General features: G+C 66.0%; 43 protein-coding genes, 2 tRNA genes and 2 pseudogenes (1 of these 47 running past the window's edge). 25 read left to right on the top strand and 22 right to left on the bottom strand.

What is annotated here, in order from left to right:
• From DIE06_RS13960 to DIE06_RS13970, 3 genes are all read right to left on the bottom strand, one after another.
• Window positions 1–327, bottom strand: the 5' end (the start) of a protein-coding gene (locus DIE06_RS13960) for an alpha/beta hydrolase (protein ID WP_124661909.1). Its footprint begins 633 nt before the window's first position; the window shows 327 of its 960 coding nt (coding positions 1–327); it begins with the start codon at window positions 325–327; the stop codon falls past the left edge of the window.
• Window positions 328–473: 146 nt separating this feature from the next.
• A complete protein-coding gene (locus DIE06_RS13965; protein ID WP_006753420.1) occupies window positions 474–953 on the bottom strand; it encodes a PaaI family thioesterase in 480 nt (159 codons plus the stop codon).
• Entirely contained in the window at window positions 950–1,267 is a 318-nt protein-coding gene (locus tag DIE06_RS13970; protein WP_124498654.1) for a Dabb family protein, read from the bottom strand. Before DIE06_RS13970 ends, DIE06_RS13965 begins: the two co-directional genes overlap by 4 nt.
• Before the next feature lie 85 nt (window positions 1,268–1,352).
• Between DIE06_RS13970 and DIE06_RS39000 the strand changes: the two are divergent.
• Window positions 1,353–1,649 (top strand): annotated as a pseudogene (locus DIE06_RS39000) (Arm DNA-binding domain-containing protein); the annotation flags it as partial.
• A 39-nt stretch (window positions 1,650–1,688) separates the two neighbouring features.
• Here DIE06_RS39000 and DIE06_RS13980 read toward each other — a convergent pair.
• Window positions 1,689–2,375 (bottom strand): annotated as a pseudogene (locus tag DIE06_RS13980) (sensor histidine kinase); the annotation flags it as partial.
• Between the two features lie 436 nt (window positions 2,376–2,811).
• On the opposite strand from DIE06_RS13980, the gene DIE06_RS13985 reads away from it, so the two are divergent.
• The 7 genes from DIE06_RS13985 to DIE06_RS14020 all read left to right on the top strand — a co-directional run bounded on the left by DIE06_RS13985 (window position 2,812) and on the right by DIE06_RS14020 (window position 5,914).
• Window positions 2,812–3,015 (top strand): cold-shock protein, encoded by a 204-nt coding sequence (locus DIE06_RS13985; protein ID WP_124661910.1) that lies wholly within the window; start codon window positions 2,812–2,814, stop codon window positions 3,013–3,015.
• 732 nt (window positions 3,016–3,747) lie between these two features.
• Entirely contained in the window at window positions 3,748–4,032 is a 285-nt protein-coding gene (locus tag DIE06_RS13990) for a hypothetical protein (RefSeq protein ID WP_124661911.1), read from the top strand.
• Between the two features lie 47 nt (window positions 4,033–4,079).
• On the top strand, window positions 4,080–4,289 hold the full coding sequence (locus tag DIE06_RS13995; protein ID WP_124661912.1) for a hypothetical protein: 210 nt from the start codon (window positions 4,080–4,082) through the stop codon (window positions 4,287–4,289).
• Between the two features lie 32 nt (window positions 4,290–4,321).
• Entirely contained in the window at window positions 4,322–4,534 is a 213-nt protein-coding gene (rpsU, locus tag DIE06_RS14000) for a 30S ribosomal protein S21 (protein WP_124661913.1), read from the top strand.
• 9 nt (window positions 4,535–4,543) lie between these two features.
• On the top strand, window positions 4,544–4,750 hold the full coding sequence (locus DIE06_RS14005; RefSeq protein ID WP_124661914.1) for a hypothetical protein: 207 nt from the start codon (window positions 4,544–4,546) through the stop codon (window positions 4,748–4,750).
• Between the two features lie 539 nt (window positions 4,751–5,289).
• Window positions 5,290–5,505: a hypothetical protein gene (locus DIE06_RS39005; protein ID WP_124661915.1), complete on the top strand. Its 216-nt coding sequence runs from the start codon at window positions 5,290–5,292 to the stop codon at window positions 5,503–5,505.
• 124 nt (window positions 5,506–5,629) lie between these two features.
• Entirely contained in the window at window positions 5,630–5,914 is a 285-nt protein-coding gene (locus DIE06_RS14020) for a hypothetical protein (protein WP_124661916.1), read from the top strand.
• 546 nt (window positions 5,915–6,460) lie between these two features.
• Here DIE06_RS14020 and DIE06_RS14030 read toward each other — a convergent pair.
• Window positions 6,461–6,991 carry an isochorismatase family protein gene (locus tag DIE06_RS14030; protein ID WP_124661917.1) on the bottom strand — a complete coding sequence of 177 codons (531 nt, stop codon included), beginning with the start codon at window positions 6,989–6,991 and terminating at the stop codon, window positions 6,461–6,463.
• Between the two features lie 52 nt (window positions 6,992–7,043).
• On the opposite strand from DIE06_RS14030, the gene DIE06_RS14035 reads away from it, so the two are divergent.
• Together DIE06_RS14035 and DIE06_RS14040 are read left to right on the top strand one after the other, a co-directional pair.
• Window positions 7,044–7,670, top strand: a complete 627-nt coding sequence (locus DIE06_RS14035) for a hypothetical protein (protein ID WP_124661918.1) — start codon at window positions 7,044–7,046, stop codon at window positions 7,668–7,670.
• 86 nt (window positions 7,671–7,756) lie between these two features.
• Window positions 7,757–9,898 (top strand): hypothetical protein, encoded by a 2,142-nt coding sequence (locus DIE06_RS14040; protein ID WP_124661919.1) that lies wholly within the window; start codon window positions 7,757–7,759, stop codon window positions 9,896–9,898.
• Window positions 9,899–10,001: 103 nt separating this feature from the next.
• Here the strand turns inward: DIE06_RS14040 and DIE06_RS14045 are convergent, their stop codons facing one another.
• From DIE06_RS14045 to DIE06_RS14065, 5 genes are all read right to left on the bottom strand, one after another.
• A complete protein-coding gene (locus DIE06_RS14045) occupies window positions 10,002–11,402 on the bottom strand; it encodes a GGDEF domain-containing protein (RefSeq protein ID WP_124661920.1) in 1,401 nt (466 codons plus the stop codon).
• Between the two features lie 314 nt (window positions 11,403–11,716).
• Window positions 11,717–12,895 carry an acetyl-CoA C-acyltransferase gene (locus tag DIE06_RS14050; RefSeq protein ID WP_124661921.1) on the bottom strand — a complete coding sequence of 393 codons (1,179 nt, stop codon included), beginning with the start codon at window positions 12,893–12,895 and terminating at the stop codon, window positions 11,717–11,719.
• Window positions 12,896–12,937: 42 nt separating this feature from the next.
• Window positions 12,938–13,570 carry a bifunctional nicotinamidase/pyrazinamidase gene (pncA, locus tag DIE06_RS14055; RefSeq protein WP_124661922.1) on the bottom strand — a complete coding sequence of 211 codons (633 nt, stop codon included), beginning with the start codon at window positions 13,568–13,570 and terminating at the stop codon, window positions 12,938–12,940.
• Window positions 13,571–13,614: 44 nt separating this feature from the next.
• Complete coding sequence (locus DIE06_RS14060) at window positions 13,615–15,699, bottom strand: 3-hydroxyacyl-CoA dehydrogenase NAD-binding domain-containing protein (RefSeq protein ID WP_124661923.1); 2,085 nt, start codon at window positions 15,697–15,699, stop codon at window positions 13,615–13,617.
• 182 nt (window positions 15,700–15,881) lie between these two features.
• Window positions 15,882–17,525 carry a 3-(methylthio)propionyl-CoA ligase gene (locus tag DIE06_RS14065; RefSeq protein ID WP_124661924.1) on the bottom strand — a complete coding sequence of 548 codons (1,644 nt, stop codon included), beginning with the start codon at window positions 17,523–17,525 and terminating at the stop codon, window positions 15,882–15,884.
• Window positions 17,526–17,689: 164 nt separating this feature from the next.
• On the opposite strand from DIE06_RS14065, the gene DIE06_RS14070 reads away from it, so the two are divergent.
• The 5 genes from DIE06_RS14070 to DIE06_RS14090 all read left to right on the top strand — a co-directional run bounded on the left by DIE06_RS14070 (window position 17,690) and on the right by DIE06_RS14090 (window position 21,494).
• Window positions 17,690–19,258, top strand: a complete 1,569-nt coding sequence (locus DIE06_RS14070; RefSeq protein ID WP_124661925.1) for a YdiU family protein — start codon at window positions 17,690–17,692, stop codon at window positions 19,256–19,258.
• A 38-nt stretch (window positions 19,259–19,296) separates the two neighbouring features.
• On the top strand, window positions 19,297–19,728 hold the full coding sequence (gene msrB / locus DIE06_RS14075; protein ID WP_124661926.1) for a peptide-methionine (R)-S-oxide reductase MsrB: 432 nt from the start codon (window positions 19,297–19,299) through the stop codon (window positions 19,726–19,728).
• 124 nt (window positions 19,729–19,852) lie between these two features.
• Entirely contained in the window at window positions 19,853–20,383 is a 531-nt protein-coding gene (locus DIE06_RS14080) for a septation protein A (protein ID WP_124661927.1), read from the top strand.
• Window position 20,384: 1 nt separating this feature from the next.
• Window positions 20,385–20,693, top strand: coding sequence for a BolA family transcriptional regulator (locus tag DIE06_RS14085; RefSeq protein ID WP_124661928.1), 309 nt, complete (start codon window positions 20,385–20,387; stop codon window positions 20,691–20,693).
• Between the two features lie 18 nt (window positions 20,694–20,711).
• The gene (locus DIE06_RS14090) at window positions 20,712–21,494 is read left to right on the top strand and encodes a peptidylprolyl isomerase (RefSeq protein ID WP_124661929.1); all 783 of its coding nucleotides are present in this window, start codon (window positions 20,712–20,714) and stop codon (window positions 21,492–21,494) included.
• A 161-nt stretch (window positions 21,495–21,655) separates the two neighbouring features.
• On the opposite strand, the gene DIE06_RS14095 is transcribed toward DIE06_RS14090, so the two are convergent.
• Together DIE06_RS14095 and purL are read right to left on the bottom strand one after the other, a co-directional pair.
• The gene (locus tag DIE06_RS14095; protein ID WP_124661930.1) at window positions 21,656–22,198 is read right to left on the bottom strand and encodes a GNAT family N-acetyltransferase; all 543 of its coding nucleotides are present in this window, start codon (window positions 22,196–22,198) and stop codon (window positions 21,656–21,658) included.
• The gene (purL, locus tag DIE06_RS14100) at window positions 22,198–26,268 is read right to left on the bottom strand and encodes a phosphoribosylformylglycinamidine synthase (protein WP_124661931.1); all 4,071 of its coding nucleotides are present in this window, start codon (window positions 26,266–26,268) and stop codon (window positions 22,198–22,200) included. The genes DIE06_RS14095 and purL overlap by 1 nt, the downstream gene beginning before the upstream one ends.
• 330 nt (window positions 26,269–26,598) lie before the next feature.
• On the opposite strand from purL, the gene DIE06_RS14105 reads away from it, so the two are divergent.
• From DIE06_RS14105 to pgi, 3 genes are all read left to right on the top strand, one after another.
• Window positions 26,599–27,903, top strand: coding sequence for an FAD-dependent oxidoreductase (locus tag DIE06_RS14105; RefSeq protein WP_124661932.1), 1,305 nt, complete (start codon window positions 26,599–26,601; stop codon window positions 27,901–27,903).
• Between the two features lie 51 nt (window positions 27,904–27,954).
• The gene (locus DIE06_RS14110; RefSeq protein WP_124661933.1) at window positions 27,955–29,499 is read left to right on the top strand and encodes an NAD(P)H-hydrate dehydratase; all 1,545 of its coding nucleotides are present in this window, start codon (window positions 27,955–27,957) and stop codon (window positions 29,497–29,499) included.
• Between the two features lie 112 nt (window positions 29,500–29,611).
• Window positions 29,612–31,234 (top strand): glucose-6-phosphate isomerase, encoded by a 1,623-nt coding sequence (gene pgi / locus DIE06_RS14115; protein WP_124661934.1) that lies wholly within the window; start codon window positions 29,612–29,614, stop codon window positions 31,232–31,234.
• 74 nt (window positions 31,235–31,308) lie between these two features.
• On the opposite strand, the gene DIE06_RS14120 is transcribed toward pgi, so the two are convergent.
• Window positions 31,309–32,010, bottom strand: coding sequence for an ABC transporter ATP-binding protein (locus tag DIE06_RS14120; RefSeq protein WP_124661935.1), 702 nt, complete (start codon window positions 32,008–32,010; stop codon window positions 31,309–31,311).
• On the opposite strand from DIE06_RS14120, the gene DIE06_RS14125 reads away from it, so the two are divergent.
• Window positions 32,009–32,683, top strand: coding sequence for an arylesterase (locus DIE06_RS14125; protein ID WP_124661936.1), 675 nt, complete (start codon window positions 32,009–32,011; stop codon window positions 32,681–32,683). The two genes, DIE06_RS14120 and DIE06_RS14125, sit on opposite strands and share 2 nt — an antisense overlap.
• Before the next feature lie 112 nt (window positions 32,684–32,795).
• Here the strand turns inward: DIE06_RS14125 and DIE06_RS14130 are convergent, their stop codons facing one another.
• From DIE06_RS14130 to tig, 7 genes are all read right to left on the bottom strand, one after another.
• A complete protein-coding gene (locus DIE06_RS14130; protein WP_124661937.1) occupies window positions 32,796–34,730 on the bottom strand; it encodes a SurA N-terminal domain-containing protein in 1,935 nt (644 codons plus the stop codon).
• 137 nt (window positions 34,731–34,867) lie between these two features.
• Window positions 34,868–34,944: transfer RNA gene (locus DIE06_RS14135), tRNA-Asp, on the bottom strand.
• A gap of 23 nt (window positions 34,945–34,967) precedes the next feature.
• Window positions 34,968–35,043 (bottom strand) — tRNA-Val (locus DIE06_RS14140).
• Window positions 35,044–35,246: 203 nt separating this feature from the next.
• Complete coding sequence (gene lon / locus DIE06_RS14145; RefSeq protein WP_006760949.1) at window positions 35,247–37,670, bottom strand: endopeptidase La; 2,424 nt, start codon at window positions 37,668–37,670, stop codon at window positions 35,247–35,249.
• A gap of 197 nt (window positions 37,671–37,867) precedes the next feature.
• Window positions 37,868–39,139, bottom strand: a complete 1,272-nt coding sequence (gene clpX / locus DIE06_RS14150; RefSeq protein WP_006754177.1) for an ATP-dependent Clp protease ATP-binding subunit ClpX — start codon at window positions 39,137–39,139, stop codon at window positions 37,868–37,870.
• Between the two features lie 164 nt (window positions 39,140–39,303).
• Window positions 39,304–39,957 (bottom strand): ATP-dependent Clp endopeptidase proteolytic subunit ClpP, encoded by a 654-nt coding sequence (gene clpP, locus DIE06_RS14155; protein ID WP_006496351.1) that lies wholly within the window; start codon window positions 39,955–39,957, stop codon window positions 39,304–39,306.
• Window positions 39,958–40,097: 140 nt separating this feature from the next.
• Entirely contained in the window at window positions 40,098–41,444 is a 1,347-nt protein-coding gene (gene tig, locus DIE06_RS14160) for a trigger factor (RefSeq protein ID WP_124661938.1), read from the bottom strand.
• Between the two features lie 387 nt (window positions 41,445–41,831).
• Between tig and DIE06_RS14165 the strand changes: the two genes are divergently transcribed.
• Window positions 41,832–42,977, top strand: a complete 1,146-nt coding sequence (locus DIE06_RS14165; protein WP_124661939.1) for a glycerate kinase — start codon at window positions 41,832–41,834, stop codon at window positions 42,975–42,977.
• Window positions 42,978–43,039: 62 nt separating this feature from the next.
• Window positions 43,040–43,489: a MarR family winged helix-turn-helix transcriptional regulator gene (locus DIE06_RS14170; protein ID WP_124661940.1), complete on the top strand. Its 450-nt coding sequence runs from the start codon at window positions 43,040–43,042 to the stop codon at window positions 43,487–43,489.
• Window positions 43,490–43,747: 258 nt separating this feature from the next.
• On the opposite strand, the gene DIE06_RS14175 is transcribed toward DIE06_RS14170, so the two are convergent.
• Both DIE06_RS14175 and DIE06_RS14180 read right to left on the bottom strand, forming a co-directional pair.
• Entirely contained in the window at window positions 43,748–44,746 is a 999-nt protein-coding gene (locus tag DIE06_RS14175) for a 2-dehydropantoate 2-reductase (RefSeq protein ID WP_124661941.1), read from the bottom strand.
• A 101-nt stretch (window positions 44,747–44,847) separates the two neighbouring features.
• Window positions 44,848–45,993, bottom strand: a complete 1,146-nt coding sequence (locus tag DIE06_RS14180; RefSeq protein WP_124661942.1) for a helix-turn-helix transcriptional regulator — start codon at window positions 45,991–45,993, stop codon at window positions 44,848–44,850.
• Window positions 45,994–46,295: 302 nt separating this feature from the next.
• On the opposite strand from DIE06_RS14180, the gene DIE06_RS14185 reads away from it, so the two are divergent.
• The 4 genes from DIE06_RS14185 (at window position 46,296) to DIE06_RS14200 (ending at window position 50,034) form a co-directional block, all read left to right on the top strand.
• Window positions 46,296–47,342, top strand: coding sequence for a porin (locus DIE06_RS14185; protein ID WP_124661943.1), 1,047 nt, complete (start codon window positions 46,296–46,298; stop codon window positions 47,340–47,342).
• 22 nt (window positions 47,343–47,364) lie between these two features.
• Window positions 47,365–48,582 carry an MFS transporter gene (locus DIE06_RS14190; RefSeq protein WP_124661944.1) on the top strand — a complete coding sequence of 406 codons (1,218 nt, stop codon included), beginning with the start codon at window positions 47,365–47,367 and terminating at the stop codon, window positions 48,580–48,582.
• A 16-nt stretch (window positions 48,583–48,598) separates the two neighbouring features.
• The gene (locus tag DIE06_RS14195; RefSeq protein ID WP_124661945.1) at window positions 48,599–49,708 is read left to right on the top strand and encodes a class II histone deacetylase; all 1,110 of its coding nucleotides are present in this window, start codon (window positions 48,599–48,601) and stop codon (window positions 49,706–49,708) included.
• 95 nt (window positions 49,709–49,803) lie between these two features.
• Window positions 49,804–50,034: a hypothetical protein gene (locus tag DIE06_RS14200; RefSeq protein WP_124661946.1), complete on the top strand. Its 231-nt coding sequence runs from the start codon at window positions 49,804–49,806 to the stop codon at window positions 50,032–50,034.
• Window positions 50,035–51,425: the final 1,391 nt, after the last annotated feature.

Consider the following 51,425-nt stretch of genomic DNA (forward strand, 5'->3'; position numbering starts at 1 on the left):
GTCGCGCGCGAACATCCGGCACAGCGCGTCGTGCGTATCGACGCTGCCGACCGTGAAGCCGCCGCCGTGGTAATAGACGAGCGCCGGCAGCGGTTCGGCGAGGCTCGGCTCGACCGGCAGGAAGAGCCGCGCGCCGATCGAGCGGCCGTCGCGCGTCGGCACGACGCAGGCCTCGACCGAATGCATCGGCGCCGGCGCGACGTCGAGGATCGGCGCGCTCTTCTCATACGCGGCGCGCGCCTGCTGCGGCGTCTGGTGGTGATACGACGGACGTTTCGCGCGCTCGACCATGTCGAGCACCTGGGCGATCTTCGGATTCAGCGGCATCGGTGAGGACGGCGCGTGCGGCACCGTGAGCGGACAAGCGTCACATGATGCCACGCGCGGGTCGGTCGCGCGGTGCGCCGGAAGCCCGTGCCTTCAATCAAAACGGCCCTGCCTGGGAGAGGCAGGGCCGCCGTGTGTCCGGGCGCTTACGCGTCGCTCGGGCCGGGCTGCGCGTCCGGCGCCGTGCGCGTGCGTTGCCGCTTGATGTCGCGGCCCACCGCGAGCCGCCGCATGTACTTGAACGTGCCGAGCGCCTTCGCGACGAAGTTGCCGTCGCTGTCGCGCACTTCGCCTTCGCAGTACGCCATCGTCGTCGAACGATGCATCACGCGTCCGTACGCACGCAACTCGCCGCGCCCGGGCTGCATGAAGTTCACCTTCATCTCGACCGTGACGACGCCGACGCCGTCGTCGGTCAGGCTGCGCGCGGCCATCGCGAGCGCGATGTCCGACAGCGTCATCGTCACGCCGCCGTGCGCGATGCTCCACGTGTTCATGTGCCGCTCGTCGAGCGGCAGCACGATCTCGCTCGCGCCGTCCTTCGCGGACACGAGCCGCACGCCGAGCAGATCGACGAACGGGCTTTCGATCGACGGACCGTCCGTCGGGGATGCCGCGTCGCTCATCGTGCTGCGCTTTCCGAGAGATAGTCGACGCACTGACGCGATTCGGCCACCGCCACGATGAATTTCTTCACTTCCTGGTGAACCGGGTGCACCTGGTACGCATCGAGCGCGGCCTGGTCCGTGAAATCGGACACGAGCACGACGTCCGACGTGGCTTCGAGTCCCGGCGTCGCGATGCCGACGTCGAGTTGCAGGATGCCCGGCACGAGGTCGCGGCAGCCTTCGAGCTTTTCCTTCAGCTTGAGTGCGTTCTGCGCACGCGTGCCGCCTTCGGCCGATTCCTTCAGCTTCCACATCACGATATGTCTGATCACTTTGTTCGCTCCTGTTCGCGTTGGTTCGGCGATTCGCCCAAAACCCTTACCAGTCAGGCGTCAACCGCCCTTTCATCGTTCGCTCATGTTCGTCGAAAATCGCACCCAGCCGAGGAAAAAGCGAGTATCAAAGCGGGGACAATTTCAAACTTCCAACGACGATACCCGCTTTTTCACCGTGCCACTTACAGACGTCAAGATCCGACAAGCGAAAGCAGGCAACAAGCCTACCAAACTTACCGACGCCAATGGACTGTATCTTGAGGTGCGCCCATCAGGCTCGAAGCTCTGGCGATACCGATACAGGATTGCCGGAAAGGAGAACGTATTCGCGATCGGCGAATACCCTACCGTCAGTCTACAAGACGCGCGCGGAGCGAGAGACGATGCCCGCGCGCTTGTGAAGAAGGGGCTGCATCCTTCACACGCGCGTCAGGAAGCGCTGTCCGCGCGTATCGATGAGGGCAAAGCAACTTTCCGAGCCGTCAGCGAAGAATGGCTGGAGAAAGAGCGGAAAACGTGGACCGAGCGGCACTATGGCGAGATTCATCCGTTGGCTTCGCGCCGCAGTTTGAGGCTCGCCACCCGGTCGCGCGTCAGTTCCCGCAAACCGTCGATGCGCTGCGTCCGCGACCTGATCGATGGCGGGTCCGCAGTTCCCGACCTCGATCAGTACTTCCGAGTCAGACGACGCTGCTGTCACCCGTACCGGCGTATTCGGTGTTCCGTACTTGACGGCGTGGTTGACCAAGTTAGTCAATAACTGCTGCATGCGTTGATCATCCCACTCACCTCGAAGGTCGCCGCTTATATCGAGATTGATTTGACGGTCAGGGTGAGCGGCCTGCAATTCGTCGACCACATTGGTGAGCGTATGCGCGAGATCGACATTCCGTCGAACAACGTTGATGCCTGGCCCAAGCTGAGTCCGATTGAAATCGCTGAGATCGTCGAGGAAACCGTGCATGCGGCGACCGCGCCTGATCAGCCGAGCGGCCGCCGCCGATACGTCCTCTCCCGCATTGAGCGCCGCTAGATAGGACGCCGTGAGCTGAATCGTGTGCAGAGGCGAGCGCATGTCGTGACCCAGCATACCCAGCAACAAGTTGCTGATGGGTAGCACCAGCGTCAACAGCAATCTTGTAACTGCTTCGATTCGGCAGCTCAAACAATGTCGCTCGACTCGGTATGGCGCACTTCAAGTTACTGCCAAGTCGACCGGTGCTTCAATGATTGGCGCGCGCCACGAATTCCCTATCCACGATGTAGGTAGCATCGAATCGAAAAGGAATACCCGTTTTCGCCACAGCATGCCAATCTGACCCGAGATCAGCCGAGAACGAGCAAAGGTCACGTTCTGCCCCTCGACCGAAACCGCTTGACACCATCCTTCACGGCGCGTAGTGTCGGCCGTGAAGTATTCAAGAAGCGCGACTGCTGCTCATCATCGACCGCGACCTGCGGTATTCGTTGTCCTCCCCTCTTGATTATTTTTCCGCGTTCGTTCGCGACGCATACGCTCGTCCATTCTCAGGAGATCTAACATGGATACCGGTACCGTCAAGTGGTTCAACGACAGCAAGGGCTTCGGTTTCATCACGCCCGACGGCGGCGGTGACGATCTGTTCGCCCACTTCTCCGAGATTCGCGGCGACGGTTTCAAGAGCCTGGCCGAAGGCCAGAAAGTCAGCTACGAGACTAAGAGCGGCCCCAAGGGCCTGCAGGCGTCGAACATCACCCCGCTGTAATCGTCTTAAGCCCTCAACCAGAGCGGTGCGTTACCACCGCTCTTTATGCCATGCACGGCCTCGCAGACGCTACGAGTCTCGAGACAGGCACGCAGGGGCTGTCCGTTTCGCATCGCGTTGTATCCGGATGCAAGATTACGCCCCTCATAGTGCGCGCGTTCCGCCGAGCATGAGCGATCAGACAAGCCATGCTCATAGGATCGCGCACACGACGCGGCAGGAAAACTCCATGACACGAAATCAGCCTCGCGGCAACAAGGCGCCTCCACGTACCAAGCAGCCAGTGATGTTGCCCAAGCTCGGCACGGCGTTGAACTGGGTGCCACCCAAACAGTCGTCAGTCACGAAATTACACCCCAAAAAGCGCACGACGCCCCCGCAATAGCGAGCGCGATCGCGGCTGCATACGCAGCAGTCGTTGTCGCGCAACCCGATTGCGGCGTGAAGCGGCGCCGCTCGCGATCCAGTTGCCAGCGCGCCTGATGTGCCGTTGAATGAAATGGGAATAAGTTGGACGCCCAACAATCGATGCGCGTATGATGGACTCATCCGAGCGATCGCTAGCCCTCCGAGCGCTCCCCTCTCCACCATCGCGCGCTCGCTGCATCACCCCTCCTCCGCGCCGCAACGTTGACCCTTTCACCCCACCACCGGCCCGCCCGACGATGGACGGATGTCGGTCGGACGAGTTCGCCCGCGTTGTTGGCCGTGGTCGAACACTAGGAGTTTGTCATGAGCACGCATGTCTACCGCGGATTCGAGATTTATCCATTGATTTACCCTCACGTTCCGGCGGCGAATGGAGCCCCGCACAACTACGATGCCGGCTTCGACGCAGCAGTCAAGATTTGTCTTCGCGGTGTCACGGACACGCTGACGCAAAGCCAGACCTTCAGGCTTCGCAATAACACGCCGTTCGATACCGCCGGTGACGCACGTCGCGCATCGCTGCGCTATGCCGAGAACATCATCGACGACAATCGCGAAACGCAGGGATTTTTTTCGAGCGCAGGGTAAGGAAGCTCGCGATGCTGATGCGATGTATCAGCAATTTGGAGAACAAAATGATCATCGACGAACTGCTCGCATTGATCAGGCGACGTGAGATCGCATGGACCAACACGGTCTCGCTCGTCGGCATCTCTGATTCGGCGCTGTGTCACCAGCAAGAGTTGCAAATGTTCGTAGCAATACGCGCGCTATCGATCGGTGCCGGACATTCGGAATTTGAGTCCGACGAGATAGCAAGCGCCGTCATGACACGACTCGGCTAATTTTTATTCGAACGTTACCAAACAGGACAACCATGACGACCATCACGTTGAAAGTCAACGAACCGATCGATGTCGCGCTGCGGCGATTCCGCCGCAACATCGAGAGAACCGGGTTGATTCGCGAATTGCGCAGTCGCACCGGCTACGAAAAGCCCACGACAGAACGCAAGCGAAAAAAAGCCAGTGCCGTTGCTAGGCAGCGCCTGCGAGCGAAGCGCATGTTGCCCCCACGCAAAATGTACTAGGAGAACAACGTGTCCAACATGCCGGCCGACGTTCCGCCGTTTTTCCCGTTGACGAAATGCCAAGTAGATTTCGATCGACAGAAAGACATGGTGACATTACTGCCGAGCTTCTATGCATTCGGATGTGAGTACACCAGCCGCGGACTCTTGATCGGCCGAGACGATGCATTCAAATTGATTGCAGCCATAGAGAAGGCGCTCAGCATCCAAGGATGATGCTGACGCATTAACAAGCATCGAAAGCCAGAAGACCAACTATGCGTGTCGTGACCAGGTACGTGGATTTGCTCTGTTTCCTTGTTGTCCTTCAACTCGTCACCAAACGGAAAACTCGGGCGTGGCTGTCACCCGTTCAGCTCGTGGAATCACTGCAGGCATGGCTTATCGTCCATCGCGCGAAATGCGAGTGGCGCGATCGTGTCTGGATAGGTCACGCTTCTCTTCAGATAGCGAAATCAGTCCGCTCCGTGGACGCCACCGCGCTCTCGGAACGGCTTCCTGGCGTTGGAGATGACTCAGCCCGTCCACGAGGCACGCTCGTGAATCGGTTGAGCCTACGGATAAAGTGCATTCGGTACCTTCGAGACCATGTGTGATAGTGGCTACGCTCGCGCGGCGAAGAAAAACGGTGGAATGGTGCGTTGCAGATCCGTTCAGGAAACCAGCCGGATCATGATACGCCGTTACACCCGACTCTCTTTCCCGCAGCCCCGCTTCCAACTCAGTCCGCGACGACCACAAATTTGGAGGGGCAAATGCTCTTCAATTCGACGCGATTCCGAATCGATCCGACACCACGTAGAGCCGATGGGCAGTACGTCGCACATGTGAGGATTACCACAACACTGATAGACGGAGATGAACGACAAGTACACTGCAGCGGCGATTTGGCTGCCTTCGAGCGTCGAGACGACGCAGTTGCATATGCAACGGAATGGGCAGAAGTATGGTTGACTTCACAATTTGGTTGATGATGAGGAAAACCAACGAAAGAATGTGAAGGAAATGGCTCTTTCTCTTCAAGAGCCTATGCAGAGGATCAGCTCGGAAGGAGTCTGATTTGCCAGCGTCACCCCGGAAGAAGCAACGCACGTGATGATAATTGATCAAAGATCCATACCTCACTATCTCGTCCTTCTGGGCGGCTGGCGGCCCTATGTGTTGAATATGGACCGCATCGTTATCCGACGGGAAGCCAGTCGATTGCTGCTGGCTTTTGCACGAACTCGCGGAAAACTCGAGCGTATCGACGGTGACGAATGGACCATGTTTTCCAATGCCCAAAATTTGTCGGCACTTGACCGGCAGGAGGCGCGGTTCTACACGCTAGTGAAGGGAACGGAGACCGAACACCAACTGCGGTTGCTAGCAATTCTCTGAAATTGGATTCCGAGTACGAGTCCAGCGCGTTCAGATTCGGATACGGTGGGCACCTATTCTTCCGTCCGCGCACTACGAACTTGCTGTTGCAGCCTGCTCTTTGCAACCGACTCACCGTGTATCGACTGATGCCTCCGAATGATGTCGATTCGAACGCAGCTCGCGGATTATCAGCACCTTATGTATCGAAATGTGAATGCAGCTTCCACATCACGATATGTCTGATCACTTCCGTTGCTCCTGTTCGTGTTGATTCGCCATTCCGGCCGAAACCCTTGCCGGTCATGGATGTTCCGTTGCGCCGCCATTCACGCGCCGGCAAGCGCGGCCGGCCACGGGAACGCAAACGTCGAAACGGGCATCATTTCACGCCTGCGGCGGCGATGCCCGCTTTTTCTCCACCTCTCCCACCGATGCCAGACTCCCGCTCGCAAGTACCGGCACCGGCCTGCCAGACTTGCCTGCACCAGCGTACGGTCATTCCGAGGTTCGCCTGCCCGGTTGCCGACGTGGCGTTCCGCGCCGCGCCTGAACGTCGGTTGTGATTCACTTGATCAATTGCAGCACGTCGCGAAAATGCGGATGCCGGCTGGACCCGAGCCATTCGAACCCGATCATCTCGACGGTCGCAATCTCCACGCCCTTCGCCCGAAGCCTGTCGATCGCCGCATCGCGATCCACCGTCTTGCGGGAACCCACGGCATCGCGGACCACCGTGACCTTGCGGCCGCTGCGCAACAGGCCGAAGGCCGTTTGCAACACGCAGACGTGTGCCTCGCAACCAGCAACGATGACAGTGTTGCGCTCGGCCGGAAGCGCATCGGCCAGGCCATCCGCGCACGCGTCGAAATGGTCCTTGGCCACGGTGTCCGAGCACAACCCCTTGAAGTCCGACACGGTCTCGCCGAGCCGGAGCGGACTCTGCTCGGTTCCGATGACCGGCACCTCGAATATCCGTGCAATACGGCCGAGTCGAACGGCCTGCGCCACGACGCGCGCCCCGTCGTGAATCGCCGGCATAAGTCGAGTCTGAAAGTCCACCAATACGAGCACTGAATCGTCGGGTACGTGTAGCACCGCGCATTCTCCAAGACGATGCAAGGGCGACTTCGACCACCGCCTGCCATCAATGAAACGTCCGGCTCCGCGAAAGACCGGAATCGAAAGCGGAAGAAGCCTCCAAGCCTACCAAATTTGTCGGCTCAGACGGGTGATTGCGGGCGCTGCGGTTGGGGACCGGAATTCGAAATCGGCATCGCGCGCCCGCACTCGGCGCCATTGCGGGAACGCCAATTGCTCGCTCGCCTGCCGCGCCGAATTCACCGAATTCGCCGCCGTCGATTCAACCGCCCGGCAGGCACCGGCAAATCGCCCATACCGGCATCCATTGCCGATTGATTCTCGTCGAATTTCAAATTCGATTATTTTTTTCAATTCACACCAATTCGAACATTTTACCGATCCATCAGGAAATAATTGCACTCGCTTTTCAATTGATTATTCGCGCGTCTTCAAAATCATTATTGACTTCAGCTTTACCCGAACTTTAGAATCCCCTACGAAAGCTTACGTTTCATTTTCCTCGCCGTACACGATTCACTTCCTGCGCCATGCCGTGGCGCCTGCGGAAGCAGTCATTCATGCCTCACCGGGCGGAGTTTCCTTTCGCTTTTCAATTCCGGAATTTAACCGCGCGCCGGTTATACCGCCCAATTCGCCCCGCATCACACCGGGATTAAGTCGCGCATTCATCTGAATGCCGGCGCACCGGACGAAGCAGGCCGAGCGCCCGCAGATTCGATCATTTTCATAAAAATCGCCAGTCATCAGGAGGGACATGACATGCATCGCTTCGCGAAGTCGCTGTGTATGGGATTCGTCTGCGCCGGCCTGCTCGCGGCCTGCAACGACGACGACGTCCGGTCGGGCAACCCGCCGTCGAACCAGGCCGCGCTGTCGTTCCGCATGGACACCGGCGGGCAGATCAATGCGTTCTACCGGCAGGACAAGGTCGCCGCGCACCTGCTGGTACGCTCGTCGACGAAACCGCGCCTGCTCGTGGTGTTTCCGGCCGGTAACAGCGGCACCGGGCTGTGGTTCGACGATACCGTGCAGCCGGTGAACTGGAGCCTCGATACGGCGCCGTCCGCGCTGTCGGCGCCCGACACGCACGGCCGCCCGCTGTACGGCATCGGCGCCGACGTGTCGGTCGACACCGACACGCTGACGATCCGCCAGGGGCTGCTGAGCAATGTGCGCTTCCTGCGCGACTTCAACGGCGGCGCGACGATTCCGCCGGAAATCGTCGCCGCCCCGACGCTCCAGGGCAGCGCCGCGCAATGGCAGCGCGACCGGATCGACGGCGCCCCGGGTTACGCGCTGCGCCTCTCGCTGCGCGACGGCGGCAGCATCTCGACGGCAGCGGGCGGCAAGCTCGTGCTGCGCGCGGCGGCCGGCACACGCACGCTGAAACTGCATGTCGATGCGCTGTCGGGCGAGACGCCGCTGTCGCCGATCCTGCGCGCCGATCTGCTCGCGCCGTCCGTGAATCCCGACCCGGTCAGCCAGAACGTGCTCGAATTCCTGAGCTTCCACGACAAGCTGCTGGCCGGCTCGTGGCAGTACGACACCTACTTCGGCCGCGACACGCTGATCTCGGTGCGCATGCTGATGCCGGTGCTCGAACCGGCGGCGATCGAGGCCGGCCTGACGTCGGTGCTGAGCCGCCTGTCGAACGACGGCAAGGTCGCGCACGAGGAAGGCATCGGCGAATTCGCGCTGGTCGACAACGCGAAGCACGGCCGGCCGAACGATGCGACGCCGACCTACGACTACAAGATGATCGACAGCGACTACCTGCTCGCGCCGATCGCCGCGGCCTGGCTGATCGACGACACGCGCGGCCAGGCGCGCGCGGCCGCCTATCTCGCCCAACGCGGCAGCGACGGCCAGACGAACGGGAGCCGGCTCGTCGTCAACCTGCTGCACGTCGCGGCGACCGCGCAGCCGTTCGCGCAGCAGCCATCGATCGCGAACCTGATCCACCTGCGGCCCGGCGAGATCGTCGGCAACTGGCGCGACAGCACCGACGGGCTCGGCAGCGGCGTGTATCCATACGACGTGAATGCGGTGCTCGTGCCGGCCGCGCTGCGTGCGGCGAATGCGTTTCTCGCACACGGCCTGCTCGATCCGTACCTGGACGCCGGACAACGCGCGACGCTTGCGAACACGGCGACCGAAGCGGCTACCTGGGAGCAGCAGGCGCCGCCGCTGTTCCAGGTGAGCGTGCCGGCCGCGCAGGCGGCGGCCGACGTGTCGGCCTATGCGCCGTCCGCCGGCGTGCCGGCCGGCACCGCGCCGGACGCGCCGCTGACGTTCTACGCGCTGTCGCTCGACCAGGAGGGGACGCCGATTCCGGTGATGAATTCCGACGGCGGCTTCGCGCTGCTGTTCGGCACGCCGCCGGACGACCAGCTCCGGCGGATCGTCGCCGACGTCACCCGGCCGTTCCCGACCGGGCTCGTCACCGATGCCGGAATGCTGATCGCGAATCCCGCGTATGCGAACCCGACGCTGTGGCCGAAGTTCACGAGTTCCGCGTATCACGGCACGGTGATCTGGTCGTGGCAGCAGGCGATGTGGGTCGCCGGGCTCGATCGCCAGCTCGCGCGCCAGGACCTGTCTGACACGACGCGCACGCTGCTGACGCAGGCGCGGCAGACGATCTGGCAGGTGATCTCGAACGGGCGCGACATGCGCACGTCGGAAATGTGGACCTGGTCGTACGTCAACGGCCAGTACCAGACCGACGCATTCGGCACGCGCAGCGCGGATGCGACCGAGGCCAACGCGGCGCAGCTGTGGAGCACGACGTATCTCGCGATCCGGGATCCGCAGCTGCGCACGGGCAAGTACTGGTGGCAGGCGTCGCAGCGGATGCAGGACGCGCAACCGGAGCATGCGGCGGCCGTTGCGTCGCGATAGATGACGCACCCGTGACACGAAAGCCCCGCACGCGCATTCGCCAGCGGGGCATCATTCAGGTCGCGCGCGAAACGGGGGTTCGCCGCCGGACGCGCGGCGGCCGTCAGTGCGCAACCACGCGATTGCGCCCGTCCCGCTTCGCCTGATACAAGCGTTCATCGACCGCCCGCAGCAACGCATCGACCGTGCTCCCGTCGACGCCGTACTGCGCGACGCCGACGCTGACCGTCACCTGCACGCGCTTGAAATCCAGCCCGAACGGCGAACTGGCGATCGACGACCGCACGCGCTCGGCGGTCATGCGCGCGCCTTCGAGCGGCATCTCGGGCAACAGCGCCATGAACTCCTCGCCACCGACCCGCGCGAGCGCACCGGCCGGACGAATCGCCTCGAGACACTGGCGCACGACGCCGCGCAGCACTTCGTCGCCGATCTGGTGGCCGTACGCGTCGTTGATGTTCTTGAAGTTGTCGAGATCGAGCGCGAGCAGGCAAAATGGCGTGCCGTCGCGTTCCGCGCGCACGATCTCGCGCTCGACCTGCGCGATGAACTGACGGCGGTTGGACGCACCCGTCATCGGATCGGTCGCGGCCATGTATTCGAGCTTCTGGTTCGTGCGCCGCAGCTCCTGCAACGCACTCTCGGTGCGCGCCATCGATTCCGACAGCCGGCTCATCAGGTCTTCCTGGCTGTAGATCGCCGAGAACGAGCGCGTCGTCTGCAGCGCCTGCACGACGCCGTAGCTGAGCAGGAAGAACCCGCCCGCGAAAATCGCATGCGCGAGCCACCACATGTGATTCCACGGCTTGCCGAGAATGAACGCGAGCGACGACAGCGCGAACGCCATGATCGACACGCCGTAGATCACCATCAGCGGCGACCGGATGCGCCGCGCGAGCAGCACGCCGACGTTCAGCAGCGAAAACACCAGCGCGCCGCCTTCCATCGACAGCCGCGTACCCAGCGCGCCGGCGACCGGCGAATACGCGATGTACGCGACCGCCACGTTGATGGTCACGAACAACATGACCCACGGCAGCCACGTTCGCGCGCGCGTCCGCTTCTCGACGCGATCGGGCGGCTGCGAATATGACATCAGGCCTGTCAGCAGCAGGATCGACATCACGAGGCGCGAGGCGGGCCCGTACAGCAGGAACAGCCAGATATTGTGGTGCGCCATCCCGGTGAACAGACCGTGGAGCGCGTAGATCATCGCGAAACCGAGAAAGCCGAGTGTCAGCCAGCGCAGCAGCGGCTCGCCGGACGAGCGATAGCACACCCACGTCACGTAGGTGACGAACGCGCCTTCGAGGGTCGCGGCCGCGATCGCGATTTCATGGAATGCGTGGCTCTCGAACACGACGCGCGGGTCGCTGAAGAACCACAGATAGGCAATCAGATAGGCCGGCAGCAATGCAAAACCGACCAGCAAGCATTTTGCGTAGAGCCGCGCGGCCGCGCTGACGACACGCGGCGGTTCCCCGGCTGCATAGGTCGTGCTCAATTTGATCCCCGTTTCGGTCTGCTGCGTGGTTCAAACGTCCACGATGCCGGAAACGCGCGGTGCATCGTCTTCGCCGGCTACCGGAAACGCGTTACGTGCGTTGGTACGACGCACACGCTGGCCCATCCCGCCGAAAGGCAAATGTCAGAGCAAGTATAGATGCGGCAATTCGTTTGACAAGTAAGGGGAAACGGCACCCCCGAACTGGCACCGTTTATCTCGCAATCGTCACGAATCACGTCCGGATGTCGCAGATTCGCACATCCGGGCCGCGACTTCCACCGTGGAACGCCGCGGCCGCATGCGATCCAACGTCAGACGATTTCGAACAGCCCGGCGGCCCCCTGCCCGCCGCCGATGCACATCGTGACCACGACGTATTTCACGCCGCGTCGCTTGCCTTCGATCAGCGCGTGGCCCGTCAGGCGCGCACCCGACACACCGTACGGGTGGCCGACCGCGATCGCGCCACCGTTCACGTTCAGGCGGTCGTCAGGAATCCCGAGCGTGTCGCGGCAGTACAGCACCTGCACCGCGAATGCCTCGTTCAGTTCCCACAGACCGATGTCGTCGACCTTCAGCCCCGCCTGCTTCAGCAGCTTCGGCACCGCGAACACCGGGCCGATACCCATCTCGTCCGGCTCGCAACCGGCGACCGCGAAACCGCGGAACACGCCGAGCGGCTGCAGCCCTTCGCGCTGCGCGACATCCGCGTTCATCACCACGCACGCCGACGCGCCGTCCGAGAACTGGCTCGCGTTGCCCGCGGTGATCACGCCGCCCGGCAAGGCCGAGCGGATCTTCGACACGCCTTCGAGCGTCGTGTCGGGCCGGATGCCTTCGTCGGCCGACACAGTCACGTCCTGCGTGAACAGCCGGCCCGTCGCCTTGTCGGCAATGCCGGCACGCACGGTGATCGGCACGATCTCGTCGTTGAAGCGCCCGGCTTCCTGCGCGGCCGCGGCGCGCAGTTGCGACCGCACGCCGTACTCGTCCTGCCGCTCCTTCGCGATCCCGTAGCGCTTCGCGACGTTCTCCGCCGTCTGCAGCATGTTCCAGTAGATTTCGGGCTTGTGCTCGACGAGCCAGCTTTCCTGGATCATGTGCCGGTTCATCTCGTTCTGCACGCACGAGATCGATTCGACGCCGCCGGCGACATACACGTCGCCCTCGCCCGCGATGATCCGCTGCGCGGCGAGCGCGATCGTCTGCAGCCCGGACGAGCAGAAACGGTTCACCGTCATCCCCGGCACGCTCACCGGCAGTCCGGCGCGCAGCGCGATCTGCCGCGCGATATTGGCGCCGGTCGCGCCTTCGGGGTTCGCGCAGCCCATGATCACGTCCTCGATGCGCGCGGGGTCCAGCTTCGCGCGTTCGAGCGCGGCCGCGACCACGTGGCCGCCGAGCGTCGCGCCGTGCGTCATGTTGAAGGCGCCGCGCCACGACTTCGCGAGCGGCGTGCGTGCGGTCGATACGATTACGGCTTCGGTCATGCGAGTCTCCTTCGGTCCTGCTTCATGTCGGATGGGAATGCGCTACGCCGTCGGGCGCGCGCCAGCGGACGTCACATGCGCGACGCCCGCCGCCTGCATCTGTTGCCATGCGTGCGCGAGCGACCCGTTCAGGTCGATCGCACGGCACGCATCGTTGATCACGGCGGCCTCGAAGCCTGCGGCGCGCGCATCGAGCGCGGACCACGCGACGCAATAGTCGGTCGCGAGCCCGCAACACCACACGCGCTTCGCGCCGAGCTCGCGCAGATAGCCGGCGAGCCCCGTGCGCGTCGTGCGGTCGGCCTCGACGAACGCTGAATAGCTGTCGACCTGCGCGTCGCCGCCCTTGCGGATCACGAGCCTGGCATGCGGAATGTCGAGGTCGCGATGCAGCGCCGCGCCTTTCGTGTCCTGCACGCAGTGCACGGGCCACAGCACCTGCTCGCCGTACGGCAGCGCGAGCGTCGAGAACGGCTCGCGCCCCGGGTGGTTCGCCGCGAACGACACGTGTTCGCGCGGGTGCCAGTCCTGCGTCAGCACGACCTGGTCGAAGCGTTGCGCGAGCGCGTTGATCACCGGCACGACCGCGTCGCCGTCCGGCACCGCGAGCGCGCCGCCCGGCATGAAGTCGTACTGCACGTCGATCACGAGCAACACGTCGTCTGTGCGTTTCATTGCGTTTCTCCTTGCAGGCCCGGCCGTGCCATCATGCGCGGCCGTCAGCCGTTGAACCCGCGCCCGGCCTTGGCCAGTTCGACGATCGACGGCGCGATCTGCCACGCGTCGCCGTTCGGCGCGGCCGCATGGCGGCGGATCGCGCGCTCGACGTTGTAGAGGCCGACCGTGTCCGCGTACAGCATCGGGCCGCCGCGCCACAGCGGGAAGCCGTAACCGGTCAGATAGACCATGTCGATGTCGGACGCCTTCGACGCGATCTTCTCCTCGAGGATCTTCGCGCCTTCGTTGACGAGCGCGAACACGAGCCGCTCGACGATCTCGTCGTCGCCGATCTTGCGCCGCTCGATGCCGCGCTCCTTCGAGTACGCGACGACCATCTCGTCGACGAGCACCGACGGCTTCGCCTTGCGCTCGCCCGGCACGTAGTCGTACCAGCCGCCGCCCGTCTTCTGGCCGAAGCGGCCCTGCTCGCACAGGCGGTCGGCGATCTTCGAGTACTGCAGGTCGGGCTTCTCGACATAGCGGCGCTTGCGGATCGCCCAGCCGATGTCGTTGCCGGTGAGGTCGCTCATGCGGAACGGGCCCATTGCGAACCCGAACTTCTCGATCGCGCGATCGACCTGCGCGGGCAGCGCGCCTTCCTCGAGCATGAAGAGCGCCTGGCGGATGTACTGCTCGATCATCCGGTTGCCGATGAAGCCGTCGCACACGCCGGACACAACCGCCGTCTTGCGGATCTTCCTGGCCACCGCCATCACGGTGGCGAGCACGTCCTTCGCGGTGTGCGCGCCGCGCACGACCTCGAGCAGCTTCATCACGTTCGCGGGGCTGAAGAAGTGCATGCCGACCACGTCCTGCGGACGTTTCGTGAACGCGGCGATCTTGTCGACGTCGAGCGTCGACGTGTTCGACGCAAGGATCGCACCGGGCTTCGCCACGGCGTCGAGCCGGCCGAACACCTGCTCCTTCACGCCGAGCTCCTCGAACACCGCCTCGACGATCAGGTCCGCATCCTTCAGGTCGTCGTAGGACAGCGTCGGCGTGATCAGCGCCATGCGCGCGTCCAGCTTCTGCTGCGTGAGCTTGCCCTTCTTCACCTGCGCGTCATAGTTCTTGCGGATCGTGGCCAGCCCGCGGTCGAGCGCGTCCTGCTTCGTCTCGAGCAGCGTGACGGGCAGGCCCGCGTTGATGAAGTTCATCGCGATCCCGCCGCCCATCGTGCCCGCGCCGATCACGCCGACGCGACGGATCTCGCGCACCGGCGTATCGGTCGGCACGTCGGGAATCTTGCTCGCCGCGCGCTCGCCGAAGAACGCATGCCGCAGCGCGCGGCTTTCCGGCGTCATCATCAGCGCGACGAAGCCCTCGCGCTCGGCGACGCTGCCCTTGTCGAAGCCGTTCAGCACGCCGGCCTCGATCGCGTCGATGCACTTGTGCGGCGCGGGGAAATTCGGCGCGGCGGCCCGCGCGGAATTGCGCGCGAACTGGATGAAGCCCGCGGCGTTCTCGTGGACGATCTTGCGGTCGCGCACGCGCGGATGCGGCCCCTGCTGCGCGCCGACCTTGCGCGCGAACGCGACGGCCGCGTCGAGCAGGTCGCCGTCGGCCATCTCGTCGAACAGCCCGCTGTTCGCAAGCTGCTCCGACGGCACCGGCGCGCCCGACACGATCATGTTCAGCGCGGTTTCGAGGCCCACCGCACGCGGCAGGCGCTGCGTGCCGCCCGCGCCCGGCAGCAGGCCGAGCTTCACTTCGGGCAGCGCGACCTGCGCACCCGGCGCCGCGACGCGATAGTGCGCGCCGAGCGCGAGCTCCAGGCCGCCGCCCATCACGACGCTGTGCAGCGCCGCGACGACCGGCTGCGCGCTCGCCTCCACCGCGCGGATCACGGTGTGCAGCGTCGGCTCCTGCAGGGCCTTCGGCGTATTGAATTCGGTGATGTCGGCGCCGCCCGAGAACGCGCGGCCCGCGCCGGTCAGCACGATCGCCGTGACCGACGGATCCTGCGCGGCGCGATCCAGCGCGTCCATGACGCCCTGTCGCGTCGACAGGCCGAGCCCGTTGACGGGCGGATTGTTGAGCGTGATGACGGCCACGCCGTCGCGAGTCGAGTAATCCACTGCCATCTGCCTGCCTCCATGCATCGCGCGCCGGGGTGGCTGCGCTTCATTGTGCGCGGTCGAACGGCCGCATGTCCGGATCGAACGGAGGCAGCATACAACAAAAAAGCACGGTCGTTCAATTTGATTTTTTCCCGATCCGGGGGCCGGATCGGGCGACCGTGCGGCAGGCCGTCGCCGGCCGCGGCTTAGGGCGCGCAGGCTGCCGTCGGCAGCACGTAGTCGCGGAACGTCTCGCGCAGCTTCAGCTTCTGCAGCTTGCCGGTCGCGGTGTGCGGCAGCGATTCGACGAACACGACGTCGTCGGGCACCCACCACTTCGCGACCTTGCCTTCGTAGAACGCGAGCAGCGCGTCGCGGGTCAGGTTCGCCCCCTCGCGCGGCACCACGATCAGGAGCGGTCGCTCGGTCCATTTCGGGTGCGCGCACGCGATGCACGCAGCCTCGGCGACGCCCGGGTGCGCGATCGCGACATTCTCGATGTCGATCGAGCTGATCCACTCGCCGCCCGACTTGATCACGTCCTTGCTGCGATCGGTGATCTGCAGGAAGCCGTCGGGGTCGATCGTCGCGACATCGCCAGTCGGGAACCAGCCGTCCGACAGCGGCGACGCATCGCCCTTGAAGTAGTGATCGATCACCCAGGGCCCGCGCACCTGCAGTTCGCCGAACGCGACACCGTCCCACGGCAATTCGCGGCCGTCCTCGCCGACAATCCGCATGTCGACGCCGCAGATCACGCGCCCCTGCTTCTCCAGCAGCCGGCGCTGCGCGTCGAGCGGCCGCTGCGACTGCGCCCAGTTCAGCTTCGCGAGCGTGCCGAGCGGCGACAGCTCGGTCATCCCCCACGCGTGGATCACGCGCACGCCGTATTCGTCCTCGAACGTGCGCAGCATCGCGGGCGGGCACGCGGAGCCGCCGATCACCGTGCGGTTCAGCGTCGAGAAGCGCACGCCGGCCTCGCGCATGTAGTTCAGCAACCCGAGCCATACGGTCGGCACGCCCGCGGAGAACGTCACGCGCTCGGCCTCCATCAGTTCGTACAGCGACTTGCCGTCGAGGTCCTTGCCGGGCAGCACGAGCTTGCCGCCCGTGAGCGGCACCGCGTACGGCAGCCCCCACGCGTTCACATGGAACATCGGCACGACGGGCAGCACCGCGTCCAGCGCAGACAGGTTCATCGCGTCGGGCAGTGCGGCGCCGTAGGCGTGCAGCACCGTCGAGCGATGCGAATACAGCACGCCCTTCGGGTTGCCGGTCGTGCCCGACGTGTAGCACAGGCCCGATGCCTGCAGCTCGTCGAGGCGCGGCCAGTCGTAGCGGCCGTCCTCGGCGTCGACGAGCGTTTCGTAGCACAGGTACGGCGTTGCGCCCGACGGCAGGTGCGCGGCGTCGGTCATCGCGATCCAGCCCTTCACGTGCGGACACTGCGGCGCGAGCGCGTCGACGAGCGGCGCGAAATTGATGTCGAAGAAGACGTAGCGGTCTTCCGCGTGATTGACGATGTAGGCAATCTGCTCGGGAAAGAGGCGCGGGTTGATCGTATGGCACACGGCACCCATCCCGCCGATCCCGTAATACGCCTCCAGATGCCGGTAGCCGTTCCAGGCCAGCGTGCCGACGCGGTTGCCCGATTCGACACCGAGCCGTGCGAGCGCCTGCGCGAGGCGCTTCGCGCGTTGTTCGCAGTCGCGGTACGTGTAGCGATGCAGGTCGCCTTCCACGCGCCTCGACACGATCTCCGTGTCGCCCGCATAACGCGCGGCGTGCGCGATCAGCGACGACACCAGCAACGGCATGTCCATCATCTGGCCCAGCAACGGCTTACCCATCGTCTTGTTCTCCCTGAAGGACGCGAATCGGTGACCAGCCTCGAAGCGGTGCGCCAGCTTGCGGCCCGTCCACGGCCCGGACAAGCCTGGCGCCGGGCGCGCGGGCCGCCATGCGGGCGGCGCGGCGCCGCCTTACAATATCGGCTTACCCAGAGGCGCTCAACATGTCGTTTTCCCGAAGCGCAGCCGATACGGCTGACACTCTCCCCGACCTCGCCGCCACGCTCGGCATGCCCGCCGTTGGCGCGTTCGTCACGCTCGGCGACGCGTTTCATACGCGGCTGCCGGCCGCGCCGCTACCCGCGCCATACGTCGTCGGTTTTTCCGACGAAGTCGCGCAGTTGCTCGGCCTGCCGGCATCGCTCGCGGCGCAACCCGGATTCGCCGAGCTGTTCGCCGGCAACCCGACGCGCGACTGGCCCGCGAGCGCGATGCCGTACGCGTCGGTGTATTCGGGTCACCAGTTCGGCGTGTGGGCCGGCCAGCTTGGCGACGGCCGCGCGCTGACCATCGGCGAACTCGCCGGCACCGACGGCCAGCGCTACGAACTGCAGATCAAGGGCGGCGGCCGCACGCCGTATTCGCGGATGGGCGATGGCCGTGCGGTGCTGCGTTCGTCGATCCGCGAATTCCTGTGTTCGGAAGCGATGCATCATCTCGGCATTCCGACCACGCGCGCGCTCACGGTGGTCGGCTCCGACCAGCCGGTGGTGCGCGAGGAGATCGAGACGTCGGCCGTCGTCACGCGCGTGTCGGCGAGCTTCGTGCGCTTCGGCCATTTCGAACACTTCTTCTCGAACGATCGCCCGGACCTGCTGCGCCAGCTCGCCGATCACGTGATCGAGCGCTTCTATCCCGCATGCCGCGACGCCGACGATCCGTACCTCGCGCTGCTCGAAGCCGCGACGCTGCGCACGGCCGACCTCGTCGCGCAGTGGCAGGCGGTCGGCTTCTGCCACGGCGTGATGAACACCGACAACATGTCGATCCTCGGCGTGACAATCGACTACGGCCCGTTCGGCTTCGTCGACGCGTTCGATGCGAACCACATCTGCAACCACTCGGACACGAGCGGCCGCTACGCGTACCGGATGCAGCCGCGCATCGCGCACTGGAACTGCTACTGCCTCGCGCAGGCGCTGCTGCCGCTGATCGGGCTGCAGCACGGGATCGCCGACGACGATGCGCGTGCCGAGCGCGCGGTCGACGACGCGCAGGCCGTGCTCGCGAAGTTTCCGGAACGCTTCGGCCCCGCGCTCGAACGCGCGATGCGCGCGAAGCTCGGCCTCGAGCTCGAACGCGAGAACGACGCCGAGCTCGCGAACAAGCTGCTCGAAACGATGCACGCGAGCCATGCGGACTTCACGCTGACGTTCCGCCGGCTCGCGCAGCTGTCGAAGCACGACGCGAGTCGCGACGCACCGGTGCGCGACCTGTTCATCGATCGCGACGCGTTCGACGCGTGGGCGAACCTCTACCGCGCGCGGCTGTCCGAGGAGACGCGTGATGACGCGGCCCGCGCGGCCGCGATGAATCGCGTGAACCCGAAATACGTGCTGCGCAACCATCTGGCCGAAGTCGCGATCCGGCGCGCGAAGGAAAAGGATTTTTCCGAAGTCGAACGACTCGCGCAGGTGCTGCGCCGGCCGTTCGACGAACAACCGGAACATGAAGCGTATGCGGCATTGCCGCCCGACTGGGCCGGGTCGCTCGAAGTGAGCTGCTCGTCGTGACCCGCACGACCCGACCGACCGATCAGGAGAACTCCCACATGTCACACGATTCCGACGATAAAACCTTCCCTTACCAGAAGGACGACGCCGAGCTGCGCCGCCGGCTCACGCCGATGCAGTACGAGGTCACGCAGCATGCGGCGACCGAGCGCGCGTTCACCGGCGAATACACCGACACCGAGGACGCCGGCATCTACAAGTGCGTCGTCTGCAGCACGCCGCTGTTCGAGTCCGGCGCGAAATTCCATTCGGGCTGCGGCTGGCCCAGCTACTTCAAGCCGCTCAACAGCGAGGTGATCGACGAGAAGATCGACCGCTCGCACGGAATGGTGCGCGTCGAGGTCCGCTGCAACCATTGCGGCGCGCATCTCGGCCACGTGTTCGAGGACGGCCCGCGCGACCAGACCGGTTTGCGGTACTGCATCAATTCGGCTGCGTTAAACTTCGAGTCCCGACCCGAAAACGAATGAGCGGCACCGGACGGATCGGTCGGACAGCCTTCCCGGCTGCCCCGATCCCGGACGGTGGCGCCTGGCGGGTCCCCACAACGGTGAAAGGCCGCGCGATGCGGCCTTTCACGCAGCTGCGAGCGCCATGAAATTCCTGTTCGATCTGTTTCCGATCATCCTGTTTTTCGCCGCCTTCAAGGTCTGGGGCATCTTCACCGCCACCGCTGTCGCGATCGTCGCGACGCTGGCCCAGGTCGCGTGGGTCGCCTTCCGGCACCGGAAGGTCGACACGATGCTGTGGGTCAGTCTCGGTGTGATCGTCGTCTTCGGTGGTGCCACCCTCGTCCTGCATGACGAGAAATTCATTCAATGGAAACCGACTGTGCTGTACTGGCTGTTTGCGATCGGGCTGTTCGCCGCACGCTATGCGTTCGGCAACAACCTGATCGAGAAGATGATGGGCAAGCAGCTCACGCTGCCGCACCCCGTGTGGGACAAGCTGAACGTCGCGTGGGCGCTGTTCTTCGCGGTGCTCGGCCTCGCGAACCTGTACGTGGTGCACAACTACACCGAATCGCAGTGGGTGAACTTCAAGCTGTTCGGCACGACGGGCGCGATGGTCGTGTTCATCATCCTGCAGAGCCTGTGGCTCACGAAGTACCTGAAGGACGAGTGACATGACCGACACCTTTCTGAACGCCTCGCCCGACGAGCGCATCGCGCTGATCGAAGCGCGCCTGACCGCATCGCTCGCGCCGCTGTCGCTCGCGGTGCGCGACGATAGCGCGCAGCACGCAGGCCACGCCGGCGCGGCCGCCGGCGGCCACTACACGGTGACGATCGTATCCGCCGCATTCGCGGGCAAGCCGCGCGTCGCGCGGCACCGGCTGGTGTATGATGCGCTCGCTGATGCGATGCAGCGCGGCATTCACGCGCTCGCGATCGTGGCTTATACGCCCGAAGAATTCAACGAATCTTCAATCTAGTCTCAACAGGAATTCCCGATGATCCTGAAATCCCCCCGCCTGTGGGTCGCGGCGGCTGCTTTTGCAGCGGCACCGGCATTCGCCCAGAACATCGCTGTCGTCAACGGCACGCCGATTCCGAAGTCGCGCGCCGATGCGATGGTCGCGCTGCTCGTCCAGCAAGGCCAGGCCGACAGCCCGCAACTGCAGCAGGCCGTGCGCCAGGAACTCGTGAACCGCGAAATCCTGATGCAGGAAGCGATCCGCGAAGGCATCCCGAACCGCCCGGACGTGAAGGCGCAGGTCGCCGTCGCGCAGCAGACGGTCGTGCTGCGCTCGATGATCGAGAGCTTCCTGAAGAAGAACCAGCCGACCGACGCGGAAGTGAAGGCGCGCTATGACGATCTCGTGAAGGGTGCCGGCGGCAACCGCGAGTATCACCTGCACCACATCCTCGTCGACAGCGAGCAGCAGGCGAAGGACCTGATCTCGAAGATCAAGGCCGGCGCGAAGTTCGAGGATCTGGCGAAGCAGTACTCGAAGGATCCGGGCTCGGGCAAGAACGGCGGCGACCTCGACTGGTCGGACCCGAAGGCGTACGTGCCGGAATTCGCGGCCGCCGCGCAGAAACTGCAGAAAGGCCAGATGACCGACGCGCCGGTGAAGACGCAGTTCGGCTGGCACATCATCCGTGTCGACGACATCCGCGACATCGCCCCGCCGCCGTTCGACCAGGTGAAGGCGCAGATCGCGCAGCAGCTCGTGCAGCAGAAGCTGCAGGCGTTCGAGGAAGGCCTGCGCCAGCAGGCAAAGATCCAGTAACGTCGGCGACGATCGCCCACGCAAAGGCCGCTCCCTGGAGCGGCTTTTTTTACGCATGCCTCGCGGGTCAGCCGGTCCACACGGCGGCCGCACAAAGAAAAAGCCGCTTCAAGGCGGCTTTTCAGAACTACGCGATCTCGTACGGGCGGCGCAGCGAACCGCTATGCCGGATGGAACGCATCGTGGAAGCGGACCTCACCCGACGGCCGCGGCGCGGCCTCGTCGAACGGCAGCACGAGGAAATACCCGGGCGGCGCATCCGCGAACACGAGATCGCCGGACGGCACGAAGCCGAAACGCGCGTAGTACGCGGGATCGCCAAGCACGACACAGCCGCGCGCACCGAGCCGGCGCAATGCGTCGAGCCCCGTGCGCACGAGCCCCGCACCGATGCTCTGGCGCCGGCATTCGGGCCGCACCGCGAGCGGCGCGAGCCCGTACCACGCGTGGCGACCGGCCGGCTCGCCGCCGATCGAGACCGGCGAGAACGCGACGTGACCGATCACGCGCTCGTCGCGCTCCGCGACGAGCGACACGCTGAGCACACCCTCCGCACGCAGCGCGTCGACGATCTGCCGCTCGAACTGCCCGTGCTGCGGCTCGTCCGCGAACGCTGCCGCGATCACGCGACCGATCGCATCGACGTCGCTCGCGCGTTCGTCGCGCAGCGTGACGATCTCGACCGGTGCGTGCGGATCGAACATCAGCCGATCCAGCGGCGTGCGTTACGGAACACGCGCATCCACGGGCTCGCTTCGCCCCAGCCTTCCGGATGCCAGCTCATCGTGACCGTGCGGTGCACGCGCTCCATGTGCGGCATCAGCACCGAGAAGCGGCCGTCGGCCGTCGTGACCGACGTGATGCCGGCCGGCGACCCGTTCGGGTTGAACGGATAACGCTCGGTCGCTTCGCCGCGGTGGTCGACATAGCGCATCGCGACCGCGACGCGATCGATGTCGCCCTGCTGCGAGAAATCCGCATAGCCTTCGCCGTGCGCGACCGCCACCGGAATCCGCGAGCCTTCCATCCCCGCGAAGAAGATCGACGGCGACTTCTCCACTTCGACGAACGAGAAGCGCGCCTCGAACTGCTCGGACTTGTTGCGCGTGAACTTCGGCCACGCTTCCGCGCCCGGGATCATCGACGCGAGGCTCGACAGCATCTGGCAACCGTTGCAGATGCCGAGCGCGAACGTGTCGGGACGCGCGAAGAAGGCCGAGAACATGTCGGCAAGGTTCGCGTTGAAGCGGATCGTCTTGGCCCAGCCTTCGCCGGCACCCAGCACGTCGCCGTACGAGAAGCCGCCGCACGCCACCGCGCCCGCGAAATCGGCGAGCGTCGCACGGCCGGCCAGCAGGTCGCTCATGTGCACGTCGTGCGCGTCGAAGCCCGCGCGGTCGAACGCATATGCCGTTTCGAGGTGCGAGTTCACGCCCTGCTCGCGCAGGATCGCGACGCGCGGGCGCGCGCCCGTCGCGATGAACGGCGCCGCGATGTCGTCGGCCGGATCGAAGGTCAGCACCGGCGAGAGGCCCGGATCGGCCGCGTCGAGCAGCGCGTCGTATTCGGCGTCCGCGCACGCGGGGTTGTCACGCAGGCGCGCGATGCGCCAGCTCACTTCGCCCCATGCGCGATGCAGTTCGGCGCGCGGCGCGTCGAACACCTTCTTCGCGTCGCGGTACACCTCGATCACGTCGCGATCGTTGACCGTGCCGATCACGTGCGAGCACGCCGACAGGCCGAACTCGCGCAGCGCGCCGAGCACCGCGTCGCGATCGGTCGCGCGCACCTGCACGACGGCGCCGAGCTCTTCCGAGAACAGCGCGCGCAGCGTGCGATCCTCGCGACGGCCGCTCGTCTGCTTCGCCCAGTCCTTCGCGTCGCCGTAGTCCGATTCGTGGTTCGGGTCGAGCGTCAGCATGTCGACGTTCAGCGACACGCCCGCGTGACCCGCGAACGCCATTTCGCACACCGTCGCCCACAGGCCGCCGTCCGAACGGTCGTGGTACGCGAGCAGCTTGTCTTGCGCATTGAGCGACTGGATCGCGTTGAAGAAGCGCTTCAGGTCTTCCGGATCGTCGACGTCCGGCGTCGCGTCACCGACCTGCTGCGTGACCTGCGCGAAAATGCTGCCGCCCATCCGGTTCTTGCCGCGGCCGAGATCGATCGCGATCAGCACGCTGTCGCCCGCGTCGGCGATGCGGCGCAGTTGCGGCGTCAGGTGACGGCGCACGTCCTCGACCGGTGCGAACGCGGAGATGATCAGCGACACCGGCGACACCACTTCCTTCGCGACGCCCTGCTCGTCCCACTTGGTCTTCATCGACAGCGAGTCCTTGCCGACCGGGATGCCGATCCCGAGCGCCGGGCACAGCTCCATGCCGATCGCCTTGACCGTGTCGAACAGTGCGGCGTCCTCGCCGGCCGTGCCGCACGCGGCCATCCAGTTCGCCGACAGCTTCAGCTTGTCGAGCGACGCGATCGGCGCGCTCGCGATGTTCGTGATCGCCTCGCCGACGGCCATGCGGCCCGATGCCGGCGCGTCGATCACCGCGAGCGGCGTGCGCTCGGCCATCGTCATCGCCTCACCCTTGAAGCCTGCATAGTCGAGCGCGGTCACCGCGCAGTCGGCCACCGGCACCTGCCACGGGCCGACCATCTGGTCGCGCACCGACGTGCCGCCGACCGAACGGTCGCCGATCGTGATCAGGAACGACTTGCTGCCGACCGTCGGGTGCTTCAGCACGTCGACCACGACTTCCGACAGCGCGATGCCCGTCACGTCGACCGGCGCGCGCTCGGTCGCGACGCGCGTGACGTCGCGGTGCATGCGCGGCGGCTTGCCGAGCAGCACTTCCATCGGCATGTCGACCGGGAATGCCTCGATGCCCGTTGCCTCGTCGTCGACGAGCTTCAGCTCGCGTTCGTCGGTCGCGACACCGACCACCGCGAACGGGCAGCGCTCGCGTGCGCAGATCGCCTCGAAGCGCGGCAGGTCGGCCGGCGCGATCGCCAGCACGTAGCGCTCCTGCGCCTCGTTCGACCAGATTTCACGCGGCGACAGGCCCGATTCCTCGAGCGCGACCTTGCGCAGTTCGAAGCGTGCGCCCTTGCCCGCGCCGTCGACGATTTCGGGGAACGCGTTCGACAGGCCGCCCGCGCCGACGTCGTGGATGCTCAGGATCGGGTTTTCCGCGCCGAGCTGCCAGCAGCCGTTGATCACTTCCTGCGCGCGCCGCTCGATTTCCGGGTTGCCGCGCTGCACCGAGTCGAAGTCGAGTTCGGCCGTGTTCGCGCCGGTCGCCATCGAGCTCGCCGCGCCGCCGCCCATGCCGATCCGCATGCCGGGGCCGCCGATCTGGATCAGCAGCGAGCCGGCCGGCACGTCGTGCTTGTGCGTGTGTTGATCCGCGATGTTGCCGAGGCCGCCCGCGATCATGATCGGCTTGTGATAGCCGCGCACCTGGCCGTCGACGTTCTGCTCGTACACGCGGAAGTAGCCGCCGAGGTTCGGACGGCCGAATTCGTTGTTGAACGCGGCGCCGCCGAGCGGGCCGTCGATCATGATCTGCAGCGGCGACGCGATGCGGTCCGGGCGGCCGTACGGGCCGTGCGCATCGTTCGGGTTGCGCTCGCTGAGCGGCTGCGCCGCGTCGCGTGCGTTTTCCCACGACTGGCGTGCGTCCGGCAGGTCGAGGTTCGACACCGTGAAGCCGGTCAGGCCGGCCTTCGGACGCGCACCGCGGCCCGTCGCGCCTTCGTCGCGGATCTCGCCGCCCGCGCCGGTCGCCGCGCCCGGGAACGGCGAGATCGCCGTCGGGTGGTTGTGCGTCTCGACCTTCATCAGCGTGTGCGTGAGCTCGGTGTGGCGACCATAGCGTTCGCCCGGCTCGCCGGCCGCGCCCGCGCCCGCGTTGCGCGGGAACCAGCGCTCGGCTTCGGCGCCGACCATGATCGACGAGTTGTCCGAATACGCGACGATCGTGCCTTGCGGGCTCAGCTTCTCGGTGTTGCGGATCATCGCGAACAGCGACATGTCCTGCGCTTCGCCGTCGATCGTCCACTGCGCGTTGAAGATCTTGTGGCGGCAGTGCTCGCTGTTCGCCTGCGCGAACATCATCAGTTCGACATCGGTCGGGTTGCGTTCGAGCTTGCGGAACGCGTCGACCAGGTAGTCGATCTCGTCGTCGGCGAGCGCGAGGCCCAGCTCGACGTTCGCACGCTCGAGCGCGGCGCGGCCAACGCCCAGCACGTCGACGGTCGCCAGCGGCTTGGCCGGCAGTTCGTCGAACAGGTGCTTCGCGTCGTCGCGCGCGGCGACCACGCTTTCGGTCATCCGGTCATGCAGCGCGGCTGCCACCGCGGCGCGTGCGTCGTCGGACAGCGCCTTCTTGCCGCCGAGCAGGCCCGACTTCAGCGTGACCGTGAATTCGACGCCGCGTTCGATGCGGCGCACCTGCGTGAGGCCGCAGTGCTGCGCGATGTCGGTTGCCTTGCTCGCCCACGGCGAAACCGTGCCGAAGCGCGGCAGCACGACGAAGGTCTCGGCCGTCCCTTTTTCGGCCGCCGGCTCGAACGGCGCACCGTAGTGCATCAGCGCGTCGATGCGTGCGCTGTCGTCCGCCGACAGCGGCTCGGCCGCATTAACGAAGTGCAGGAACTGGCCGCGCACCGCGACGATGTTGGCGTCGATTTGCCTGAGCGTGTCGAGCAGACGGGTTTGACGGAAATCGGAGAGGGCCGAAGCGCCGGGAAAACACGAGAAGTGAGCCATGGGCTGGACTGACGTCGATGAGTCGCGCGAGGTGGCGACGTGGGGCGAAAGGAAGGCCGTAATTATACCCGGAAGTCGGTCGTCCCAGACCGGCTGATCCGCACCCGTCACGCACCGCGACGGTGCACCGGCATCCGCCGCGCACAATCGCCCGCCAGACCGATGCGCGCGGCCGCGGCGGAGGATGGCCGCACGACGGCGGAATCGGATGGGATCGCGTGACGCCGGTTTGCGCGATTTTGGCGCTATCATTCCCGGTTCACCGGGCCGGGGGTCCGTCAGCGAATTCTCACCGGGCGGCATGCACGCCGCCCGTCATCGAAGCAATCCATGGATGTCATCGTCATCGGCGGCGGAATCAGCGGCGTCGCCACCGCCTACCAGCTTCGCGCGGCCGGCCATCGCGTGTGCGTGGTCGAACGCCACGCGACCGTCGCGCAGGGCGCGACCTACGGCGACGGCGGCACGCTGCTGCCGAGCCCGCTCGACGTCTGGTTCGGCCCGACTTTCATGCGCCAGCGCCAGCCGCGCGACACCGGCATCGTCTACAAGCCGGGCTTCAACGGCGGCGTGCGCCGCTTCGTCAAGCAGCTCGCCGCGCTGCGCGAGCCCGACGCATTCGCCACGCAGTATGCGCGGCTGCGCCCGCTGATCGACGCATCGCGCGAGTCGCTCGCCGACATCGAGGCGCGCTTCCAGCTCGAATTCGAGCAGAAACCCGGAATCCTGCATGTCGTGCGCGACCCGCGCGACTGGGAAGCGCTGCAGCCCGCGCTCGACCTGCTGCGCACGCTTGACCAGCCGTACCGGGTGCTCTCGGCCGACGAATGCGCGGCACTCGAGCCGTCGGTGCCGGCCGAGCCCGGTTTCGCCGGCGGCGTGCTGCTCGAGAGCGAGCGCACCGGAAACTGCCCGCTGTTCGCGAAACTGGTCAAGCAGACACTCGACGAGCACGGCGTGCAGTTCCGCTTCGGCGCGGACGTGGCCGCGATCCGCATCGACACCGGCCGCGCCGCGGTCGAGCTCGCGCCGCCGGCCGGCGGCCGGCGCGCGACGAAAGCGCACGAGGTCGACGTGATTTCGGCCGACGCGATCGTGGTCGCGGCCGGCGCCGGCAGCCTGCCGCTGCTGGAGCGCCTCGGCTGGCAGCTGCCGCTGCATCCGGTTCGCGCGCATACGCTGACCGCCCCGGTCGCGTACGAAGAACATGCGCCGCACCTGAGCGTCGTCGATTCGATCAAGCGAATCTCGATCACGCGCACCCACCAGCGGCTGCGCGTCGGCGGCGGCGCCGTGCTGCAGAGCGTCGCCGACACCGCGAAGCCGCTCCCCGAGCCGCTGTCCGAGGCCGCGCTCGCGCTGCTCGGCCAGGCCGTGCACGACTGGGTGCCGGGCGCGGCGAAGATTTCCGCCGCGCTGTCGTGGCAAGGCACGCAACTGCTGTCGCCGGACGGCCTGCCGGTCGTCGGTCCGACCCCGCATCCGCGCGTGTTCGTCAACTTCGGTCACGGTCCGGCCGGTTGGGGCCTCGCGTGCGGGTCTGCTAAAGTGGTGACAGACTGTCTGGCCGGCGACACGCAGCAGTGGCCCGCCGACACGCTCGCCGCGCTGAGCGCCGCGCGCTTCACGACCTGACCGCCGCGGGCCCTTCCCGGGGCGGCGCCCTTCCGCCGCCATGACCCCGCGATGACGAATACCCGACCGCTTCCCGACTCCGCCCCGCTCGCGCTGCTGCGCGTCGCCGACCTGCGCGCGGCCGAGGCCGCCGCGACCGCCGTACTGCCGCCGCACACGCTGATGGGCCGCGCGGGCACCGCCGCCGCGCGCTGGCTGTCCGAACGGGTCGCCGGCGACGATCGCCCGGTCTGGTTCGCCGTCGGTCCCGGCAACAACGGCGGTGACGCGCTGGTGGCCGCCGCCGAGCTGCAGCAGCTCGGCGTCGCGACGCAGGCCTGGATGCCCGTGCCGGTCAAGCCGGACGATGCACAATGGGCGCTCGGCCTCGCGCGCGCGGCCGGCGTGCCGCTGTCGACCGAACCGCCCGCATCGCTCGACGATTACGCGTGGGTCGTCGACGGACTGTTCGGCATCGGCCTCGGTCGCGCACTCGACGGCCCATTCGCCGCCCAGGCCGCGCGCATCGCCGCGCATACCCGAAGCGGCGGCCGCGTGCTCGCGCTCGACGTGCCGAGCGGACTGGACAGCGACACGGGCCGGATCGTCGGTGCGGGTATCGCCGTCGCCGCGACGCACACACTCACCTTCATCGGCGCGAAGCCGGGCCTTTACACCGGCGACGGCCGCGACCTCGCCGGCGCGATCGACATCGCGTCGCTCGACGTCGCACCGCGCGCCGCGCCGGCCATCGTGCTGAATGCACCGGCACGATTCGCCGACGCATTGCCCGCCCGCGCATTCGCGTCGCACAAGGGCACGTTCGGCAGCCTGGCGGTGCTCGGCGGCGACACCGGCATGTGCGGCGCGCCGATCCTCGCCGCGCGTGCCGCGCTGTTCGCGGGTGCCGGCAAGGTGCATGTCGGCTTGCTCGGCGCCGGCGCGCCGCCGTACGACCCGCCGTTTCCCGAACTGATGCTGCATCCCGCGGACAGCCTCGACCTCGATGCGATGTCCGCGATCGCGGCAGGCTGCGGCCTCGGCACGCGCGAGGCCGCGGCCACCCTCGTGCGCGACGCGCTCACGCACGATGCCGCGACGCTGCTCGACGCCGACGCGCTGAACCTCGTCGCGACGCACGCCGACCTCGCGGCCGCCGTTGCCGCCCGCGGCGCACGCGGCCATGCGTGCGTGCTGACGCCGCATCCGCTCGAGGCAGCGCGGCTGCTCGGCAGCGATACCGCGACGGTGCAGCACGATCGGCTGGCCGCCGCACAGACGCTGGCCGCGCGCTACGCGAGCATCGTCGTGCTGAAAGGTTCGGGCACGGTGATCGCAGCACCCGACGGCCGCCTGACGATCAATCCGACCGGCAATGCGGCGCTCGCCACCGGCGGCACCGGCGACGTGCTCGGCGGCCTGATCGGCGCGTTGCTCGCGCAGCGCGTCGCACCGTACGAAGCCGCGCTTGCGGGCGTGTACCTGCACGGCCTCGCGGCCGACACGCTGACCGCGCACGGCACGGGACCGGCCGGCCTCACCGCGGGCGAGCTCGCGCCGATGGTGCGCACGCTGATCAATCGCCTTTTTTACCCGTCGCCGCGCGCCGACATGTAACGCCGCTATACTGAGTGCCCCCGCCGCACGGCGGGCCCGCTCGTCCGCCGGCCTTCCGATCCCGATGCGCCGGCGCGGCATTCCTCCCGATTCACGCTTCACTCGAACCGCCATGACGCTGAATTCGCTCCCCGCCTGGACTGCCCTTCAATCCCACTTCGAACAGATCCGCCATGCGCGGCTGCGCGACTGGTTCGCGCCGGAAAACGACCGCGCGCCGACCCGTGCCGAACGCTTCACGGTCCCGGGCGGCGGTCTCGCGGCCGACTTCTCGAAGAACCGCGTCAACGACGACACGCTGCGCCTGCTCGTGCAGCTGGCCCGCGAAGCGGGCGTCGAGGCGCGCCGCGACGCGATGTTCGCCGGCGAGATCGTCAACCCGACCGAAGGCCGCGCCGCGCTGCACACGGCATTGCGCGCGACCGACCCGTACGCACCGTTCCATGCGCAGGTCAGCGCCGAGCGCGCGAAGATGGCAACCTTCGCGCGCGCCCTGCGCAGCGGCGCGTGGACCGGCTACACCGGCAAGCGCATCCGCCACGTGATCAACATCGGCATCGGCGGCTCGGATCTCGGACCGAAGATGGTCACGCACGCGCTGCACCACGTCGCGACGCCTGACATCTCGACCCACTTCGTGTCGAACGTCGACGGCGCCGATCTCGCACGCGTGCTCGAACAGGTCGCCCCGGAAGAAACGCTCGCGATCATCGTGTCGAAGACCTTCACGACGCTCGAGACGATGACGAACGCACGCTCGCTGCGCGACTGGTTCGTCGCGCGCGGCTGCCCCGAGCACGCGCTCGCGAAGCACTTCGTCGGCGTGTCGGCCAACCCGGCCGAAGTCGTGAAGTTCGGCATCGCCGCGGACAACGTGTTCGAGATGTGGGACTGGGTCGGCGGCCGCTACTCGCTATGGTCGGCGGTCGGCCTGTCGATCATGCTCGCGATCGGACCCGAGCAGTTCGACGAACTGCTCGCCGGCGCGAACGACATGGACCGCCATTTCCGCGACGCGCCGCTCGAGCGCAACCTGCCGGCGCTGCTCGGCCTGATCGGCATCTGGTACCGCAACTTCTTCGGCTCGCAAAGCTACCTCGTCGCACCGTATTCGGAAGCGCTGCACTACCTGCCGTCGTACCTGCAACAGCTCGAGATGGAAAGCAACGGCAAGTCCGCGCGCCTGGACGGCACGTTCGTCGACTACCCGACGTCGGCCGTCACGTGGGGCGAGCCGGGCACCAACGGCCAGCACGCGTTTTTCCAGATGCTGCACCAGGGCCCGACGATCGTGCCGATCGACTTCATCGCGGTGCTGACGCCCGAGCATCCGCTCGCGAGCCATCATCCGAAGCTGCTCGCGAACTGCTTCGCGCAGAGTGAAGCGCTGATGCTCGGCCGCACGCTCGACGAAGCGCGCAAGGTCGCCGGCCCCGGCAAGGAAGCGCTCGCGCCGCACCTGACGTTCCCCGGCAACCGCCCGACGACGACGCTGCTGGTGGATGCGCTGACGCCGCGCACGCTCGGCGCGCTGATCGCGCTCTACGAGCACAAGGTGCTGGTGCAGGCGACGGTGTGGGACATCAATCCGTTCGACCAGTGGGGTGTCGAACTCGGCAAGATTCTCGGCAAGGTCGTCGAAGCCGACCTGTCGGCCGAGTCGGTCGATCCCGCGAAACACGATTCGTCGACGACCGCGCTGATCGAGCGCGCGCGTGCGGCGCTCAAGCGCTGACGCGACAACGTCGAACGCGTGCCGGCCGCCCGGTGCGATCCACCCTGTGCGGCCGGCAAGCATTCAGTCTCGCGCTATACCGCGTGCGGTGCGACGATGCGTCCGGCGTCGATGGTGACCGTCGTCGCGCAGCGTCGCGCGAGTTCGACATCGTGCGTGACGAGCACGAGCGTCGCGCCGTGCGTGCGGTTCAGCTCGAACATCAGGTCGATGACCGCGTGGCCCGTGGCCGCATCGAGGCTGCCGGTCGGTTCGTCGGCGAACAGGATCGCCGGATGCGTGACGAACGCGCGCGCAAGCGCGACACGTTGCTGCTCACCACCCGACAGCAGTTTCGGATAATGCGCGGTGCGCTCGCCGAGACCGACCTGCACGAGCAGCGCGCGGGCGCGATCGGCCGCGTCGCGGGCACTGATGCCGCCTTGCAGTTCGAGCGGCAGCATCACGTTCTCGAGTGCCGTCAGGTGCGGCATCAACTGGAACGACTGGAACACGAACCCGACTGCGCCGTTGCGCAGCGCGGCGCGCTCGTCCTCGTCGAGCTGATCGAGCGCGCGGCCGAGCAGGCGAACCGTGCCGCTCGTTGCGCTGTCCAACCCGGCAAGCAGGCCGAGCAACGTCGATTTGCCCGACCCGGATGCGCCGACGATCGCGAGGCTGCTGCCGGGCCGCACGGCGAGCGTGATGCCGTCGAGGATCGTCAGCTCGCCCGTTGCGTCGGCAACCCGCTTGCACACGTCATGGACTTCGATGATCGGATCGGTAATCTTGAACATGGACACGACATTCCGCTGGAAAAGGCGCGCGGCGCTCGCCGCGCTGCTGGGCACCCTGGCCGCAACAACCATGCCCGCAAGCGCCGCGACGGCGGCGACCCCGACGTCGGGCCAGCCCGCGCTCGTCGTGCTCGGCGACAGCCTGTCGGCCGAATACGGGCTGCCGCGCGACACCGGCTGGGTTGCGCTGCTGCGGCAACGGCTCGCGACCGAGCGAATCGATTATAGCGTCGCGAACGCGAGCGTCAGCGGTGACACCACGAGCGGCGGCCGCGCGCGACTGCCCGCGGTGCTGCAGCGGCTCAAGCCATCGATCGTCGTCGTCGAGCTCGGCTCGAACGACGCGCTGCGCGGCGTGCCGCTCGCGACGACCGAGCAGAACCTGCGCAGCATCATCGCCGACGCGCGGCAGGCGCGCGCGAAGGTCGTGCTGGTCGGCATGTACGTGCCGCCCAACTACGGACCCGACTACACGCAGAAATTCCATGCGGTCTATACGCGGCTGTCGAAGGAACTTGGCGTACCGCTCGTACCTTTCCTGCTGGCCGGCATCGAGAACAAGCCGGAGATGTTCCAGTCGGACCAGATGCATCCCGCGCAGCAGGCACAGGGCATCCTGCTCGACAACGTCTGGCCGGCGCTGAAGCCGCTGCTCGGCAAGCCGCGCGGCTGACCTCGCGACTCGCCACCGCCGGCAAGCAAAAAGCCCCGCTTCGAGCGGGGCTTCTTGTTGCTGCGTGCGAAACCATAAACGGCGCTTCGCTTAGTTGTCGCTTGGTTGCTGCTTAGTTGCCGCCGTCCTGCGACTGGCTCTGCGTGGTGCCGTACAGCTTCACCTTCGAGCGGTCGCGCAGCGCCGCGAGATACGCTTCGCCTTCGCTTTGCGCTTCAACCTGTGCCATCTGCTGCTGCGCGGCCGCGAGCTGCTGCGGATCGACGGCCGTACCCGCGATCACCGCGTTCACGCGATAGATCGCGTAGCCGTCCGCACCGAGATCGACACCGACATACGCCGGCAGCGTCTTCGCATCGACCTTGTAGACGGCGCTCAGCGCCGCCGGCGTCAGGCCCTGCGACTGCGTGCGCGACACCTTCTGCGCGGCCGTGAAGCCATCCGCCGACTTCGATTTCTGCAGTTCGGCCAGCTTCGCCGCGCCGTCCTTCTTCGCGAGTTCCGCGGCCTGCTCGGCGACGACCTTCTGTCGCACTGCGTCCTTGATCGTGTCGAGCGCCGGCACGGCAGCCGGCTTGTAGTCGGTCACGCGCGCCGAGATCAGCGTGTTGTTGCCCACGTCGATCGCCTGCGTGTTGTTCTGGTTCTTCACCGAGTCGTTCGCGAACACGGCGGCGAGGAACTTCGGATTGTTCAGCGGGCTCGTCGGCGGCAGTTGCGGATTCGGCGTCGGCGTGACGGTAGCCGTCTGGATCGTCAGCTTGTACTTGTCGGCGGCCGGCTGCAGCGTCTTCGCCTTTTCATACACGGTCGACGTGAAGCCTTCCGCGTTGTCCGAGAACGCCTTCGCTGCGTACTGCTGCTTCAGGTCGACTGCGATCTGGTCCTTCACGTCCGCGAACGGCTTGACCACCGACGGTTTCGCTTCCGTCGCCTTCAGGATGTGGAAGCCGAGGTCCGATTGCACGATACCGCTCACGTCGCCCTGCTTCAGCGCGAACGCGGCATCGTCGAACGCCTTGCCGCCCGCGGTCGAGCCGCGCGTGATGAAGCCGAGATCGCCACCCTTCGCTGCCGACGGCGCGTCCTGCGAGCTCTTCTGCGCGATCTGCGCGAACTGGTCCGGATGCGCCTTCACGTCGGCCAGCAGCTGCTCGGCCTTCGCCTTCGCGGCCGCCTTGTCGGCCGCGCTTGCGTCGCTCGCCGCGGCGATGAAGATGTGGCTCACGCGCACCTGCGCTTCCGAGCGGAAGTGCGTCGGGTTGTCGTCGTAGAACTTCTTGATGTCCGCATCGGTCGGCTGCGCGCTCGCGGCGGCCGCTGCCGGCGAATAGACGAGATACTGGATCGTCGCGGTTTCCGGCGTCGCGAAGCGCTGCTTGTGCGCGTCGTAATACGCGGTGAGCTGGGCGTCGGTCGGCTGCACCTTCGCCGCGTAGTCGCTCGTCTTCAGCACGAGCGCCTGCACTTCACGCTGCTGCGCGGCCAGTTCCGACAGGCGTTGCGCCGGGCCCTTCGGCGTGAACGCGCTCGCGACGATGCTTGCGGGAATCTGCTGCAGCGCGAGGCTGTAGCGCACGCGCTCCTGATACTGCTCGGGCGTCATCCCCTGGAACGACAGCAGCTGCGCATAGCGCTGGACGTCGATCGAACCGTCGGGCTTCTTCAGCGACGCGATCATCGGGTCGCTCATCAGCGCATCGCGCACGGCATTGTCGGATGCGGTCAGGTGCAGGCGTTGCGTCTCGTCGGCCAGCACGCGTTGCTGGATCAGGCCGTCGAGCACTTGCTTGCGATGTTCGGGTGTGTCGAACGCCTTGATGTCGAACTGCCCGCCGAGCGCCTGGCGTGCCTGGTCGATCTGCTGACGGAACGCGCCGTCGAATTCGACCCGCGTGATCTTGTGCCCGTTGATCGCCGCGACGTTCGCGCTGTCGTCGAAGAAGCCGCGGAAACCTTGGATCCCGACGAAACCCAGCCCCGGCAATACGATCAGGAGCAGGAGCGCCATCATCAGGCGCTGGTGATTACGGAAGAAATCGAGCATGCGTGACGGGAAAATTGGACAAAACGTCCGATATTACAACATACGGGGTGGCACGGGAGAAAAGCAGGTGTGCAACGGACGGGCGCAACCGACGATACAAATGAAAAAGCCCGCACGAGGCGGGCTTCTTCATTTTCTGGCGGAGCGGACGGGACTCGAACCCGCGACCCCCGGCGTGACAGGCCGGTATTCTAACCGACTGAACTACCGCTCCTTGGTCTGGCTGAATCGGGAAACTGGTGGGTGCTGAGGGGTTCGAACCCCCGACCTACGCCTTGTAAGGGCGCCGCTCTACCAGCTGAGCTAAGCACCCGTTTCCGATTCGTTCCGGCTGCGATCTGCGTTTCGGCATCAACAACCAGCGAGCCCGCAAGTTTAATTCATCCCCGATCATTTTGCCAAGCCCATGCGCAAAAATTTTTAACGCGCTGCTCGACACTCGACACCGACGCATAAAAAAACCCGCGGACACGCCGCGGGTTTCGCGAACAACCGTCAGCGACGGCGCTCAGGTTCTCAGTGCTTGACGACTTCCGTCGAGCCGGCATCCTTCGCCGCCTCGCCGACCGGGGCCGCAGCCTTCGCCTCTTCTTCCGGCGGCAGCGGGGTCGGCGTACGTTCGAGCGCGAGCTCGAGCACCTTGTCGATCCAGCGGACCGGCACGATCTCGATCGCGTTCTTCACGTTGTCCGGAATGTCCGCGAGATCCTTCACGTTCTCTTCCGGAATCAGCACGAGCTTGATGCCGCCGCGATGCGCAGCCAGCAGCTTTTCCTTCAGCCCGCCGATCGGCAGCACTTCGCCACGCAGCGTGATCTCGCCCGTCATCGCGACATCGGCACGCACGGGGATCCCCGTCAGCACCGACACCAGCGCGGTCGTCATCGCACCGCCGGCGGACGGACCGTCCTTCGGCGTCGCGCCTTCCGGCACGTGGATGTGGATGTCCTGCTTCTCGAACGCTTCGTCCTTGATGCCCAGACGGCGCGAACGCGAGCGCACGACCGAACGCGCAGCCTCGACCGACTCCTTCATCACGTCGCCGAGCGAACCCGTGCGGATCACGTTGCCCTTGCCGGGCATCACCGCGGCTTCGATCGTCAGCAAGTCGCCGCCGACCTCCGTCCACGCGAGGCCCGTCACCTGACCGACCTGGTTTTCCTTCGCCGCGAGGCCGAAGTCGTACTTGCGCACGCCGAGGAACGTATCGAGATTCTCGCCATCGACCTTGATCGCGCCCGATGCCTTCTTCAGCAGCAGCATCTTCACGACCTTGCGGCAGATCTTCGACACTTCCCGCTCGAGCGAACGCACACCGGCTTCGCGCGTGTAGTAGCGGATGATGTCGCGGATCGCCTGCTCGGTGACGTCGACCTCGCCGTCCTTCAGCCCGTTGTTCTTCTTCTGCTTCGGCAGCAGGTAACGCTGCGCGATGCTGACCTTCTCGTCTTCCGTGTAGCCCGACAGACGAATCACTTCCATCCGGTCGAGCAGCGGCGGCGGGATGTTCAGCGAGTTCGACGTCGCGACGAACATCACGTCCGACAGGTCGAAGTCGACCTCGATGTAGTGGTCGGCGAACGTATGGTTCTGTTCCGGATCGAGCACTTCGAGCAACGCCGACGACGGATCGCCGCGGAAATCCATGCCCATCTTGTCGACTTCGTCGAGCAGGAAGAGCGGATTGCGCACGCCGACCTTCGCGAGGCTTTGCAGGATCTTGCCCGGCATCGAGCCGATGTACGTGCGGCGGTGACCGCGGATCTCGGCTTCGTCACGCACGCCGCCGAGCGCCATCCGGACGAACTTGCGGTTCGTCGCACGGGCGATCGACTGGCCGAGCGAGGTCTTGCCGACGCCGGGGGGCCCGACGAGGCACAGGATCGGTGCCTTGACCTTGTCCACGCGCTGTTGCACCGCGAGATACTCGAGGATGCGTTCCTTCACCTTCTCGAGGCCGAAGTGATCCTCGTCGAGCACCTGCTCGGCGTTCGACAGGTCGTTGTTGACCTTGCTCTTCTTGCGCCACGGCAGGCCGATCAGCGTGTCGATGTAGTTGCGCACGACGGTCGCTTCCGCCGACATCGGCGACATCAGCTTCAGCTTCTTGAGCTCGGCGTCGGCCTTCTTCTTCGCTTCCTTCGGCATGCGCGCGGCGTTGATGCGCTTCTCGAGTTCCTCGAGATCCGCACCCTCTTCGCCTTCGCCCAGTTCCTTCTGGATCGCCTTGACCTGTTCGTTCAGGTAGTACTCGCGCTGGCTCTTTTCCATCTGGCGCTTCACGCGCCCGCGGATGCGCTTTTCGACCTGCAGGATGTCGATCTCGGCTTCGAGCTGCGCGAGCAGGTGCTCAAGGCGCTCGATGACCGGGAACATCTCGAGGATGTGCTGCTTCTGGTCGAGCTTCAGCGGCAGACGCTCGGCGATCATGTCCGCGAGGCGACCGGCTTCGTCGATGCCCGACAGCGACGTGAGGATCTCCGGCGGGATCTTCTTGTTCAGCTTCACGTACTGGTCGAACTGCGACACGATCGCGCGGCGCAGCGCTTCCGTTTCCGCGCTGTCGGCGTGATCGGGCTCGAGCGGCATCACTTCGCAGGAGAACTGCGTCTCCTGTTCTTCGATCGACAACGCCTTCGCACGCTGCAGGCCCTCGACGAGCACCTTCACGGTGCCGTCCGGCAGCTTCAGCATCTGCAGGATGTTGGCGATACAACCGACCTCGTACATGTCCTTTTCGGTCGGTTCGTCCTTGGCCGCGGTTTTCTGGGCGACGAGCATGATGTGCTTGCCGCCTTCCATCGCTGCTTCGAGGGCCTTGATCGATTTCGGCCGGCCCACGAAGAGCGGAATGACCATGTGCGGGAAAACGACGACGTCCCGCAGCGGAAGCAGCGGGAGCGTGATGCGTTCCGGCGGGAGAAGTTGGGTGCCTGACATTTCATTTCCCCATGAGTGGAATCAATTGTTCGGTAATTGAGGCCGCCACAACGAATTGCAAGCCTTCAAGTGCGGGAAATATTCGGTAAGAAAGTAACCACCGCGTGTCGAGTCAGAGTTACCCACAAGATAAACGAAAAAAAGCCGCCCACGGACTCATGAACGGCCTTTTTCGCAGAACATCGTCGGCAAGCCGGTCAGTTCGAACCCGCCACCTTCGGCGTGTCCTCGTAGATCAGCAGGGGTTTGCCGTCGCCATCGATGACGTTCTCGTCGATGATGACCTTGCTGACCCCTTTCATCGCGGGCAGCTCGTACATCACGTCGAGCAATGCCTGTTCGATGATCGAACGCAAACCGCGCGCGCCGGTCTTGCGGCGGATCGCCTTGCGGGCAACCGCCTGCAGCGCGCCCGGCCGGATTTCCAGCTCGACGCGTTCCATTGCGAACAGCTTGTGATACTGCTTGACGAGCGCGTTCTTCGGCTCGACGAGAATCTTCATCAGCGCGGCTTCATCGAGCTTGCCAAGCGTCGCGACCACCGGCAGGCGGCCGATCAATTCGGGGATCAGACCGAATTTGATCAGGTCTTCCGGTTCCGTCTCGCGCAGCACTTCGCCCGCGTCGCGTTCCTGCTTGCTCTTGACCGTCGCGCCGAAGCCGATGCCCGTCTTTTCGGTGCGGTCGGTGATCACCTTCTCGAGACCGTCGAACGCGCCGCCGCAGATGAACAGGATGTTGGTCGTATCGACCTGGATGAAATCCTGGTTCGGGTGCTTGCGGCCGCCCTGCGGCGGCACCGACGCCATCGTGCCCTCGACGAGCTTCAGCAGGGCCTGCTGGACGCCCTCGCCCGACACGTCGCGCGTGATCGACGGGTTGTCCGACTTGCGGCTGATCTTGTCGATTTCGTCGATGTAGACGATCCCGCGCTGGGCCTTGTCGACCTCGTAGTTGCAGTTCTGCAACAACTTCTGAATGATGTTCTCGACGTCCTCGCCGACGTAGCCGGCTTCGGTCAGCGTCGTCGCATCGGCAATCACGAACGGCACGTTCAGCAACCGCGCAAGCGTCTGCGCGAGCAGCGTCTTGCCGGAGCCCGTCGGGCCGATCAGCAGGATGTTGCTCTTCGACAGCTCGACGTCGTCCTTCTTGTCGAGATGCTTCAGGCGCTTGTAGTGGTTGTACACGGCCACCGCGAGGATTTTCTTCGCGCGCTCCTGGCCGATCACGTACTGATCGAGGATGTCGCGAATTTCCTGCGGGCTCGGCAGATCCGACCGGGACAGGCTGGCCTCGACGCCGGCGGCAGCCGCCTCGTCGCGAATGATTTCGTTGCAGAGATCGATACATTCATCGCAGATGAAGACCGACGGGCCCGCGATGAGTTTTTTCACCTCATGCTGGCTCTTCCCGCAAAACGAGCAATACAACAGCTTCTCGCTGTTCGAACCTTTTTTGTCCGCCATGAATGTAGAGCCTCCGGACAGGTAGATGACATGATACGCCGAATGCTCCGAACGCCGCGCCTAGGGCGCGACCGGAGCCGGCTGGATGCGCTTGCCGCAGATGCTCAAGGCACTCGGGACGTTGCAGGGGCGCCGCGCGAATCGGGGCGGCACCCCACTTAAGCTCACGGGCGCTTCAGCAGCACCTGATCGATCAGCCCGTACGCCTTTGCGTCCTCGCTCGACATGAAGTTATCACGGTCGGTGTCGCGCGCGATGCGCTCGACGTCCTGGCCCGTATGCTGCGCGAGCAGGTTGTTCAGCCGTTCCTTCAGGTAGAGGATTTCGCGTGCCTGGATCTCGATGTCGGACGCCTGGCCGCGTGCGCCACCAAGCGGCTGGTGAATCATCACGCGCGAGTTCGGCAGCGCGAAGCGCTTGCCCTTCGCGCCCGACGCGAGCAGGAACGCGCCCATGCTGGCCGCGAGGCCCATGCAGAGGGTCGATACGTCCGGCTTGATGAACTGCATCGTGTCGTAGATCGCCATGCCGGCCGATACCGAGCCGCCCGGGCTGTTGATGTAGAGGCTGATGTCCTTGTCGGGATTCTCGCTCTCGAGGAACAGCAACTGCGCGACCACGAGGTTGGCGGTCTGGTCGTTCACTTCGCCGACCATGAACACCAGGCGCTCCTTCAGGAGACGCGAATAGATATCGTACGAACGCTCGCCGCGGCCGCTCGTTTCGACGACGATCGGCACCAGCCCCAGCGCTTGCGCCTCGAAACCCTGCGGCGCGTTCGAAGCAAGCATGTCCAGCAATTCAGCGCGAGTGATCATTCAATGAACCTTGTTCGAATGGAAAATTGAACGGAGGGAAGCCGCCCGCTCAATCGCCATATTAATGGCAACCGTGCGCTTGACGTAAAAACGGCGTGCGGGCCGTCGCTCCGACAGCCGGCACGCCGCTAGAGCGACACTTACGCTTGCGCCGATGCGCTCGCGAGTGCCTCGAAGCTCACTTCCTTGTCCGTCACCTTTGCCTTGCCCAGCACGAAGTCGACGACGTTGCTTTCAACGACGAACGCTTCCATCTCGGCGAGGCGCTGCTGGTTGGAATAATACCAGCGGACCACTTCCTTCGGGTCTTCGTAGCTCTTCGCGAACTCGTCGACTTCCGCGCGGATCTGTTCCGGTTTCGCTTCGAGGCCGTTCGACTTCACGAGCTCGGCCAGCACGAGGCCCAGCTTCACGCGACGCTCTGCCTGCTCGGCGAACATCTCCGCCGGGATCGGTGCGTCCTTCGCGTTCGGCACGCCGCGCTGCGCCAGATCCTGGCGAGCCATTTCGACGAGGCGTTGCTGGTCCTGCTCGATCAGCGCCTTCGGCACGTCGAGTTCGGAAATCTTCAGCAGCGCGTCCATCACCTGGTTCTTGACGATCGATTGCGTGCGACGCTTTGCTTCGCGCTCGAGGTTTTCCTTGATCTCGGCGCGCATCTTCGTGAGATCGCCATCTTCGATGCCGAGCGACTTCGCGAACTCGCCGTCGATTTCCGGCAGGTGCGGCCACTCGATCTTCTTCATCGTGACCGTGAATTGCGCCGTCTTGCCCGCCACATCCTTGCCGTGGTAGTCGTCCGGGAACTTCAGGTCGAACGTACGCTGTTCGCCGGCCTTCAGCCCGAGCGCCGCCGTTTCGAATTCCGGCAGCATGCGGCCTTCGCCGAGCACGAACGGGAAGTCCTCGGCCGTGCCGCCCTGGAACGCGACGTCGTCGATCTTGCCGACGAAGTCGACCGTCACGCGGTCGCCGTTCTTCGCTGCGGTGTCCGCGCCGCCGTCGCCGTGCTCGCCGGCTTCGCCGCGAGCGTGGAAGTGCACGCGCTGCTTGCGCAGGATGTCCAGCGTGCGGTCGATTTCGGCGTCGCCGATCGACGTCGTCGAGCGCTCGACTTCAGCCGTCGCCAGATCGCCGATCTTCACTTCCGGGTAGATCTCGAACGTCGCGTCGAACGCGTACGCGTCTTCAGCCTGCTCCAGCTTCGGCTCGAAGCTCGGCTGGCCAGCGACGCGCAGGTTTTCCGCGCGGCTGATCGTGAAGAACTCCTGGCCGATCTTGTCGCTCAGCACTTCCGCCTCGACCTGACCCGCGTACTGCTGGGCGACCATCTTCAGCGGCACCTTGCCCGGGCGGAAACCCGGCATGCGAACGTTCTTCGCGAGTTTCTGGATACGGGCGTCGATTTCCTTCTGCACGGTGTCTTTCGGCAGGGAAATCGTCACGCGGCGTTCAAGCTTGCCGAGGTTCTCAACAACGTTAGCCATGGCTTCAATCGTCCTAAAATTATTCGAGCGAATCGGGTTTTCCTTGCCGTGCCTGCCTGCGGCGTGAGGTGCATCACCTGCACACGCCGCGCCGGAGCGCCACGCCATCCCTGCACGCGCCGGGTGGCTAGCGCAAGCGGCTCGGAGCACGGCTTTGGCCGGAAGAATCGACTATTCTAGCAAACAATTTTCCTCATACCGCCAGATCGGCGCGACAACCATGCGCACCCGCGGTGCCGCCCGCTCCCGTGCGCGGCAATGCACGCGGATCGCCGCTATGCCGAACGCCGTATCCACCGCGCGCCCGCCATCCTGTAAGCTTCAATTGAAGGTGCGCCGCGGTCGCGGCCGCCATTCTTCACACCAATCACGCCTTCCGGAGACACCATGCCGCAACACCCGTCCGCGCCTGTCGTCGTCATCGCGCCCGATTCGTTCAAAGGCTCGCTTTCCGCCGAGCAGGTCGCGGACGCGATCGCCACCGGTATCCGCCGCGCCCGGCCCGATGCGGTCGTGCGCTGCTGCCCGATGGCCGACGGCGGCGAAGGCACGCTCGATGCGATGCTGGCGGGCGGCGGCACGCGGCGCGTGCTGCGGGTGGCCGGCGCGTCGCTCGCGGCACGCGATGCGGCGGTCGGCGTGATCGACGCGCGCACCGCGATCGTCGAGACGGCCGAGATTGTCGGCATTACCGACGCGGTCGGCATGAGTGTGCCGGTCGACGCGCGCAGCACACGCGGGATGGGCGAAGCGATCCGCACGCTGCTCGACGAGGGCGTCCGCCGCTTCTTCGTCGCGCTCGGCGGCAGCAGCACCAACGACGCGGGGGCGGGGTTGCTCACGGGCCTCGGCCTGCAGTGCTTCGACGCGGCCGGCCAGCCGGTCGAGCCCGTCCCGGCGCGGCTCGCCGACATCGCGTGGATCGACGCGTCGGGGCTCGACCCACGCCTGAAGGAAGCGGAATTCATCGGCATGTCCGACGTCGACAACCCGCTGACGGGCGCGCACGGCGCAACCGCGGTGTTCGGGCCGCAAAAGGGCGTGACGCCCGAGCACGTTGCGACCCTCGACGCCGCGCTCGGCCGTTTCGCCGACCTGCTCGAGGCCGCGCTCGACCGGCATGGCCGCGACCTGGCCGGCGCCGGCGCCGCGGGCGGCCTTGGATTCGCGCTGCACATGCTGGGCGCGCAGTTCGAAGCCGGCGCGGAAGTCGTCGCGCGGCAGGTCGGGCTCGATGCCGCACTCGCCGGCGCCGACTGGCTGATCACCGGCGAAGGCCGCTCCGACGTGCAGACGCTGCACGGCAAGGCGCCGTTCATCGCGTGCCGTCATGCGCAGGCCGCGGGCGTGCCTGCGTCGCTGCTGTCGGGCGCGGTCGACCCGGCCGCGCTGCCGCGCCTGTCCGAACACTTTTCCGGCTGCTTCTCGCCCGCGCCCGGTCCGATCACGCTCGACGTCGCGATCCGCGATGCGGCGAACCTGCTCGCGAACGAAGCCGAACAGTTGACACGGCTGAAGTACGGCGCACACTGACCGTTGACCCGAGCGCGCGATACAGGAACAATCGGGCCCGCCCTTTTTCTTCAGGATTCGACATGAAAGGCCGTCAAGCAGGGCTCGATCAGTTTCTGACCTATCGCCTCCATGCGCTCACGAAGCGATCCGACCGCGGGATTACCGAGGTGTACCGGCACAAGCTGGACATCTCGCTGCCCGAGGCGCGCGTGATCGCCGCCGTCGGCGCCTTTGGTCCGTTTTCGATCATGGATCTCGCGCGCCACACCAACCTCGACAAGAGCCAGGCGAGCCGCGCGGCGGAAGCGCTGCTGCGCCAAGGGTTGCTCGAGCGCGGCGCGAGCGAGGAGGACGGCCGGATCGTGCTGATCGCGCTGACCGCCGACGGCCGCGCGCTGCATCGCAAGATCATGCCGATCGTGCGCAAGTGGAATGAAGGCTTGCTCGCGTGCCTGTCCGACAACGAGCGGCAGACATTCGAGCGACTGCTCGACAAGGTGGTCGCGAACGCGGTCGAACGCGACGACTGAGTCGTGCGGCGGATGTAATCGGTGCCGCGCCTGAATCGCGAAGGCGTGGCATGCGCGGGAAGCGTCGCCGCGGCTCCGCACGTACTTCGGGCGCGACCGAGCGCCCGACGCTTTATTCGGACAAATCCTGCGGGCCGCCCGAGTCGCGCAAGCGCACGGGAGGTGGCCCGGCTTCCCCTGCCGGCCTACCCGACGACTGCCCGCCGGTCCTTCACCCTTCTCGACACGCCCGCCATCGCCCGCAGCGATCCCCTTTCGCTATAGCCCGCTGTTCGCCGCGCGCTGACGCAGCAACCCCAGCATCGCGTCGCAATAGGGTGTCGGCACATCGAGCTTGCGTCCCAGCTCGGGAAACACGCCGAGGATCGGCCCGATTTCCAGCGGTCGCCCGGCCTCGAAATCCTGCAGCATCGACGTCTTGAACGCGCCGAGCTTGCGCGTCACGGCAATCCGCTCCGGCCCGCTCATCCCCGTATCGAGACCGAGTTTCGCGCCGATCGCGGTCGCCTCCTCCATCATCCGCAACGCGAGATCCTGCGTGAACGGATCGTCGAGCAGTTGCTCGGCGGTCGAACCCGTCAGTGCGCTCAACGGATTCATGTTCATGTTGCCCCACAGCTTTGCCCAGATCTCGGTGCGAATCGCCGGCGTCGACTCGACGTCGAAGCCGCCTGCGGCGAGCGCCGCCGCGAACCGCGCGGCCGGCGCGTCGAGCCGACGATCGGGCGAGCCGATGATCAGGCGGTTGCCGCGGCCGCGGCGCACGATACCCGGCGCGTCGGTGCTCGACGACAGATGCACGACGCAGCCGATCGCCTGCGCGGGCGGCAGCACCGCCGAGACCGCGCCCGCCGGGTCGACCGCGTCCAGCGGCACGCCGTCGAGCGGGCCCGCGAGCCCGTGCGTGAACCACCACGGCAGTCCGTTCATCGCGGCGACGATCACCGTGCCGGGCCCGATCAGCGGCGCGATGCGCGCGGCCAGCGCCGGCAACGCCTGCGCCTTCAGCGCGATCACCACGTAGTCCTGCACGCCGAGCGCGGCCGCGTCGTCGCTCGCGCGCACCGGGACCGACGACACGGCGCCCGCCTCGTCGATCACGCGTACGCCCTGCGCGTTCAGTGCATCGAGCGTCGCACCGCGCGCGAATGCGCTCACCGTCATGCCGGCCCGCGACAGCCCGGCCGCGAGCAACCCGCCGATCGCGCCGACACCGACCACCGCCGCGCGCACCGACCCTGAATTCGTGTCGTTCATGATGGAAATCCGTCTACCGGGAGTTGACGAGCATAACGCTCAATGGTTGCGGATACAACGATTTGCACGAAAACCTGCGTGCCCGTGTTCGTACGCGCGATTCAGCGTTGCGCGCCGCCCGCCTGCGCCGGCTCGTCGTCGGTCGGGCCGCCCGTCGCGCCGAGCACGCCGGCGATCTGGCTCTTGTCGTGCATGCCGAGCTTGCGGTACGCGCAGCGCAGATAGTGACGCACGGTCGTCGGCGAAATCGCCATCTGCTGCGCGACCTCCTTGTGCGAACGGCCGGCACCGTAATAGCGAATCGCCGCCAGCTCGCGCGGGCTCAGCCGGTCCAGCAGCGAGCGCGGCCGCGCCTCGATCTGGAACAGTCCCGCGACGGGCACGCACTGGATGCGCAACGCGTCGCCAATGAACGGCTGACCCGACTGGCGCCGCACATGCGCGACCAGCGGCTCCGGCACGCGCGGGCCCGTCCACGTCGGCCATTCGGTCCGCAGCACGTCGTCGAAGCCGTGATCGGCGTGATGCAGCACGCCGAAGTTGTCGCACAGCGCGCGTGCCGCCGGCACAACCGCGTCGCCGCGCTCACGCGTGAGCTGTGCCGCGCGATTGATCGTCAGCGCGGCCGCCAGATGCGGGATCACTTCCTCGAAGCGGCTCGCGTCGTCGTCACTGAACGGACGGTTCAGGCCCTGGCGATAGATCGACATGAACGTCGTCAGCCCGAAGCGGCGATCGAGCGTGCACACGCACATCAATTGCGCCAGCCCGTACTTCACGCACCAGTCGCGAAACCGCGCGTCGAACCCCGGCTCGACGACCGACAACCGCACCGCGCGACCGTGCGCGCCGAGCAGCGTGCGCTGCGCGAGCGGATCGCAGTCGCGCACGCGCTTCCAGTCGCTGAAGAACGCGTGCGGAAGGCGGTACAGGAAACTGTTGTGCATCACGGGACCGGTCGACACGTGCGTCGCGACGCCGGTCCACGCGGCGTCGAACGGGATGAGCCCCTGCAGCAGCGTAAAGAAACGGCATTCGAATTCGCCGATGCCCGACTGCGCGGCGACCGCGTACAGATCGAGCAGCATCAGGCCGAGTTCGCGCCGCGCTGCGTCGCCGCGCGTCACGCCGTCGAAATCGGCGCGGCGGGATGGCAGCGGGGGCCAGGCGGATTCGTCGAGCACGATCGCGGCCGGCACGTCGCGCAGCGCGTCGAGATCGTGCCCGATATCCGTCGTGATCCTCACCTTCCGCTCCCCTGCCCGATCGGGCCGCTGATGCGCGCAGCGCAGACCGGCCGATTATAGCGACCGGCATTTTTGGCGGGCTCCGCTGCCGGAACACGCAACAACCCCATCCATTTGAACGGTCCGCCGCCGGTTGCTGCCGCGCAGCACGCCGCGCCGCGGCGCCGCGGCACGTCCATGCCGGGCACCGCGGGTTTTCCATACCGTTCATCTGCACGACTGTTCGCCGGTTTTCCCGCTGCGGACACTGCGTCGCGACAACAGCAACGACAAACGATGCAGAACGGTATGGAGAACCCCTCGTGATGACACCCCGCTTCATCCGCACAACCACGGCGGCCACGGCGCTCGCCGCGTGCAGCCTCGCCACGCACGCGCAGTCGACCCTCACGCTGTACGGCGCGCTCGACGCCGGCGTGCAGTACCTGACGCATGCCGATGGACGGCACGCGGCGGTCCAGTTGCAGAACTACGGAATCCTGCCGTCGCAGGTCGGGCTGAAAGGCACCGAGGATCTCGGCGGCGGCTGGCGCGCGCTGTTCAGGCTCGAACAGGGCCTCAACGTCAACGACGGCACCGCGACCGTCCCGGGCTATGCGTTCTTCCGCGGCGCGTACGTGGGTGTCGCGGGCCCGGTCGGTACCGTCACGCTCGGCCGGCAGTTCAGCGTGCTGTTCGACAAGACGCTGTTCTACGACCCGCTGTGGTACGCGTCGTACAGCGGCCAGGGCGTGCTCGTACCGATGAACGCGAACTTCATCGACCACTCGATCAAGTACCAGTCGCCGACGTTCGCCGGCTTCGATGTCGAGGCGCTCGCCGCGACGGCCGGCGTCGCGGGCAACACGCGCGCCGGGCGCGTGCTCGAACTCGGCGGCCAGTACACGAGCAACGGGCTGTCGGTCAGCGCGGTGCTGCATCAGGCGCACGGCGACATGTCGGCAGCGGATGACGCGTCCGCGCGCCGCCGCGCGCTCGGCACGCTCGCCGCGCGATACGCGTTCGCGACACTGCCGCTCACCGTCTACGCGGGCGTCGAACGCCTGACCGGCGATCTCGATGCGACGCGCACGATCGTCTGGGGCGGCGCGCGTTATCTGACGTCGGGCGGAATCGGGCTGAACGCGGGCGTCTACCACACCGATTCGCACGCGCCGGCGATCGGCCACCCGACGCTGTTCATCGCGAGCACCACCTACACGCTGTCGAAACGCACCGTCGCCTACGTGAACGTCGGCTATGCGCGCAACAGCGGCCAGAGCTCACAGACCGTCTACGAATACGACCCGACGCCGCTTGCCGGCGCATCGCAGCTCGGCGCGATGGTCGGCATGTACCACCTGTTCTGATTCCATCCAGCGAGATTCCGCCATGAAAACCCTTTGCTCCTCCGAGGCCGCGCCGTCCGACGGCCGCGCGTCGCCTTTCGCGCGCTCGACGCTCGTCGCACTCGTCGTGTTCGCGGCCATCACGCCGCTGCTGCTGCTCGTCGCACCGGCCGTCGCCGGTCAGCTGGCAACGCAGCTCGGGCTGTCCGCGTCGCAGATCGGCACCTACTTCTTCGTCGAGCTCGGCGCGTTCAGCCTCGCGACCGTGCCGTCATACCTGTGGCTCGGCCGCATCGATGCGCGCCGCGTCGCCGCCTGCGCGATCGCGCTGTTCGGCGCGGGCAATCTCCTGACCGCGCTATGGATGCCAGGCTTCGTCACGCTGCTCGCGCTGCGAGCCGTCACCGCGCTCGGCGGCGGCTCGCTGATGGTGCTCTGCATGACCAGCGCGGCCACGAGCGAGAACAGCGATCGCGTGTACGGGCTGTGGGTCGTCGGCCAGTTGATCGCCGGCGCGATCGGCCTGTTCGTGCTGCCTCATGTGTTCGCCGCATTCGGGCTGCGCGCGCTGTATGTCGCGCTGGCCGCGCTCACGCTGCTTGCCGCGCCGCTATCGCGCGGCTTTCCGGCGACGCTCGGTGCACGGACCGCATCGGCGCAAGCCGCGCGCGGCGCCGCGGGTGATGCGTCGAGGCGCTTCGTCGCGCTCGCGATCGGTGCGGTGCTGACGTTCTATCTCGCGATCGGCAGCGTCTGGACGTTCGCGAGCCGCGCGGCGGCGGAAGCCGGACTCGATCCGCAATCGACCGGCAACGTGCTCGCGATCGCGAGCGTGATGGGGATTGCCGGCGCGGCGCTCGCATCGTGCGCGGGCGGCCGGCTGGCACGGCGCGCGATGCTGGCCGCCGGTTACGCGCTGCTCGCGGCGTCGCTCGTCGCACTCGCCGCGCTGCCGCATGCGAGCGGCTACAGCGCCGCGATCTTCGCGTTCAAGTTCGCGTGGACGTTCGTACTGCCGTTCATTCTCGCGACCGTCGCGCAGATCGATACGTCCGGGCGCCTCGTCGCGACGCTCAATTTCGTGATCGGCGCGGGCCTCGCGGCCGGCCCATTGCTCGCCGGACTGTTGCTCGATGCCGGCGGCACGATGCACGCGCTGTTCGCGGCCGCCACCGCCGTCGCGATCGCGTCGTTCGCCGCGCTGCGTCATATCGATCGCCGCGCGCGGATTTCCGTGGCTTCCGTTTCCTCCCAACCGTGACAGGTCAAGCACATCCATGAATCGCACTGCCTTCTTCACCGACGAACGCACTTTCTGGCATACGGGCGGCACGCACGCGCTGTTCTTTCCGGTCGGCGGCTGGGTTCAGCCGCCATCGAGCGCCGGCTACGCGGAATCGCCCGATTCGAAGCGCCGCTTCCTGTCGCTCGTGCAGGCGTCGGGCCTGGCCGACCACCTCGACATGCGCGGCGCCGCGCCGGCCGCCACCGGCGATCTGCTGCGCATTCATCCGGCGAGCTATCTCGACGCGTTCCGCGCGCTCAGCGATGCGAACGGCGGCGACCTCGGCGATCTCGCGCCGTTCGGCAAGGGCAGCTACGAGATCGCCGCGCTGTCCGCGGGCCTCGCGATCGCGGCCGTCGACGCGGTCGTCGCCGAGCGCGCGGCCAACGCGTTCTCGCTGTCGCGACCACCCGGCCATCACTGCCTGCGCGATCGCCCGATGGGCTTCTGCCTGCTCGCGAACATCCCGATCGCGATCGAGGCCGCGCGCGCGAAACATGGCATCGACCGCGTCGCGGTGATCGACTGGGATGTGCATCACGGCAACGGCACGCAGTCGATCTACTACGACGATCCGGACACGCTGACGATCTCGCTGCACCAGGACCGCTGCTTCCCGCCCGGCTACAGCGGCGGCGACGATCGCGGCGAAGGCGCGGGCGTCGGCGCGAACCTGAACGTGCCGCTGCTCGCGGGCAGCGGCGACGACGCGTATCGCCATGCGTTCGAGCGCATCGTGCTGCCGGCGCTGGAGCGGTTCCGGCCGGAGCTGATCGTCGTCGCGAGCGGCCTCGATGCGAGCGCGGTCGATCCGCTCGCGCGCATGCAGTTGCATACCGATAGCTACCGGTACATGACGCGCGCGGTGAAGGACGCCGCACAGCGCCACTGCGGGGGACGGCTCGTGATCGTGCACGAGGGCGGCTATTCGGAGGCGTACGTGCCGTTCTGCGGACTCGCGATCGTCGAGGAACTGGCCGGCATCCGCACCGATGTCGCCGATCCGATGCTCGACCTCGCGATCGCGCAGCAGCCGGGCGAGCGGTTCATCACGTTCCAGCGCGAGCTGCTCGACGAACTGGCCCTGTCGTTCGGGTTGTAACGCGCGCTCACCAACGATACGGGGCCGGCCCTTGCGCGATCGGTGCGGATGGGGTTTCCTGTGCTTTTACACCTGCCAGGCCCGCCCCCCTTCAGATGAAATCGTCTCCGCGCGATCCCGACACCAACGACAAAGCGCGCCGCCAGCCTTCGAAGCTCGCCCTGAATATCGCCGCGGTGCTGGTCGGCCTCGTCACGTTCGCGATCGGCGTGGCGTGGTTGATCTATAGCTGGATCGTCGATCGCGAAGCGCAGTATTTCGCGATTCCGCTGGTGTTTTCGGTACCGGTGATCGTAGCGGTCGCGGTGCGGAGTTTCTGGGATTAGGCACGTTTAAAATGGCAAAGCGCCGCGGTCGGTCGACGCGCGGCGCTTTTTGTCCATCATCCATTCCGGTAGCGAGATGTGCGGTTTGCTCCCGGGCGCTTACAGGCCGGCATGCCTGCATGGGTTGGAGACGGCACCCTGATACCCGCTGGCAAAACCGAGCGCGGAACCGAGCAGCGCCGTACCGACCGATTTCAGGACGGTCTCACCCGACAACGACACCCCGCTCGAGATTGCGTGCAGGAATTGTAATGTCATGAAGATATGACACGCGATATGCGATCCGAATGTCCGCGCCGCGCTCGACGACCGCCGCGTATCGGCAAAAAACCGTCATCAACAAAAAAGCGCTGCCGGTCAGCCGACCGGCAGCGCTTTTTCGGGAACGGCACCTGGCGAGGCACGTTCGACTTCGTGGTTGAGGCCTGATTCGAATTAACCGATATGAGCCTTTACTATCAAGCCGATGAGCTTTGGTCGCTGAATAGTGGCCCCCATAGTTGCCCCCAACACTCGATGCTGCGGCTATTGAAGCTCCGTTCGTGTCCTTGGGAGCGCTCGACATACGGCCGTCAAACAATCCCTGAAGGCCTTCCACCGAGCGTGCTGCCACCGTTTGAGCCTCGTTCATGTGGGGACAACGTTACCATCAGGTTGTTCGAAGTTGATACGGCTAGCGATACCGAAAATCTCCCTCAACTTGACTGCTGTCGTCGGACCGCACCGCAAAATCAGCGCCTGCCTTGGTTGAAAAATCCCGAACGCCAGCGGTGTCGGGGCGATTGGGAGCGCGATATCGCCGCTGATACCGCCATGTCCGTCCGAACGAGCCTCTCGATACAACAGCGGTCAACTCTAGCTTGAAGCCGTTTGTCCGATGGCAGAAAGCCGAAGTTTGTCCTCGGCACTTTCTCGCTCGCTGTCCCGGCATTCTGCTGGTCTCGTGAGGAATCGGCGAGAATAGTACCGGGGTAACCTGCTCGTTTGCCGAACGCGTCGACCTGTAGACTAACGGGCCGACCGCCGGACATGAATACCGAAGCCGTCTCCACAATGACGTACACGAGCCACCGTCTACGGGAATTTCGAATACATATGGTCGATCGCCTGGTACAACAGATTCTTCCCCAGCAAACGGCTAATGCACCGGCAAACTTGAGCTTTGCTGCACTTCAGTCCGCCCGCAATGTCATTTTGCCCTCCATAGGCAGGATTGCCGGGGCCGCGGTCGCGTAATGTGTGCGAGGCCGGGAAGCCGATTGCGCCTCCCTTGGCGATCAGCCCCAGCAGCCTCAAATTGCCGACACGCGGGGGCTGCCGACCAGGAACCACGTATGGAGCTCGCCGATGCCTTTCGCCGCGATCGTGCCGCGCGCCTCGACGACGAACGC

The sequence above is a fragment of the Burkholderia sp. Bp8998 genome (assembly GCF_003854235.1).
Taxonomy (GTDB): Bacteria; Pseudomonadota; Gammaproteobacteria; order Burkholderiales; family Burkholderiaceae; genus Burkholderia.

Bases quoted from the DNA above. Each gene is read 5' to 3' on its own strand.
- lon (WP_006760949.1), bottom strand. From the start codon at position 37,670: ATGTCAGGCACCCAACTTCTCCCGCCGGAACGCATCACGCTCCCGCTG.
- DIE06_RS14105 (WP_124661932.1), top strand. From the start codon at position 26,599: ATGGATGTCATCGTCATCGGCGGCGGAATCAGCGGCGTCGCCACCGCC.
- pncA (WP_124661922.1), bottom strand. From the start codon at position 13,570: ATGAAACGCACAGACGACGTGTTGCTCGTGATCGACGTGCAGTACGAC.
- DIE06_RS14170 (WP_124661940.1), top strand. From the start codon at position 43,040: ATGAAAGGCCGTCAAGCAGGGCTCGATCAGTTTCTGACCTATCGCCTC.
- DIE06_RS13985 (WP_124661910.1), top strand. From the start codon at position 2,812: ATGGATACCGGTACCGTCAAGTGGTTCAACGACAGCAAGGGCTTCGGT.
- DIE06_RS14085 (WP_124661928.1), top strand. From the start codon at position 20,385: ATGACCGACACCTTTCTGAACGCCTCGCCCGACGAGCGCATCGCGCTG.
- DIE06_RS14125 (WP_124661936.1), top strand. From the start codon at position 32,009: ATGGACACGACATTCCGCTGGAAAAGGCGCGCGGCGCTCGCCGCGCTG.
- DIE06_RS14040 (WP_124661919.1), top strand. From the start codon at position 7,757: ATGCATCGCTTCGCGAAGTCGCTGTGTATGGGATTCGTCTGCGCCGGC.
- DIE06_RS13995 (WP_124661912.1), top strand. From the start codon at position 4,080: ATGATCATCGACGAACTGCTCGCATTGATCAGGCGACGTGAGATCGCA.
- DIE06_RS13965 (WP_006753420.1), bottom strand. From the start codon at position 953: ATGAGCGACGCGGCATCCCCGACGGACGGTCCGTCGATCGAAAGCCCG.
- DIE06_RS14130 (WP_124661937.1), bottom strand. From the start codon at position 34,730: ATGCTCGATTTCTTCCGTAATCACCAGCGCCTGATGATGGCGCTCCTG.
- DIE06_RS39005 (WP_124661915.1), top strand. From the start codon at position 5,290: ATGCTCTTCAATTCGACGCGATTCCGAATCGATCCGACACCACGTAGA.
- DIE06_RS14200 (WP_124661946.1), top strand. From the start codon at position 49,804: ATGAAATCGTCTCCGCGCGATCCCGACACCAACGACAAAGCGCGCCGC.
- clpP (WP_006496351.1), bottom strand. From the start codon at position 39,957: ATGATCACTCGCGCTGAATTGCTGGACATGCTTGCTTCGAACGCGCCG.
- DIE06_RS14060 (WP_124661923.1), bottom strand. From the start codon at position 15,699: ATGGCAGTGGATTACTCGACTCGCGACGGCGTGGCCGTCATCACGCTC.
- clpX (WP_006754177.1), bottom strand. From the start codon at position 39,139: ATGGCGGACAAAAAAGGTTCGAACAGCGAGAAGCTGTTGTATTGCTCG.
- DIE06_RS14195 (WP_124661945.1), top strand. From the start codon at position 48,599: ATGAATCGCACTGCCTTCTTCACCGACGAACGCACTTTCTGGCATACG.
- DIE06_RS14020 (WP_124661916.1), top strand. From the start codon at position 5,630: ATGATAATTGATCAAAGATCCATACCTCACTATCTCGTCCTTCTGGGC.
- DIE06_RS14050 (WP_124661921.1), bottom strand. From the start codon at position 12,895: ATGACCGAAGCCGTAATCGTATCGACCGCACGCACGCCGCTCGCGAAG.
- pgi (WP_124661934.1), top strand. From the start codon at position 29,612: ATGACGCTGAATTCGCTCCCCGCCTGGACTGCCCTTCAATCCCACTTC.
- DIE06_RS14095 (WP_124661930.1), bottom strand. From the start codon at position 22,198: ATGTTCGATCCGCACGCACCGGTCGAGATCGTCACGCTGCGCGACGAA.
- purL (WP_124661931.1), bottom strand. From the start codon at position 26,268: ATGGCTCACTTCTCGTGTTTTCCCGGCGCTTCGGCCCTCTCCGATTTC.
- rpsU (WP_124661913.1), top strand. From the start codon at position 4,322: ATGACGACCATCACGTTGAAAGTCAACGAACCGATCGATGTCGCGCTG.
- DIE06_RS14070 (WP_124661925.1), top strand. From the start codon at position 17,690: ATGTCGTTTTCCCGAAGCGCAGCCGATACGGCTGACACTCTCCCCGAC.
- DIE06_RS14080 (WP_124661927.1), top strand. From the start codon at position 19,853: ATGAAATTCCTGTTCGATCTGTTTCCGATCATCCTGTTTTTCGCCGCC.
- DIE06_RS14065 (WP_124661924.1), bottom strand. From the start codon at position 17,525: ATGGGTAAGCCGTTGCTGGGCCAGATGATGGACATGCCGTTGCTGGTG.
- DIE06_RS14120 (WP_124661935.1), bottom strand. From the start codon at position 32,010: ATGTTCAAGATTACCGATCCGATCATCGAAGTCCATGACGTGTGCAAG.
- tig (WP_124661938.1), bottom strand. From the start codon at position 41,444: ATGGCTAACGTTGTTGAGAACCTCGGCAAGCTTGAACGCCGCGTGACG.
- msrB (WP_124661926.1), top strand. From the start codon at position 19,297: ATGTCACACGATTCCGACGATAAAACCTTCCCTTACCAGAAGGACGAC.
- DIE06_RS14090 (WP_124661929.1), top strand. From the start codon at position 20,712: ATGATCCTGAAATCCCCCCGCCTGTGGGTCGCGGCGGCTGCTTTTGCA.
- DIE06_RS14175 (WP_124661941.1), bottom strand. From the start codon at position 44,746: ATGAACGACACGAATTCAGGGTCGGTGCGCGCGGCGGTGGTCGGTGTC.
- DIE06_RS13990 (WP_124661911.1), top strand. From the start codon at position 3,748: ATGAGCACGCATGTCTACCGCGGATTCGAGATTTATCCATTGATTTAC.
- DIE06_RS14035 (WP_124661918.1), top strand. From the start codon at position 7,044: ATGAAACGTCCGGCTCCGCGAAAGACCGGAATCGAAAGCGGAAGAAGC.
- DIE06_RS14190 (WP_124661944.1), top strand. From the start codon at position 47,365: ATGAAAACCCTTTGCTCCTCCGAGGCCGCGCCGTCCGACGGCCGCGCG.
- DIE06_RS14165 (WP_124661939.1), top strand. From the start codon at position 41,832: ATGCCGCAACACCCGTCCGCGCCTGTCGTCGTCATCGCGCCCGATTCG.
- DIE06_RS14110 (WP_124661933.1), top strand. From the start codon at position 27,955: ATGACGAATACCCGACCGCTTCCCGACTCCGCCCCGCTCGCGCTGCTG.